At 56.0% G+C, this 49687-nt stretch carries 49 protein-coding genes and 2 pseudogenes (1 of these 51 only partly in view); 39 read left to right on the plus strand and 12 right to left on the minus strand.

All coding sequences use genetic code 11. From position 1 onward, the window contains the following. Nucleotides 1-561 carry the 5' end (the start) of a sporulation integral membrane protein YlbJ gene (gene ylbJ, locus KDN35_RS01485; protein WP_171566934.1) on the minus strand. 669 nt of this gene lie to the left of the window's left edge, so 561 of the gene's 1230 nt are visible here — the first part of the coding sequence; it begins with the start codon at nt 559-561; its stop codon lies off the left edge, out of view. A 218-nt stretch (nt 562-779) separates the two neighbouring features. Between ylbJ and KDN35_RS01490 the strand changes: the two genes are divergently transcribed. The 12 genes from KDN35_RS01490 to rnc all read left to right on the plus strand — a co-directional run bounded on the left by KDN35_RS01490 (nt 780) and on the right by rnc (nt 10569). Then, the gene (locus KDN35_RS01490; protein WP_171566935.1) at nt 780-1574 is read left to right on the plus strand and encodes a patatin-like phospholipase family protein; all 795 of its coding nucleotides are present in this window, start codon (nt 780-782) and stop codon (nt 1572-1574) included. Next, nucleotides 1571-2647, plus strand: coding sequence for a SepM family pheromone-processing serine protease (locus KDN35_RS01495; protein ID WP_171566936.1), 1077 nt, complete (start codon nt 1571-1573; stop codon nt 2645-2647). The genes KDN35_RS01490 and KDN35_RS01495 overlap by 4 nt, the downstream gene beginning before the upstream one ends. Nucleotides 2648-2723: 76 nt before the next feature. Further along, nucleotides 2724-3239, plus strand: a complete 516-nt coding sequence (locus KDN35_RS01500) for a YceD family protein (protein ID WP_212131908.1) — start codon at nt 2724-2726, stop codon at nt 3237-3239. Nucleotides 3240-3378: 139 nt separating this feature from the next. After that, a complete protein-coding gene (gene rpmF / locus KDN35_RS01505; RefSeq protein WP_171566938.1) occupies nt 3379-3549 on the plus strand; it encodes a 50S ribosomal protein L32 in 171 nt (56 codons plus the stop codon). A 257-nt stretch (nt 3550-3806) separates the two neighbouring features. After that, complete coding sequence (fapR, locus tag KDN35_RS01510; protein ID WP_171566939.1) at nt 3807-4391, plus strand: transcription factor FapR; 585 nt, start codon at nt 3807-3809, stop codon at nt 4389-4391. Nucleotides 4392-4413: 22 nt separating this feature from the next. After that, nucleotides 4414-5421, plus strand: coding sequence for a phosphate acyltransferase PlsX (gene plsX / locus KDN35_RS01515; protein WP_171566940.1), 1008 nt, complete (start codon nt 4414-4416; stop codon nt 5419-5421). A gap of 5 nt (nt 5422-5426) precedes the next feature. After that, complete coding sequence (locus KDN35_RS01520; protein ID WP_171567013.1) at nt 5427-6431, plus strand: beta-ketoacyl-ACP synthase III; 1005 nt, start codon at nt 5427-5429, stop codon at nt 6429-6431. Between the two features lie 16 nt (nt 6432-6447). Then, nucleotides 6448-7398 (plus strand): ACP S-malonyltransferase, encoded by a 951-nt coding sequence (gene fabD, locus KDN35_RS01525; RefSeq protein WP_171566941.1) that lies wholly within the window; start codon nt 6448-6450, stop codon nt 7396-7398. Next, a complete protein-coding gene (gene fabG / locus KDN35_RS01530; protein WP_171566942.1) occupies nt 7392-8132 on the plus strand; it encodes a 3-oxoacyl-[acyl-carrier-protein] reductase in 741 nt (246 codons plus the stop codon). Before fabD ends, fabG begins: the two co-directional genes overlap by 7 nt. Nucleotides 8133-8220: 88 nt before the next feature. After that, nucleotides 8221-8454 (plus strand): acyl carrier protein, encoded by a 234-nt coding sequence (locus tag KDN35_RS01535; RefSeq protein ID WP_171566943.1) that lies wholly within the window; start codon nt 8221-8223, stop codon nt 8452-8454. A 138-nt stretch (nt 8455-8592) separates the two neighbouring features. Continuing rightward, nucleotides 8593-9828, plus strand: coding sequence for a beta-ketoacyl-ACP synthase II (fabF, locus tag KDN35_RS01540; RefSeq protein ID WP_171566944.1), 1236 nt, complete (start codon nt 8593-8595; stop codon nt 9826-9828). A gap of 39 nt (nt 9829-9867) precedes the next feature. Next, nucleotides 9868-10569, plus strand: a complete 702-nt coding sequence (gene rnc / locus KDN35_RS01545; protein WP_171566945.1) for a ribonuclease III — start codon at nt 9868-9870, stop codon at nt 10567-10569. 59 nt (nt 10570-10628) lie between these two features. Here the strand turns inward: rnc and KDN35_RS01550 are convergent, their stop codons facing one another. Continuing rightward, on the minus strand, nt 10629-12413 hold the full coding sequence (locus KDN35_RS01550) for a sigma 54-interacting transcriptional regulator (RefSeq protein ID WP_212131909.1): 1785 nt from the start codon (nt 12411-12413) through the stop codon (nt 10629-10631). A 270-nt stretch (nt 12414-12683) separates the two neighbouring features. Between KDN35_RS01550 and KDN35_RS01555 the strand changes: the two genes are divergently transcribed. From KDN35_RS01555 to KDN35_RS20165, 8 genes are all read left to right on the plus strand, one after another. Further along, entirely contained in the window at nt 12684-13838 is a 1155-nt protein-coding gene (locus KDN35_RS01555; protein WP_249178837.1) for an amidohydrolase family protein, read from the plus strand. 11 nt (nt 13839-13849) lie between these two features. Then, a complete protein-coding gene (locus KDN35_RS01560; protein WP_212131910.1) occupies nt 13850-15178 on the plus strand; it encodes an APC family permease in 1329 nt (442 codons plus the stop codon). A gap of 40 nt (nt 15179-15218) precedes the next feature. Further along, the gene (locus tag KDN35_RS01565; RefSeq protein WP_230077096.1) at nt 15219-16568 is read left to right on the plus strand and encodes a glutamine synthetase family protein; all 1350 of its coding nucleotides are present in this window, start codon (nt 15219-15221) and stop codon (nt 16566-16568) included. A 500-nt stretch (nt 16569-17068) separates the two neighbouring features. Beyond that, nucleotides 17069-20641: a chromosome segregation protein SMC gene (gene smc / locus KDN35_RS01570; RefSeq protein ID WP_212131911.1), complete on the plus strand. Its 3573-nt coding sequence runs from the start codon at nt 17069-17071 to the stop codon at nt 20639-20641. A 12-nt stretch (nt 20642-20653) separates the two neighbouring features. Continuing rightward, a complete protein-coding gene (ftsY, locus tag KDN35_RS01575; protein ID WP_171566950.1) occupies nt 20654-21658 on the plus strand; it encodes a signal recognition particle-docking protein FtsY in 1005 nt (334 codons plus the stop codon). Between the two features lie 157 nt (nt 21659-21815). Continuing rightward, nucleotides 21816-23321 (plus strand): spore germination protein, encoded by a 1506-nt coding sequence (locus KDN35_RS01580; protein ID WP_249178838.1) that lies wholly within the window; start codon nt 21816-21818, stop codon nt 23319-23321. Next, complete coding sequence (locus tag KDN35_RS01585; protein ID WP_171566951.1) at nt 23318-24451, plus strand: GerAB/ArcD/ProY family transporter; 1134 nt, start codon at nt 23318-23320, stop codon at nt 24449-24451. Before KDN35_RS01580 ends, KDN35_RS01585 begins: the two co-directional genes overlap by 4 nt. Continuing rightward, nucleotides 24435-25520: a Ger(x)C family spore germination protein gene (locus tag KDN35_RS20165; RefSeq protein ID WP_212131912.1), complete on the plus strand. Its 1086-nt coding sequence runs from the start codon at nt 24435-24437 to the stop codon at nt 25518-25520. The genes KDN35_RS01585 and KDN35_RS20165 overlap by 17 nt, the downstream gene beginning before the upstream one ends. A 47-nt stretch (nt 25521-25567) precedes the next feature. Here the strand turns inward: KDN35_RS20165 and KDN35_RS01595 are convergent, their stop codons facing one another. From KDN35_RS01595 to KDN35_RS01605, 3 genes are read right to left on the minus strand one after another with little or no spacing between them, the layout of a single operon-like run. After that, nucleotides 25568-26554, minus strand: a complete 987-nt coding sequence (locus tag KDN35_RS01595; protein WP_171566953.1) for an ABC transporter permease — start codon at nt 26552-26554, stop codon at nt 25568-25570. Further along, nucleotides 26541-27491, minus strand: coding sequence for an ABC transporter ATP-binding protein (locus tag KDN35_RS01600; protein ID WP_212131913.1), 951 nt, complete (start codon nt 27489-27491; stop codon nt 26541-26543). The genes KDN35_RS01595 and KDN35_RS01600 overlap by 14 nt, the downstream gene beginning before the upstream one ends. 3 nt (nt 27492-27494) lie before the next feature. Next, nucleotides 27495-28649 (minus strand): COG1470 family protein, encoded by a 1155-nt coding sequence (locus tag KDN35_RS01605; RefSeq protein ID WP_212131914.1) that lies wholly within the window; start codon nt 28647-28649, stop codon nt 27495-27497. Between the two features lie 204 nt (nt 28650-28853). On the opposite strand from KDN35_RS01605, the gene KDN35_RS01610 reads away from it, so the two are divergent. The 17 genes and pseudogenes from KDN35_RS01610 to KDN35_RS01690 all read left to right on the plus strand — a co-directional run. Further along, a complete protein-coding gene (locus KDN35_RS01610) occupies nt 28854-29441 on the plus strand; it encodes a sigma-70 family RNA polymerase sigma factor (RefSeq protein WP_304415335.1) in 588 nt (195 codons plus the stop codon). Beyond that, the gene (locus KDN35_RS01615) at nt 29434-30195 is read left to right on the plus strand and encodes an anti-sigma factor (protein WP_212131915.1); all 762 of its coding nucleotides are present in this window, start codon (nt 29434-29436) and stop codon (nt 30193-30195) included. The genes KDN35_RS01610 and KDN35_RS01615 overlap by 8 nt, the downstream gene beginning before the upstream one ends. A 119-nt stretch (nt 30196-30314) precedes the next feature. Further along, nucleotides 30315-30653, plus strand: a complete 339-nt coding sequence (locus tag KDN35_RS01620; protein ID WP_171566957.1) for a putative DNA-binding protein — start codon at nt 30315-30317, stop codon at nt 30651-30653. Between the two features lie 10 nt (nt 30654-30663). Continuing rightward, nucleotides 30664-32073: a signal recognition particle protein gene (gene ffh / locus KDN35_RS01625; protein ID WP_171566958.1), complete on the plus strand. Its 1410-nt coding sequence runs from the start codon at nt 30664-30666 to the stop codon at nt 32071-32073. A 116-nt stretch (nt 32074-32189) separates the two neighbouring features. Beyond that, the gene (rpsP, locus tag KDN35_RS01630) at nt 32190-32462 is read left to right on the plus strand and encodes a 30S ribosomal protein S16 (RefSeq protein ID WP_171566959.1); all 273 of its coding nucleotides are present in this window, start codon (nt 32190-32192) and stop codon (nt 32460-32462) included. A gap of 23 nt (nt 32463-32485) precedes the next feature. Beyond that, nucleotides 32486-32713, plus strand: coding sequence for a KH domain-containing protein (locus KDN35_RS01635; RefSeq protein ID WP_171566960.1), 228 nt, complete (start codon nt 32486-32488; stop codon nt 32711-32713). Between the two features lie 64 nt (nt 32714-32777). Then, nucleotides 32778-33194: a YlqD family protein gene (locus tag KDN35_RS01640; RefSeq protein ID WP_171566961.1), complete on the plus strand. Its 417-nt coding sequence runs from the start codon at nt 32778-32780 to the stop codon at nt 33192-33194. A 44-nt stretch (nt 33195-33238) separates the two neighbouring features. After that, nucleotides 33239-33757, plus strand: coding sequence for a ribosome maturation factor RimM (gene rimM / locus KDN35_RS01645; RefSeq protein ID WP_212131916.1), 519 nt, complete (start codon nt 33239-33241; stop codon nt 33755-33757). A gap of 13 nt (nt 33758-33770) precedes the next feature. Beyond that, complete coding sequence (trmD, locus tag KDN35_RS01650; protein ID WP_212131917.1) at nt 33771-34523, plus strand: tRNA (guanosine(37)-N1)-methyltransferase TrmD; 753 nt, start codon at nt 33771-33773, stop codon at nt 34521-34523. A gap of 147 nt (nt 34524-34670) precedes the next feature. Then, nucleotides 34671-35018 carry a 50S ribosomal protein L19 gene (gene rplS / locus KDN35_RS01655; protein ID WP_029100188.1) on the plus strand — a complete coding sequence of 116 codons (348 nt, stop codon included), beginning with the start codon at nt 34671-34673 and terminating at the stop codon, nt 35016-35018. Nucleotides 35019-35147: 129 nt separating this feature from the next. Further along, nucleotides 35148-35705, plus strand: coding sequence for a signal peptidase I (lepB, locus tag KDN35_RS01660; protein ID WP_171566964.1), 558 nt, complete (start codon nt 35148-35150; stop codon nt 35703-35705). A gap of 39 nt (nt 35706-35744) precedes the next feature. Next, nucleotides 35745-36635, plus strand: a complete 891-nt coding sequence (gene ylqF / locus KDN35_RS01665; RefSeq protein WP_212131918.1) for a ribosome biogenesis GTPase YlqF — start codon at nt 35745-35747, stop codon at nt 36633-36635. Between the two features lie 91 nt (nt 36636-36726). Beyond that, the gene (locus tag KDN35_RS01670) at nt 36727-37503 is read left to right on the plus strand and encodes a ribonuclease HII (protein WP_171566966.1); all 777 of its coding nucleotides are present in this window, start codon (nt 36727-36729) and stop codon (nt 37501-37503) included. Nucleotides 37504-37561: 58 nt separating this feature from the next. Then, the gene (locus KDN35_RS01675; protein ID WP_249178840.1) at nt 37562-39508 is read left to right on the plus strand and encodes a hypothetical protein; all 1947 of its coding nucleotides are present in this window, start codon (nt 37562-37564) and stop codon (nt 39506-39508) included. Continuing rightward, complete coding sequence (locus KDN35_RS01680; RefSeq protein ID WP_171566968.1) at nt 39505-39798, plus strand: EscU/YscU/HrcU family type III secretion system export apparatus switch protein; 294 nt, start codon at nt 39505-39507, stop codon at nt 39796-39798. The genes KDN35_RS01675 and KDN35_RS01680 overlap by 4 nt, the downstream gene beginning before the upstream one ends. Continuing rightward, nucleotides 39795-40154 carry a YraN family protein gene (locus tag KDN35_RS01685; protein WP_212131920.1) on the plus strand — a complete coding sequence of 120 codons (360 nt, stop codon included), beginning with the start codon at nt 39795-39797 and terminating at the stop codon, nt 40152-40154. Before KDN35_RS01680 ends, KDN35_RS01685 begins: the two co-directional genes overlap by 4 nt. 254 nt (nt 40155-40408) lie before the next feature. Continuing rightward, nucleotides 40409-41473 (plus strand): annotated as a pseudogene (locus tag KDN35_RS01690) (YifB family Mg chelatase-like AAA ATPase); the annotation flags it as partial. Here KDN35_RS01690 and KDN35_RS01695 read toward each other — a convergent pair. Together KDN35_RS01695 and KDN35_RS01700 are read right to left on the minus strand one after the other, a co-directional pair. Continuing rightward, nucleotides 41421-43064, minus strand: coding sequence for a recombinase family protein (locus tag KDN35_RS01695; RefSeq protein ID WP_249178841.1), 1644 nt, complete (start codon nt 43062-43064; stop codon nt 41421-41423). The pseudogene KDN35_RS01690 and the gene KDN35_RS01695 overlap by 53 nt on opposite strands. A 114-nt stretch (nt 43065-43178) precedes the next feature. After that, on the minus strand, nt 43179-43658 hold the full coding sequence (locus tag KDN35_RS01700) for an ImmA/IrrE family metallo-endopeptidase (protein ID WP_311837249.1): 480 nt from the start codon (nt 43656-43658) through the stop codon (nt 43179-43181). A gap of 165 nt (nt 43659-43823) precedes the next feature. Between KDN35_RS01700 and KDN35_RS01705 the strand changes: the two genes are divergently transcribed. After that, on the plus strand, nt 43824-44258 hold the full coding sequence (locus KDN35_RS01705) for a hypothetical protein (protein ID WP_212131923.1): 435 nt from the start codon (nt 43824-43826) through the stop codon (nt 44256-44258). Between the two features lie 490 nt (nt 44259-44748). On the opposite strand, the gene KDN35_RS01710 is transcribed toward KDN35_RS01705, so the two are convergent. The 5 genes from KDN35_RS01710 to istA all read right to left on the minus strand — a co-directional run bounded on the left by KDN35_RS01710 (nt 44749) and on the right by istA (nt 49362). Continuing rightward, complete coding sequence (locus KDN35_RS01710) at nt 44749-45132, minus strand: SMI1/KNR4 family protein (protein WP_212131924.1); 384 nt, start codon at nt 45130-45132, stop codon at nt 44749-44751. Nucleotides 45133-45612: 480 nt separating this feature from the next. Further along, on the minus strand, nt 45613-45939 hold the full coding sequence (locus KDN35_RS01715) for a hypothetical protein (protein WP_212131925.1): 327 nt from the start codon (nt 45937-45939) through the stop codon (nt 45613-45615). A gap of 24 nt (nt 45940-45963) precedes the next feature. Then, nucleotides 45964-46434, minus strand: a complete 471-nt coding sequence (locus tag KDN35_RS01720; RefSeq protein WP_026557093.1) for a hypothetical protein — start codon at nt 46432-46434, stop codon at nt 45964-45966. 904 nt (nt 46435-47338) lie between these two features. After that, the gene (gene istB / locus KDN35_RS01725) at nt 47339-48121 is read right to left on the minus strand and encodes an IS21-like element helper ATPase IstB (protein ID WP_481752763.1); all 783 of its coding nucleotides are present in this window, start codon (nt 48119-48121) and stop codon (nt 47339-47341) included. Next, complete coding sequence (gene istA, locus KDN35_RS01730) at nt 48121-49362, minus strand: IS21 family transposase (protein ID WP_212131927.1); 1242 nt, start codon at nt 49360-49362, stop codon at nt 48121-48123. The genes istB and istA overlap by 1 nt, the downstream gene beginning before the upstream one ends. 89 nt (nt 49363-49451) lie before the next feature. Here istA and KDN35_RS01735 point away from each other — a divergent pair. Beyond that, nucleotides 49452-49615: pseudogene (locus tag KDN35_RS01735) on the plus strand (transposase); the annotation flags it as partial. Nucleotides 49616-49687 lie beyond the last annotated feature (72 nt).

Below are 49687 nucleotides of genomic sequence, written 5' to 3' on the forward strand. Positions count from 1 at the left end.
GAGAGGGAGCTGGTTCTTTTCCAGCGCCCTGCTCATGGGAGCGTACGGGGAGTAAAAGCGGTACAAGAGCCCGATCAGGACGGCTGAGACGTAATGGCTGAACGCGAGGACGACCCCGACCTGCTCACTGTGAAAGAAGCCGATGGCGACCGCGCCGATGACGAAAAGCGGGTCCCCTGTCGTGGTAAACGACACGAGCCGTTCCCCTTCCGCCTGGGTCACGCTGCCCTGTTCACGCAAGCGGGTCGTCAGCTTGGCCGCGACGGGATAGCCGGAGGCAAAGCCCATCGTCAGGACGAAGCCGCCCGTCCCCGGTACGTTGAAGAGCGGGCGCATCAACGGTTCCAAAAGCACGCCGGCGAAGTGGACGACCCCGACGCCCATCAAAATTTCGGAAAGAACGATAAACGGCAGGGTGGAGGGAAACACCACCTCCCACCAGATTTTCAAACCGCGGAGCGCCGCCTCAAACGACATCTGCGGGTGCGACACCAAAATGACGACGAGGGCAATGGCCGACAAGGCGAGCAGCAGTGTAAGAATCGGAGAGCGGCGTGACATAGCTACCTCCTGTACCAGCGAATGAGCAAAGGGAAACCCGGCAGGTCGTGCATCCGGCCTGGCCGTGCCGCAGTGCTCATGGGCAGCGAGGCAGGTCCGGCGACCGGCCGAGATAGTACATGTCTACGTGAACGAATCAAAAACTATGCTCCGCCCGTCTGCTTTGTCCGAAAGGATTGGCGGTACCCTGCATACGTTTGTGAGAGGGGGAGAGGCGCATGGGAACTACGAGAAAACCGAAAGTGGGACTGGCGCTCGGCTCGGGAGGAGCACGCGGATTGGCCCACATCGGTGTGTTGAAGGCACTGGAGGCACACGGCATTAAAGTTGACATGCTGGCCGGCAGCAGCATGGGCAGCTTGATCGCCGCCGTGTACGCTAACGGCATCGAGCCGCACATGATGGAAAAACTGGCGTTGAATCTGAAGCGAAAACATTGGCTGGATCTAACCGTTCCCGGCATGGGGTTTGTCGCGGGGGAAAAGATCAAGCAGTTGATCCGCCTGCTGACCCATGGCAAACGTATCGAGGAACTGTCCAAGGAGTTGGCTGTGGTCGCGACCGACATCGAGACCGGGGAACGTGTCGTCTTTCGGGAGGGGCCGGTGGATCAGGCTGTGCGGGCGAGCATTTCCATCCCGGGCATTTTTGTGCCCGAACGGGTGGGAGACCGCCTGCTGGTGGACGGCGGGGTCATCGATCGGGTGCCGATCACGGTCATTCGCGACATGGGTGCCGATCTCGTCATCGCTGTCGATGTCGCCCAGTTTGACACGCCGATGAAGGTGACGACGATTTTTGACGTGATCGCCCAGACGATCGACGTCATGGAGCGGGAGATTTTGCGGCATCAGATTTTGGCTGCCGATCTCGTAATCCGTCCCGATGTTGGACATTATAGCAGTATCGCGTACACCGGCGTGGAGGAGATTATCGCCCTCGGCGAACGCGCCGGACTGGACTCTGTGGAACGGATCAAGGAATTGATCGCCGACTGGGAGGCAAAACAATGAGTGAGGAGAGGCTGATTACACGCAACCGGTCGGGCCGGGGGTCCCATTCCATACCCTGGCTGTTTGTGTTGGCCGTCGTCCTGTTGGGCACGGTGTTTTTCGTGCCGACGCCGTACTATGTGACGCGGCCCGGTTCCGCCATTGAACTGGCCCCGATGATTGACGTCGAGGGTGGGAAAAAGGACGAATCAGGGGCGTTCATGTTGACGACGGTCAGGATGGGGGAAGCCAATCTCGCCTGGTATCTCTACGCCCAGCTGTCTCCCAATGCGGAACTGATGAAAAAGGAACTGGTCGTGGGCAGCGGCGAGAGCAACGAAGATTTTACGAGACGGGAATTGGCCGTGATGGACAATTCCCAGAAAATCGCGGAAGCTGTTGCGTTCCGCCTGGCCGGATACGACGTAAAGATCGAGAACCAGGGCGTGTGGGTGATGGGCACGATCGAGGGCATGCCGGCAAAAAACGTGCTGCAGATCGGTGACGTGATCGTGGCGGTGGACGGCCGACCGACGCGCGAAGCCAAGGATCTGCTCCAATACCTGTCGACCAAAAAGCAGGGCGATCAGGTGGAAGTGACGCTGATCCGTGACGGCAGGGAGGAAAAGCGCACGTTGACCCTGGCACCGCTGCCGGATTCCAAAACGCCCGGACTTGGCATCCGTCCCGACAACAAGCAGGAAATCATCGTCCCCAAGCAGGTCAGCATCTCTAGCCAAGGCATTGGCGGTCCGTCGGCGGGGCTGATGATGACGCTGGAGATTTACGACCAGTTAAACCAGGAGATTGACTTGACGCGGGGATACAAGGTTGCCGGGACGGGTACAATCTCGCCGGACGGTTCAGTTGGCCGCATCGGCGGCATCAACCACAAGGTCGTGGCTGCGGACGAGGCGGGCGCTGACATCTTCCTGGCGCCGGACGATGCCGAGGGGCCGGTGTCCAATTACCAGGAGGCGCTGGAGACGGCCAAGCGGATCGGATCCCGGATGCGGGTGGTCCCGGTCAAAACCGTGGACGACGCGCTGGCTTTCCTCAAGGCGCAAAAACCAAAGGGCTCGTATAGCGAATGAGCTGTCAAGGAAAAATGGTTGACAAAGCAAAGGGCAAAGGCTATAATCATCCTTGTTGTGCTTGAGGTGAAAAGGTGTGAACATCAAAGTAAGCGATTTGGACCATCTAAAAGGCGAGCCGCTGCCGTTTCGGCTGACGTTGGACGCTGACGAACTGAAGCGCCGCCATCAGGAGATTCGCGGGCTCACCCCTGTCGAAGTGAGCGGCGAGGCAGCCAAACTGGGCAATCTCTATTACGTGAAAGGCGAGATGAAGTCAGACGTTGACTATGTCTGCGCGCGATGCCTGAAGCCTTTTACCCGGCACACGGCCGTGCCTTTTGCGGAAACCTTCGCCCCCGCTGAATCAGCGGAGGATGAAGACCAAGACAGCGACATTTTGCCGCTGGAAGGCGACGAGATCGAGTTGAAGCCGCTGCTGCAGGAAGATTTCCTGCTCGCCATCCCTGCTTTTCCCCTCTGCGAGGAGGAATGCAAAGGATTGTGTCCCGAGTGCGGAGTAAACCGGAACGAGCAGGCGTGCGAGTGCAAACATGAGCGGATCGATCCGCGGTTGGCCGGACTGGCTGATTTCTTCAAGGACAGCAAGTAATTGCGTGTGTTTTCAAGATGGGATTGCCGATCCCTCGATCGAGCGTCTCATTTTTGAAGGATGGCGGAAGCGTTCGCGCCTGTACCATCCACCTAATAGAGCTTCTTAGCATGTGCCAATTGAAGGAGGTGTAAGGAAGATGGCAGTACCTTTTCGGAGAACTTCCAAAACCCGTAAAAGAATGCGTCGTACGCACTTCAAATTAGAGATTCCTGGCATGATCAAATGCGATAACTGTGGCGAATACAAGCTTGCGCATCGCGTTTGCCCGAGCTGCGGACACTATAAAGGTGTAAAAGTAGCGAAGTAAGAAAAGGCAGGGTGAGAAATCACCTTGCTTTTTTCATGACGAAGTGTCCAGGAGGGAAGCGCTGCTTTCCATCCGCATGAGAGAGCCGAGCGTCGAATCGCTCATCATGCACATCGGTGGTCGGGGGACATCTGTCCCGATTTAGCCGACTGCGGCGATCTTTGCTTGTCATTCCGCCGCTTCTCCCTTATACTTGATTAGGACCTGGTATTAAAAACTACTCGCAAGTTATGCGATTGAATACGGATGCCGAGGGGGTGTTACCCATCGCCCGCTTGCCAAAAAAAGACCGCCAGACTCGTTTGGTGCAGACGCTTCAGGAAAATCCCTTCGCCACTGACGAGGATCTGGCAGAGTTGTTTCAAGTCAGCATACAAACAATACGGTTGGACCGTTTGGAGCTGGGCATCCCGGAACTGCGGGAGCGAATCAAGTCGGTGGCGGAAAGAAGCCTGGACCCGGTCAAATCACTGGGGATTGACGAAGTGATCGGGGAGATTGTCGACTTGCAGCTCGACGTTCAGGCCATCTCCGTGTTGGAAATCAAAGAAGAACACGTTTTTGCACGGACGCAAATCGCCCGTGGACACTACATATTCGCCCAGGCCAACTCGCTGGCGGTGGCGGTCATCGACGCCGACGTGGCGCTGACCGCTTCTGCCCGCATCCGCTTTATCCGTCCGGTACGGCTGGGGGAAAAGCTGGTGGCTAAGGCCGTTGTGCGCAGCCGAAACGGGGACGAATGCAAAGTGCGGGTGGAGACCAAGGTGCAGGGAGAACTGGTCTTTACCGCTACGTTCCGCGTCGTCGGCATGTCCGATGTCGCAAAGCGAAATGGATGAGAGCATTAAGGAGGAGTCACGGTTGCGAATTGCATTGGATGCGATGGGAGGCGACAACGCGCCGCGCAGCACGGTGCTGGGCGCTTTGCAGGCGGTCAGGGAGAATTCGTCACTTGAGATCGTGCTGGTCGGCGACGAGCAGGCGATCCGGCGCGAACTTCCGGGAGAGCTTCCTGCAGGATTGGAAATCCACCCGGCGTCGGAAGTCATTGAACCTGACGACGAACCAGTACGGGCTGTCCGGCGCAAAAAAGGGGCGTCGCTCGTGGTGGCCGTCGAACTGGCCCGGGAAGGAAAAGTGGACGCTGCCATTTCGGCGGGCAATACGGGAGCGTTGATGACGGCCGGCCTGTTGTACGCCGGACGTATGGAAGGAATCGAGCGGCCGGCGCTGGCGGCATTCATCCCCAATATCAAGGGGAGGGCAACGCTGACGCTTGACGTGGGAGCCAACATGGACGCCAAGCCCCATCATCTCTTCCAGTACGCCGTGATGGGCAGCCTGTACGCGGAAAAAGTGCTCGGCTTCGAACGTCCGACGGTCGGTCTCTTGAACGTCGGAACAGAAGAGGGCAAAGGAAACGAACTGACCAAGGCCGTCTTTCCGCTGCTTGCGCGGACCGACCTGCACTTCGTCGGCAACGTGGAGGCGCGCGACGTGATGCAGGGAGCATGCGATGTGTTGGTTTGCGACGGCTTTGTCGGCAATGTGCTGTTGAAAGCGATGGAAGGCACCGCTTCTACCATCTTTTCCTTGCTCAAGCAGGAATTTACTTCCAGCCTGATTAATAAAGTAGGTGCGGCCATGTTGAAACCGAGCCTGGTCCGCTTCAAGCAGCGGATGGATTACGCCGAATACGGCGGCGCTCCGCTGCTGGGACTGCGCCGGCCTGTGATCAAGGCGCACGGATCGTCTGACGAGCGTGCGATCAAAAACGCGATAGCCAGTGCTGTCCGTTTTGTGGCTGAGGATGTGAACGGTTTTATCCAGGACGCACTACAGAAAAACCAATCGGGAGAAAGCGAGTGAAACCAATGAAGGAATTGCGCCCCGTAGGGATTTTGGCGACAGGTTCCTACACGCCGGAGAGAGTGTTGACCAATTTTGATCTGGAAAAAATGGTGGAAACGTCTGATGAGTGGATCGTCACTCGCACCGGGATTCGCGAGCGCCGCATCAGCGCACCGGATCAGGCGTCCTCCGATCTGGCGTACGAAGCAGCCAAAAATGCGCTGGCGAAAGCTGGGATCAGTCCGGAAGAGCTGGACATGATCATCGTAGCCACCGTTACACCCGACATGATGTTCCCGTCGACGGCCTGCATCCTGCAGGAGAAACTGGGCGCTTCCCGCGCAGCCGCGCTGGACGTTTCGGCGGCCTGCACCGGGTTCCTTTACGGGATCGCCACGGGCAGCCAGTTCATTGCCAACGGACTGTACCGCTACGTGCTCGTCGTCGGGGTGGAAACCCTGTCCAAAATCACAAACTACAAGGACCGCAACACCTGCGTTCTGTTTGGCGACGGTGCCGGTGCGGCCCTGCTCGGACCGGTGGGCGAGGGCTTCGGATTCCAGGCGTTTGAGCTGGGCGCTGACGGTTCCGGCGGACCGCTCCTGTGTATGCCTGCGGGCGGGTCGCGGATTCCGGCCTCCAGCGAATCGGTGGAAAAAAACCTGCACTACATCTCGATGACCGGCAGTGAAGTGTTCAAATTCGCCGTCCGCGTCATGAATTCGGCGACGGAAGCGGTGCTGGAGAAGTCGGGGACACCGAAAGAAGCGATCGACCTGCTGGTTCCCCACCAGGCCAACAAACGGATTATCGACGCAGCCATCCAGCGCTTCGGCTTGTCGGAGGACAAAGTGGCGATCAACCTGGACCGCTACGGCAACATGTCGTCCGCGTCCATTCCCGTCGCGCTGGACGAAGCGGTGGCAGAGGGGCGCCTGAAAGAAGGCGACAACGTCGTCCTCGTCGGCTTCGGCGGAGGACTGACATGGGGTGCAGCCCTGTTGAAGTGGTCCACCACACCGGCTTAAAGGAGGAAATCGTGCAATGAGCAAAGTGGCTTTTGTCTTCCCGGGACAGGGGTCCCAGTTCGTCGGAATGGGTCGGTCGCTTGCCGAACAGTCCGCAGCTGCCCGCGAAGTGTTTGAACGTGCAGACGAAGCGCTCGGCTTTTCGCTGTCGTCGCTCTGCTTTGAAGGACCGGAAGAAGAGCTGCGGCTGACGGTCAACACGCAGCCGGCAATCTTGACGACCAGCGTCGCGGTTCTGGCCGCGCTTCGCGAGCAACGACCGGACGTGGCGCCCGATTACGTGGCCGGACACAGCCTGGGCGAGTATTCGGCGCTGGTGGCCGCCGAGTCGATGGCATTCGCCGACGCAGTGAAAGTGGTCCGCGCCCGCGGTCAATTCATGGAGGAGGCTGTGCCAGCCGGTCAGGGAGCGATGGCAGCCGTGCTCGGCATGGACCGGCAGGCCCTGCAGGACGTCTGCGAAACGGTGACTGCATCAGGTCACCCCGTCCAGCCCGCCAATATGAACGGCCCCGGACAGATCGTGATCTCCGGTACGGCGGAGGGTGTGCGGCTGGCCGGTGAGCAGGCGAAAGCGGCCGGCGCCAAACGCGTTCTGCCGCTCAACGTCAGCGGCCCGTTCCACTCCAGTCTGATGCAGCCAGCGGCGGAGCGGCTTAAGGGCGTGCTGGCCAACATTGACGTGAAAGACGCTCGGGTGCCGGTGGTGGCAAACGTATCGGCCCGTCCGGAGACGGCAGCGGCGGCAATTGTCGACAACCTCGTGAAGCAGGTGGCCGCTCCGGTACTGTGGGAGGATTCCGTCCGCTGGATGGCGGAACAGGGCGTTACCACCTTTGTGGAGATCGGCCCGGGCAAAGTGCTGGCTGGCCTGATCAAAAAGATTGCGCCGACGGGGACGACGATCGTTTCCGTTCAGGATATGGAATCGTTACATGAACTGTTGAACGGAGGGGTATTATGCTAGCAGGCAAAACCGCGCTGGTCACCGGCGCTTCCCGCGGAATCGGCCGCGCGATTGCACTGCGGCTGGCGGAAGCGGGAGCCAACGTCGTGGTCAACTACGCCGGCAGTGAGGCGGCGGCTGCGGAAACAGTGGCCAAGGTAAAGGAACTGGGGCGCGAGGCGATCATGATTCGTGCCAACGTGGCCAATGCCGAAGAAGTAAACGAGATGTTCAAAGAGGCGCTGGAGCGCTTCGGTACGATTGACATTCTCGTCAACAACGCTGGCATCACGCGCGACAATCTGCTGATGCGGATGAAAGAGGAAGAGTGGGACGAGGTGATCTCCACCAACCTGAAAGGCGTCTTCAACTGCCTGAAAGCGGCCACCCGTCCCATGATGAAACAGCGTTCCGGCAAGATCATCAATATCACTTCTGTCGTCGGCGTGCTGGGCAATCCCGGCCAAGCCAACTACGTGGCAGCCAAGGCCGGCGTAATCGGATTGACGAAGACGGCCGCGCGTGAGCTGGCATCCCGCGGCATTACCGTAAACGCGGTCGCCCCCGGTTTTATCGACACGGACATGACTGCGAACCTGCCCGAGGACGTCAAGGCGTCCATGCTGGGCCAGATTCCGTTGGGCCGACTCGGCCAGGCGGACGACATCGCCGGGGTGGTTCTGTTCCTCGCCTCGGACGCGGCCAACTACATGACCGGCCAAACCCTGCACGTCGACGGCGGCATGTACATGTAAGGCGCACGCGTACAAGCAGCAAGAGCCTGACTCAACTGGTGTTTTGCAGGCTCATCCACTATAATACGGGGAGAGGGGGTGAAGCAAAATGGCAGACACGTTGGAACGTGTGAAGAAAATCATCGTCGATCGTCTGGGTGTAGAGGAATCCAAGGTGACTTTGGAAGCTTCTTTCAAAGATGACCTGGGTGCCGACTCCCTGGATGTAGTGGAACTCGTAATGGAACTGGAAGACGAGTTCGATATGGAAATCTCTGACGAAGACGCTGAAAAAATCACTACTGTTGGTGAGGTTGTAGCTTACATAGAATCTCACAAGTAGTCTGTTCAGTGGAAGTCCCGTGTCACGCGGGACTTCTCCCTTCACACACCCGGCTCGATTTTGCCGCAGAGCTTTCCAACCGTAACCAGGCGAAGAACAAGGAAGCGGAGAGCTGACTTACACATAGAGGTGATCGTAATGAAACGACGAGTGGTGATTACCGGTGTCGGCGTCATCTCCCCCGTGGGTAATGACGCGAAGACCTTCTGGAACAGCTTGCTGGAAGGAAAATCGGGAATCGGGCGCATCACGGCATTTGACGCCTCCGACTACCCTACGCAGATTGCGGGGGAAGTAAAGGATTTCAATCCCGAGGCGTACCTGGACAAGAGGGAAATCCGACGTACAGACCGATTCGTTCAGTTTGCGTTGGCTGCCACCAAAATGGCGATGGAAGACGCCAAGTTGGAGATTACGGCTGAGAATGCGGAACGCGTGGGTGTATACATCGGATCAGGTATCGGCGGTCTGACTACCTGGGAAGAGCAGCACCTGGTGCTGTTGGAAAAGGGACCGCGCCGTGTCAGCCCGTTTTTTATCCCGATGATGATCGCCAACATGGCATCCGGAGCCGTCTCCATCCAGTACGGAGCAAAAGGGCCGACGTCCAGCGCAATTACCGCGTGCGCGACGGGGACGAACGCAATCGGAGATGCCTTCCGGCTGATCCAGCACGGTCACGCCGACGCGATGATCACCGGCGGTGCGGAAGCGACGATCCGGCCGATGGCGTTTGCCGGTTTCTGTTCCGCCAAAGCGATGTCCACCCGCAACGACGAGCCGGAAAAGGCGAGCCGTCCGTTTGACATCGACCGCGACGGGTTCGTCATGGGCGAAGGAGCGGGCGTGCTCATTCTCGAAGAGCTGGAGCACGCGAAAAAGCGGGGAGCAACCATTTTGGCGGAAGTGATCGGCTACGGCATGAGTGCGGACGCCTACCACATCACCGCCCCGTCACCGGAGGGGCAGGCCCGCTGCATGAGAAACGCGCTGCGTGACGCCGGTATTGAACCGACGGATGTGGATTATATTAATGCACACGGCACCTCTACGGATCAAGGTGACATTTCCGAAACGCAGGCGATCAAGAGCGTGTTTGGCGACCATGCCTACAAGCTGGCGGTCAGCTCGACCAAGTCGATGACCGGTCACATGCTCGGGGCGACCGGAGGTGTGGAAGCGATTGCGTCGGCGTTGGCGCTGCGCGATCAGATTCTCCCGCCGACGATCAACCTGGAAAACCCCGATCCTGAGTGCGACCTCGACTACGTACCCAATCAAGCGCGCAAGGCGGACGTGAAGGTAGCCATGTCCAACTCGTTTGGGTTTGGCGGTCACAATGCCACGATCGTCTTGAAGCGGTTTGAGGCATAAATGGTTCCTGCCGGAAAGAAGCGCAGGAAGTCTTCAAGAATGGTGGTGAGCGTCATGAACTTCTCGGAGCTGCAAGAAACCATCGGTATTCGATTTCGCGACGAGAACGTATTGCGGCAAGCCTTCACCCATTCTTCCTATGTCAATGAGCAGCGCGGCAAGCGCATCCAGGACAACGAGCGGCTGGAGTTTCTCGGCGATGCCGTCCTGGAACTGACCGTTTCGCAATTTCTCTACAAGACCTTCCCCAAAATGAGCGAAGGAGAAATGACGAAACTGCGGGCAGCGATTGTCTGCGAGCCGTCATTGGTCAAATTTGCCGAACTGCTAAACTTTGGCGATCTCGTTCTGCTGGGAAAAGGGGAAGAACTGACAGGCGGCCGGCAGCGGCCCGCACTGCTGGCGGACGTGTTTGAGGCGTTTATTGGCGCGCTTTACCTTGATCAGGGACTGGACGCAGTCTTTCACTTCATGGAAAAGTACGTCTATCCGCGAGTGGACAAGGGCGAGTTTGCCCAGGTCACCGACTTCAAGAGTCAGCTTCAGGAGTTCGTCCAGCAGGATAACCTGGGGGAAATTCAGTACCGCATCGTGGAGGAAAAGGGGCCGGCGCACAACCGGGAGTTTGTGTCCGAAGTGCTCCTGAACAACCGTCCGCTCGGCATGGGCAGCGGGCGATCCAAAAAAGAGGCGGAACAGCAGGCGGCTGCCCGGGCGTTGATCAAACTGGGAGCGAAGTAGATCGCCCGCTGATTCGTGAGAAAACCCGTTCTCCCCATGAGGGAAAACGGGTTTTTTTGTTAGGCTTGCTTTTTGGTCATGCCGTACTTTTTTAGCTTGTAGTTGAGATGTTGGCGGGAAATTCCCAGCCGCTCCCCCGCCTTGGTGATGTTTCCGTTGGTTTCGCGCAGGGCCTGGCGGATCAGCTCCTGCTCCAGCCGAGCGACTTGTTGCTCCAGACTGCCGGAGAGGCGAATCGGCGCGGTAACTGCCTGCGGCGCATCCGGAAAAGCGTCAGGGAGCTGCCGGATGATCATCTCGCGAAACGCGTACGGCAGGTGTTCGAACCGGATCGGGCCGTCGTCGTACATGAGATTGAGGCAGCCCTCGATCACGTGCTCCAACTGGCGGACATTGCCCGGCCAGGCGAACGCCAACAGGTGGCTGTAAACGTCCGGATCGATGCCGGTCACCTTCACGTCAAGCGCTCTGCCATGCTTGGCCAGAAACGCGTCGATCAGGGCCGGAATGTCCTCCCTTCGCTTGCGCAGCGGCGGGATGTACAGGTTGACCACGCTCAGACGGTAAAACAAATCTTCACGAAGCCGCCCATGCCGGATGGCCTCCAGCGGATCTTCATTGATCGTGGCGATAATCCGCACATCCACGTCCACGACCTTGGCCGATCCCAGCCTTTGACATTTTTTCTCCTGCAAGACGCGCAAAAGCTTTGCCTGCAGATTGGGGCTCATCGCATTCAGTTCGTCCAGCAGCAGCGTGCCGCCGTTGGCCTGCTCAAACAGGCCCGGCCTGTCCACCGCCCCCGTAAAACTGCCCGGAGCGGTCCCAAAGAGCAGACCTTCCAGCAAACCTTCCGGCAGGGCCGCGCAGTTTTGCGCGATAAACGGTGCCGATCGCCGCGGACTTTCGTTGTGAATGCTCTGTGCAAATAACTCCTTTCCCGTGCCCGTCTCGCCGATGATCAGCACGGAGGAAGAAGAGCGTGCCGCCCGTCTCGCCTGTTCTACAATGTGTCCCATCTCGCGGCTGACGTAGACGATGTCCGTGAAACGGAAACGCGTCTGGTTCTGCCTGGGGAGCGGCCGGGGGGAGGCGGGCTTCGTCTCGTCCGCCTTGCGGAGCTGTTGGATGGATTCGGCCAGCTGCTTTTGCTCCGTGATGTCCCGCAAGACCTGAATCGCGCCCCGTTTCTGCTCGCCCACAAACAGGGGAGTGGTGCGGGAGAGCGTGGTCACTGCCCGGCCGTTCGGGGTAAAGTGCGTCTCCCGATGGTGCAGCGTTTTGGACAGTTTCATCGCCACCAATAGCGGGTTGGACTGCTCGTCGAGCGCGGGCCACACGTCAAACATGCGCCTGCCCCTGACTGACGCCGGCTCGCGAAGGTCGATCTCCCCCATCTTCCGGTTGTAAAAGAGGACCCGCCCCTCCGTGTTGACCACACAGACCCCTTCCTCCAGTTCGTCCAGCACGGCGTCGTACAGGAGCTTGACTTCGTTCATGGCTTGCAGCTGGTATTTCAACTGCTGCTGCTGAGTCATGTTCTTAAGGATGATCACATATCGCGTCTGCTCCAGGTCGCGATAGAGCGGGACCACGTTGGCAATCAACTCCTGGGTGCCGATGCAGACGGAGATGCCGGTCGTTTCCTTGTCCGCCTTGAGATACCGGCCAAATGACCTGTCACCCAGCAATTCGCAGAGGGAGACACCGGCGAAATCCCCGGGGCCGAGCGAAAACAAGCGCATGGCCGAACGGTTGAGGTCCAGCACGCTGCCTTCCTCATCGACGATCACCATGCACTCAAAGCAGGCGTTCCACACGTCGTTGAGCGCAATCACAGTCATGGTGAAAAAAGCCCCCCTCTGGCGCAAAATGTTTGTCGTTTTGCCGGAAACGCCGTTTCAAAACAGCAGCATTCCTGACTTCACTATAGCTTCACTATAGGATCGTTTATCCAAATATTCAATAGATTCAAAAATATTTTGCGCAAAATTTTTTTCGGCGCTCTTTTTTTGTCGCTTTACTCCCTTGCAAAAACGCCTAAATGCCGAAGGAGCAGCTGGCATGCAGATTGCTTCCCGTAACGTGTGACAGCCCCTGAAAGGAGGATCATGATGACACTGGATCTGCGTCCCATCAAGGCGGTGGACGTCCACTGCCACCCGTATCTGCAGCAGGCATCCCCGCTGTCGCCTGCAGAATTTGTTCGCAAGCTGTCCTTATCCGTTGTTCCCGGCATGTTCCAAACCGTGGAACGCGGCCACCCCAAGCAGCCCGTTCCCGGAACCAACATGTACACGCAGATCACCATTCAGCGCTTGGCAGCGTATTACGGCTGTGATCCGGTGCTGGAAGAGGTGGTGGCCTGTCGCAATCGGCTGGCGAGCGATCCGCGGGAGTATACCCGGGCCTTGTTCCGTGACGCCAACATCGCCGGACTGCTGCTGGATTTCGGCTATCCGCAGCCGCGCCTGTCCGAGGAGGCATACGCCGACATGACGGGCGTGCCGTATTGGGAAGTGTACCGCATCGAGCCGGTCATGGTCAGGCTGCGGGAGGAGTGCAGGGAGTTTGGTTCGTTTGCCGAGCGGTATCGGGCCGATCTGCGCGAGGCGTTGAAAGGGGAGCGCATTCTCGGTTTGAAAACGATCATCGCCTACCGCAGCGGTCTGGAGATCGGCCCGATGGACGAGCGGGCGGCAGCGGAGGAGTACGCGGCATTCTGCTCTGATCCGCGGGCGACCGTAAAGGCGTTGCGCGATTACTGTCTGCACGTCGCCCTGGAAGAATGTACGGCAGCCGACAAGGCGATGCATATCCATACCGGCGTGGGCGACGGCGAGGTCGTGCTGACCAAGGCGAACCCCGCCAGGCTTATGAATCTTCTGCGCGACAAGAAGTACATCGACACAAAGGTGCACCTTGTCCACGGCGGTTATCCGTGGGTGGAGGAGGCCGCCTTTATCGCCAGTGTACTGCCCCGTGTCTATCTGGACATTTCCCTGCAGAATCCGTTTATCGGCCACGGGGTGGAGCGGATTCTCTCGCACGTCTTTGAATTTGCGCCGTTTTCCAAGGTGATGTACGGTTCGGACGCGTTTACCCTGCCGGAGATGAATTGGCTGGGCGTGCACTTGTTCAAGGAGTGCTTCACGCGCGTGCTGGAAGGGTGGATTGCGCGTGACTACATGGATGCCGACGTGGCCCTGCACATTGCCGAAGGGGTGCTGTACCGCAATTTTACCGAGGTGTACGAGATTGCCTGGTGAGGTGGGCTAGCATGATTGAGCAATTCGGTTACAAGCAGGAGTTGAAAAGAGCGCTCAGCTTTTGGGATCTGCTCGTGTACGGCTTGATCTTCATGGTGCCGATTGCGCCATTCGGCGTGTACGGCTACGTTGCCGATGCCTCGAAAGGGATGGTGGCGCTGGCATACCTGATCGGCATGGCCGGGATGATTTTTACGGCGTTGAGCTATGCGCGCATGTCTGAGGCGTTTCCCGTCGCTGGTTCGGTCTACGCGTACGCGCAGCGCGGCATCCACGAAACCGTGGGCTTCTTTTCCGGCTGGGCAATCCTGCTGGACTACATCCTCATCCCTTCCCTCTGTTACGTGGTGAGCGCCAACGCGCTGACTTCCCTGGTTCCGACGATTCCCGCCTGGGTCTGGATCGTGCTGTTTCTCGCCGTCAACACGGTCATCAACGTGCGCGGCGTGGAGTTCACGGCGAGAGCCAACAAGATCATGCTGATCATCCTGTTCGCCGTGCTGGTGTTGTTTTTAATCGCCGGCGTCACTGCGCTGCTGGGGAGCGGCGGTTTTACCGTCAAGCCGATCTATGACGCGGAACATTTTGACCTGAATCTGGTGATGAGTGCAGTCTCCATCGCAGTTCTCTCCTTTCTCGGGTTTGACGCGATATCCACGCTCTCCGAAGAGGTCAAAGGGGGCAGCAAGGCGGTCGGGCGGGCAAGCGTGACAGCACTCTTCACCGTCGGTTTTCTGTTTATCGCGCAGACCTGGGTGGCGAGCGATCTGGGGCGAGGCATGCAGTTTGACAGTCTCGATACGGCTTTCTACGAAATCGCCGGTGCCGCCGGAGGAGTGTGGCTGAAGACGGTGTCCATCCTCGCCACTGTTTTGTCGTGGGGCATCTCTGCGGCGCTGGTGGCGCAGGCGGCCATATCCCGCATTCTGTTTTCGATGGGGCGCGACCGCAAACTTCCCGCTGTTTTGGCCAAGGTCCATCCCCGGTACCAAACGCCCTACGTGAGCACCGTGCTTGTCGCGGTGGTGTCGCTGATCGTCAGTCTCGGCTTTCAAGACCACATGCCGCTGCTCACCAATCTGGTCAACTTCGGGGCGCTCACCAGTTTTGTGGTGCTCCATCTGTCCGTCATTATCCATTTCACCATTCGCCAAAAATCCCGGCAGGTTGTCGCTCATTTGCTCTGTCCACTGATCGGTATGAGCGTAATCGCCTACGTGCTGACCTCCATGGATCCGCTGGCGATCAAGGCGGGAATCGCCTGGCTGGCGCTGGGGGCAGTGTACCTCTTCATCCGCAGCCGCGTGTTCAAGGACAAGTCAACGACGCTGGAATTGTAAGCCGTTTCGCATGCAGCACCTTACAGGAAAGGAGAGACGCATGATGTACACAGCAGACGATGTCATGAAGATTGTAAAGGAACAGGAGATTGAATTCATTCGCGTGGAGTTTCTGGACTACGCCGGGTTGATCCGAGGCAGAACGATTCGCCCGGACAATTTGCGGGATGCGATGGAGAGAGGCATCAACTTCAGCACGGCCATCATGAGTTTCGACAGCTTCGACGAGTACATTCCCAACCCGATGTACGGGGCCGGGGACGGTGATTTCTTCGCCGTTCCGGATCCAGCTACCTTTGTCATCCTGCCCTACCGCAGAAAAACCGCCCGCATGCTTTGCGACCTGGTGGACGAAAACGGCGACCCCTGGCCGGGCTGTCCCCGCCATGCGCTGAAGCGGCTGCTGAAGGAAGTGGAGTCGGTCATGGGCGGCAGGATGTACATGGCTTACGAGCAGGAGGCCTACCTGTTACGAGAGGAAAACGGCCGGCTCGTCCCCGCCGACGACAGCCACTGTTTTTCTCCTGACGGCGTCGATATCCAGGAGGATTTCGTGCAATCGTTCGTCCACGCGCTGGAGGCGATGGGCGTGAGGACTGAACAGATTTCCAGCGAATACGGACCGGGTCAACTGGAAGTCAACCTGCGCTACACGCATGCTTTACAGGCGACGGATGACCAGGTGACGTTCAAGCAGGTGTTCAAGCAGATCGCGCGCGACAAGGGACTGATCGGCACACTGATGCCCAAGCCGTTCGAGCACCTGGCCGGCAGTGGCCTGCACGTGCACATCAGCCTGTACAACGACGCGGGAGAGAACCTGTTCGCCGACAACACTGACCCGCGTGGACTGGATTTGTCGGAAAAGGCGTACCATTTTATCGGCGGCCTGCTCAAACACGGCCGCTCCCTGATCGCCATCGGAGCGCCGAGCATCAATTCGTACAAGCGGATGCGGCCGGGCACGTGGGCGCCGGCCCACATCTGCTACGGCGCAGGCAATCGCTCCGTCCTGGTGCGCATCCCGGAGAAGCGGCGTACTCGCCGGTTTGAATTCCGCGGGGGAGACGGCACCTGCAATCCATACCTGCTGTCAGCCTGTCTCGTGGCCGCCGGTCTCGACGGCATTCACAACCGCATTCATCCCGGCGAGCCGGCGAGCGATGACGTCAGCTGGCTCACTGAGGCGCAGATGCAGGAACGGGGGATTGCCCGCCTGCCGCGGACGCTGGAAGAGGCGGTGGACAGCCTGAGCCAGGACACCATATTGGCCCAGGCGATCGGCCGCGAGATCTGGGAAGAGTATATCAAGATAAAGCGTACGGAATGGGAGAAATACACCCGGCACGTAAGCGACTGGGAACGCCGGCTGTTTGCGCAGCGGTTTTGACCACAAAGGCATACAGGTGAACGAAACAGGCTCTTCTTCGGCGGGATGCTGGAGAGGAGCTTCTTTGTTCTCGACAAACGGCCGTTCTGTGATAAACTATTACAGTTGCAGGCAAGCCTTAAAAACGCTGCCTGCTTCGCGATCGTCTTTTGGCCATTGACATGCTTCTGTTCCGCAGGCGGGACAAGCGGTGCCAGGGAAAACGGACGACGAGAACCATGCGCTAGGCGAAGACTGTTTTTTTCCGTCCGCCAAAAAACCGGCAGCATCGGGTTTGTCTATGTGCCTGGTGGGGAAAGGTCTTCGTTCGGCTGTTATTCTATGGTACACTAATCTCACATTGGGTTTTATGCAGATGACTTGCTCCTGTTTCCCAGCAGGGGCTTTCTTTCAGGGCCCCCGCCCGGCGGCGACACGGGCCCGCTCGGCAGGCGGCAGCGCCGGACGCAGCGGGTGTGTGATCGCATGCGCCGGACGGGTTTTTAAGGAGGACCATCAGTATGTATTTGAAACGCCTGGAACTGGTTGGGTTCAAATCGTTTGCCGACCGGACCGAGTTGGAATTCGTGCCCGGAGTGACGGCTGTCGTCGGGCCGAACGGAAGCGGCAAGAGCAACGTCTCCGACTCGATCCGCTGGGTGCTTGGCGAACAGAGCGCCAAATCGCTGCGCGGGGCAAAGATGGAAGACATCATCTTTGCCGGAAGCGATACGCGCAAGCCGCTCAACTTCGCAGAAGTGACGTTGACGCTGGACAATACCGACCGTTCTCTCGACGTCGAATATACGGAAGTCTCTGTCACCCGCCGGGTCTACCGTTCCGGTGAGAGTGAATACTACATAAACAACCGGGCCTGCCGGCTCAAGGACATCATGGAGCTGTTTATGGACACGGGTCTCGGCAAAGAGGCCTACTCCATCATCGGACAGGGAAAAATCGAGGAGATCTTAAGCACCAAGGCAGAGGATCGCCGCGGCATTTTTGAGGAAGCGGCCGGCATCGTCAAGTACAAGACCCGCAAGCGGGAAGCGGAGAAGAAGCTGGACGAGACGGAACAAAACCTCGTGCGGATTCACGACATCGTCAGCGAAATCAACGAACAGATCGGTCCGCTGAAGGAACAGGCTGACACTGCGCGAAAATACAACGAACTGCGCCAGACGCTGATGGAACACGAGGTGGCGCTCTACGTCCAGCAGATCGAGGCGGCGCACGCCAAATGGGAGGAAGCAAGCCGCCGCGTGCAGGAGCTTCAAGAGCAGTTGGCCTTACAGACGACCCAGGCCTCGAAGCGGGAAGCCGACCTGGAGCAGGCCCGCTTTCACGTCAGCCAAATCGACCAATCCATCGAGGAATTGCAGCAAGTGCTGCTGTCCGTGAGCGAAGAGACGGAGAAAGTGGAAGGTCAGCGGGAAGTGCTCAAGGAACGGCTGCGCAACCTGGCCGCCAACCGGCAGCAGACGATGGAACAGATGCACCGCATCACGGAAAAGCGGCATGCCGTCGAGGCCGAGCTGGCAGAAGGAGAGCAGCTGGTCGAGGAAACCAAGCGGCGCATGGATGATGCCCAGGCGTCGCTGAAGGAGGCGGAAGACCAGTTTGCCGCCATGCTCCAGTCGCTCAGCGACGACGTTGAGCGATTGAAAGGAGACTACTTTGAAAAACTGAATGAGATGGCCAATCTGCGCAACGAAATCCGCCACCAGCAGCAGTTGAGCCAGACCAGCCAGGCCCGGGCGGAGCGGCTGGAGCTGGAAAAAGAGCGGCTCAATCAGGAAGAGGCGGCCCGCCAGACCAAGCTGGCCGAGCTGAACGTACAGCTTCAGGAGATTGACCTGTCGATTCAGGAGACACTGACGCGTTACAAGGAAACGATCGAGCAGATCCGCGAGGGACAAGCCCGTCTGGAGGCGTCCCGCCGGGAACTGCGTCAGTGGGAGCAGAAGCGGGAAGCGGCCAAATCGCGGCGCGACCTGCTGCGGGAGATGCAGGCGGAATTTGCCGGTTTCCAGCAAGGGGTCAAGGAAATCCTCAAGGCTCGCGAGCGCGGCTTCGCAGGGATTCACGGAGCCGTCGCCGAACTGGTCACGGTGCCGGAAAAGTACGAGACTGCCGTGGAGGTGGCATTGGGCGGCGCCCTGCAGAACGTGGTCGTCGAGGACGAAGCGGCTGGCCGGGCAGCCATCGCCTACCTGAAACAGCACAATGCAGGACGGGCTACCTTCCTGCCGCTTGACGTGATTCGGCCGCGCAGCCTGCAGGCGGACGAAAAACGGCTGTTGAGCAGACAGGACGGCGTGGTCGGCATCGCCAGCGAACTGGTCTCGTTTCAGGAGACGTACCGTCCCATTGTCGAATCCCTGTTGGGCAATGTGATTGTTACAGAAACATTGGAGCAGGCCAACCGCGTGGCGCGGGCGCTGAACTACCGCTGCCGCGTCGTCACGCTGGAAGGGGACATCGTCAACGCCGGCGGTTCCATGACCGGGGGCGCGCTGAAAAAGAATACGACCAATCTGCTGGGCCGCAGCCGTCAGGCGGAAGAGCTGGAGGCGCAGATGGCCGAGATCGAAGAGGCCATTGCCGGGCATACTACGCGTATGGAACAACTGGCCGAAGAACTCAAGCGGATCGAGCAGAAGCAGGAGCGGCTTCGCACACAGGGTGAATCGCTGCGGCTGAAGGAACAGGAAGTAAAGGGGCTGTTGCAGCAAACGGAAGCGGAAGGCCGCTCGCTGGCGGAACGGGCCATGCTCGTCGACCAGGACGTGGCCAGCTACCGCCGCGAGATGGAGGAAGCGGGACGGAAACTGGCAGAACTGGAGGCGGCCTTGGCCGTCATGGAAAAAGAAGAAAAGCAGCTGTCCGAACAGATTACCGCAGCCGAAGCAAAGCGGCAGGAACAGCTCGAATCCAAGGAAGAGATGAACCAGAAGATCACCAGCCTGAAGGTGCTGAACGCTCAGGTGAAGCAGGAACACCAGTCCCGCGTGGAGCACTTGGAGCGGCTCGCGGAACAGCGCGCGTCGCTTCTGCGGGAGTGGGAGGAATTGAACCAAACGCTGGCTTCGCTGGACGAGCTGGAGCGGACCAACGAGTCCTCCAGCGGCGAACTGGAGCAAAAGATCGCCGAACTGCGGCAGGACAAGGAGCGCGTCGCAGGGCTGATCCAGGAGCGGCGCAGCGAGAGAGCCACCCTCTACCATCAGCAGGAGCAGGTGGAGCAAGAGGTCAGGGAAATCCGCAAGCAGGTGAAGGCGCTCGAGGAAGGACTGCATCAGGAAGAGGTGAAGGCCAACCGCTTCGAAGTGGAACTGGATCATCTCCTGAACAAACTCTCCGAAGAATACGAAATCAGCTACGACCTGGCCAGACAAAAGTACCCGCCCCGCGGCGACATGGCGGAGGAGCAGCAGATTGTCAACCGCCTGAAAAAAGAGATTGCCGCGCTGGGGACGGTCAACCTGGGCGCCATCGAAGAGTACGAGCGGCTCAGTGAGCGCCATCAGTTCCTGAGCGCGCAGGAGGCCGATCTGAACGAGGCCAAGACGATGCTCTATCAAGTGATCGAAGAGATGGACACCGAGATGTCCCGCCGTTTCAAAGAGACGTTTGACGCCATCCGGGAACAGTTCCGTGATGTGTTTGTACAGCTGTTCGGCGGAGGCCGCGCCGACCTGATGCTGTCCAATCCGGACAATCTGCTGGAGACAGGGATTGACATTGTCGCACAGCCGCCCGGCAAAAAGCTGCAAAACCTGGCGCTTCTGTCCGGCGGTGAACGGGCGCTGACCGCGATGGCTCTCCTGTTTGCCATTCTTCGGGTCAAGCCGGTGCCGTTTTGCGTGCTGGACGAGGTGGAGGCGGCGCTGGACGAAGCCAACGTCAACCGGTTTGCCGAGTACATGCACCAGTTCAGCAGCCAGACGCAGTTCATCTGCGTCACCCACCGCAAGGGGACGATGGAGAGCGCCGATGTGCTGTACGGGGTGACGATGCAGGAAGGCGGCGTGTCCAAAATCGTCTCGGTCAAGCTGGAAGATACCAAAACATTTATCGAATCCGCTTCGTAAAGGGAGATGACCATGAGTTTTTTCAAACGCCTGCGTGACGCCATCGTGCAAAAGTCGGAGGCAGTTACGCAAAAATTTACCGAAGGCCTGGCCAAAACCAGGGACCTGCTGGTGGAAAAGGTGGAAGACCTGGTTCGCCGGTACAAGAAAATCGACGACGATTTCTTTGACGAGCTGGAAGAGATCCTGATCACGGCCGATGTCGGCGTCAACACCGTGATGGAGCTGATTGACGAACTGCGCGACGAAGTGCGCAAGCAAAAAATCGAGAACGCCATGGATCTGCAGCCGATTCTGTCGGAAAAGCTGGTCGCCCTGCTGAAAAACGACCAGGGCCAGGATGCCGGCCTGAACGTGCAGGACGGGCGGCTGAACGTCATTCTGTTCGTCGGCGTCAACGGCGTGGGCAAGACGACCACGATCGGCAAGATGGCGCACATGTTCAAACAGCAGGGGAAAAAGGTGCTGCTGGCGGCAGGGGACACGTTCCGGGCGGCTGCGATCGAACAACTCGAGGTGTGGGGCGAACGCGTCGGCGTGGATGTGATCAAGCACCAGCAGGGAGCAGACCCCGCAGCGGTCATCTACGACGCCGTACAGGCGGCCAAATCGCGCGGCGTGGACGTGCTTTTGTGCGATACCGCGGGACGCCTGCAAAACAAGGTGAACCTGATGGAAGAGCTGAGCAAGGTGCACCGCGTCGTGCAGCGGGAACTGCCGGGCGCTCCGCATGAAGTGCTGCTCGTGCTGGACGCGACGACGGGGCAAAACGCGCTCTCCCAGGCCAAGACGTTCGGCCAGGCGGCCGGTGTGACGGGCATTGTGTTGACCAAGCTGGACGGGACGGCCAAAGGCGGGATTGTCATCGCCATCCGCAACGAGCTGAACATCCCCGTCAAATACGTCGGCCTCGGGGAAAAGGTGGACGACCTGCAGCCGTTTGACCCTGAGCAGTTTGTGCACGCGCTGTTTGCCGGGTTGATCGCGCAGGAGACTGCGGCGGAAGAGCAGCAGTAACAAGGTGCAGATAGGGAAAGGAAACCTGTATTGCTTTCACGGCGATACAGGTTTTTTTCGTATGGGATGAACCGGAAGTGCCCCCATCCGTTTGTATGCCTGTCACCCTCGTAGGAAATACTCCCTATTTAGGGTGCACGAAAAGGCGGTGTGTCACATGAACATTCTTCGAAGGCTGTTCCCTGCCATGTTTTCGGCGTTTCATGCCAAAGACGAACCTGCACACGGGGACGAACAGCCCCCGACCGATTCGTCCCTGACGGTTGAAGAGCTGCAGAAACGGTTCTGTCACGTTCATGATGCCTGTGTGAAAGATTTGCAGGTAAATGCCCAGACAGTCACGCTGTTTTATATTCGCTCCCTGATCGATGCGGACCAGTTGCGAGAGGGGATTCTGCTCCCGTTGGTACACGGGGATTACAACTGCGCTAGCCGCGCCATCATTTCCGATCAGGTCAAGCCGGTTCCCAATCTGGAAAAGGCGATTGAACAAGCCCTGCAGGGCGCCGTTATCGTGTTTGGCGAAGGACGGGTATTTGCCGTGCATATTCCCAGCACCATCAGCCGTTCCATTGAAAGCTCGGAGCAGGAAGCCATCGTCTACGGACCAAAGGACAGCCTGAGCGAGCAGTTGGATCACAATCTGACCATGATCCGCAGGCGTTTGCCCGTGCCGGAACTGAAGTACTGTTTGTTTACCCTGGGAACGTTGAGCAAAACAAACGTCGCGCTGCTATACATCGAGGGAATTGCCAATCCGGAAAACATCCGGCTCGCATTTGAAAAGACATCCAACATTGATTTCGATGTATTTTTTGATTCGTCGCATGTCAGTGCGTTTTTGGAGGATCACATGGGCAGCGTTTTTCCGCAGTTTCAGCAGACGGACAGACCGGACGCGGTAGCCGCCGCACTGGCCAGCGGAAAAATTGTCTGGCTGGTCGCCAATACGCCGTTCGCGCTGATTGCCCCCGTTACGTTTTTTGATCTGTTTCAGTCTCCCGAAGATTACATCCACCGCTGGATGGTCAGCAGCTTCTTGCGGTCCCTTCGTTTCTTTGCCTTTTTGTTTGCCATCGTCCTGACACCGGTGTATGTGGCGCTGACCACGCACCATTACTATTCGATGCCGCTGGAATTGCTGTACCTGCTTATGGAGTCGAGGAGCGAGATTCCCTTTACTCCGATTTGGGAGGCCATGTTCATGCTGCTCACCCTCGAGATTCTGAAGGAGGCCAGCTTGCGGATGCCCACCAAGTCCGGCCAGACGCTCGGGATTGTCGGGGGAATTGTCGTCGGTCAGGCTGCCGTCGAAGCGAATGTCGCGAGCAATATTTTGATCATCCACATTGCCGTCTCCGCCATCGCGTCGTTTCTGGTGCCGAATTACCTGATGACGAATTCCAGCAAATTGATCCAGTTCGCCCTGCTGATCCTTGCCGCCTGGCTGGGGATGTGGGGAATCATTTTCGGAATGGTGTTGGTGCTTATCCATTTAACCGGGCTCACGTCCTTGAAGCAGCCGTATTTTGCTCCCCTTACCCCAATGTATTGGCGAGATTGGAAGGATACGATCGTTCGGCTGCCGTTGAAGTTGATGAAACAGCGGCCTGAGCACCTGCGACCGGTGGCGAAATCGAGAATGAAAAAGGAGATCCGATGAAGAGCAGTTCGTTGTTTGACCATGACAAGCCGCTTCAGCCATGGATGTGGGCTGTTTTGGTGAACAGGATGCAAGTCGGCTACTTCATGCTGATCCTGCCGAACGTGCTGGTTCAACCGTATATGGTCTGGATCATTTTGCTTGCAGGATGTTTGGCTCTTCTCAACATGTGGGTAATCGGAAAGGGCCTGGAAGTCAGTTACCAGCAGCATGAAACGGAAGGATGGCAGCCGTTTATGGGGAGCGTGTGGATGCGCTTGTTGATGGTCCCCTGCCTGGTCATCATGCTGTTGAAATTGATAATTGTCGTGATAGGGTATGTAAGCATCGTGCACCAGATCCTGTTTCCCTCCGTCAATACCGGGACATTCGTCGTCTTGATGATGTTCGCCGGATATTATTTGGCGAAACACGGGATGTTGACGGTGCTTCGTTTTGGCGTGATCGCCTTTCTGATGTCCGCCTGGATTCTCGTCCTGTACGGGTATTATTTGTTGCCCCAGGAAGCGAACTATACCCATCTGTATCCGATCATCCCGCTGCAGTGGCCCTCCCACTGGTTCGAATCTCTGCTGTTCGTATGGGCGGCGTTAGCCGGGCCGGAATATTTCGTTGTGTTGGGGCCGTGGACGGGGGGGAAGCGGCTGACCAAATACATCCTGACAGGGAACGTTGCGTCACTCTTCGAATACGTGTATTTCTTTTTCGTTTCGCTGCTGTTTTTCGGTTCTTCCTATCTGAAATCCATTGATATTGCGCTGGTTCAACTGGTGCGTTACATCCAACTTCCTTTTTTTGAACGCGTTGATATGATCGTGGTGCCTGCATACATGGCCCCCATTGTCCTGGTGATCGCGCTGCTGATGCTTTACGTATACGGAGCCCTTCGCATTCTGCTGAAGCAAATCCACAAGCCGCCGCATGCAAGAGGGTTTTTCATGGTGTCATTGGCGGTGGTGGGGTATCTGCTGATTGTCGATCACTGGCTGTGGACATCGGAAACCCAAAGACGCATGTGGGAACAACTGCAGATGGTTGTCGGCGGTGCATCCTTTGCATTGACTCCCGCCCTGTTTCTTGTGCTGCATGCCGTGCAATCAAGGAGGCGAAAAAGTGAAAAAGCGCAGTAACAGCCTGATATTCGTCACGATGCTGCTGATGCTGTCCGGCTGCGGCTCATGGTCGGTGAAAAACAACATCATTGAGGAAATCTCGCCGACAATCCTGCTGTATGTCGGCCGGGGAGCGGACAAACACCTGGAGCAGGCAACCTTGATCCCGCCTCTGGTCGAGGAAAAGAAACGGGTGATCACGGCAAACGTCAGGCTGATGAAGGAAGGACGAATCCAACTGAACCAGAAGTACTACCGCGAGATGAAAAGCGGGCAGCTGCGCATGCTCTTTATTTCCAAAAGTCTCGCCCGGGAAGACATCCTGCCCATTGTCAACACCATGATGATTGATCCCGAAATCTCCGACCGCCTGTATCTGATCGTCGTGGAAGGAGATTTTCTCGCGTACTTGAACAAGCAGGTAGTAAAACAGCAGGAAATGATCGAATTTTATCTGTACAAGATGCTGGCTCACTATGAGCAGCAGGGGGAAATCACGGTGACCAATCTGCACCGTTTTATGGAAGCGTATTTTTCCCCTTATGCAGATCCGAAGATACCGCTGTTCACCACGAACGGAACCGATTTGATCTATAAAGGAACGGCGCTGTTTCACGACGGCAAAATGGTGGGCGAAATCACGACACTTGACGATCCCCTGTTCCAAATTCTCAACCGACCGACGCGATTTCAAAAGTTGCTGTCCCTGCCGGAACAAAGAGTTACGCTGGGGTCGCTGCACACGGAAACAAAGGTGACGGTACAACCTACAGGCGATGTGAAGATTTACATCGAAGGAACCGGAAGGGTGGAAGAATACCAGGGCGAGCGGGACCTGAACCAACCGGAAGCAGCGCAGCAGTTGACGAGGGAGTTGGAAGCGGTTCTGGAACAGAAGGCCGCCCTTCTTGTAAAAAAGCTGCAGCAGTTGAGGATTGACCCGCTGCGGATCGGAGAACGCACCCTGGGCCCCTTTTCTCAGCCGTACACAGAGGAAACATGGAAAGCAGCGTGGCCCACCATGCGAGTCCACGTGGACGTGCATTTGCAGCTGGAAAGTCTGGGATTGCTGAAGATGAAAAAATGACGAAGCCCTTGCATGGCCCGTCGGGAGCAGCAAGGGCTTCTTATCTGTCAATTGCGGCTGCGAATCTCCTGCCGCATGAACAACACGTAGGACGCGGCAAAACACACGGCGGCAGCCGCAAGCAGTCCCGTCACCTGCGGCCAGACCAGCAGCAGGCTTTGCCCAAACGGCAGCGGACTGGGAATCGCGCCGTATATCTGTTCCATCGTCAGCGGCCCCAGGCTGCGGACGGATGGCGTCAGCATCGTCGTGGTGGCCTCGCTGAACAACTGGCTCGGCGACAAGCGGGAGAGGTATAAAATGAACTGCTGATGGGACAGCACGTTCTCCGGCGTCTGCACAGCCGGTGCCGTGGCACTGGCCGTCAGGTTGACCAGCAGCGGAAAAAAGACGCTGAAGAACAGCCAGACGGCAATGCCGGCCAGCGCGGACGTGGCCGCCTGGCGAAAGCGGGTGGAAAACAGGATGCTCACGCTCAGCCAAAAGGCCACGTACAGCACGCTCAGCGCCAGGAAAAAGACCATGCGGGCCAATTCCTCCGGTGTAGGCGGAATGCCGATGGCGATCAGTCCCAGCCCCATGACGAGGAATCCCAGAGCAAACAGCAGGACGGTGATGACGATGAGCGCTGCGACAAATTTGGCGTTGATGACGGTGTCACGGTGCAGCGGTTGGGACAACAGCCGGCTCAGCGTGCCCTTGTTTCGCTCCGAACTGATCGCGTCAAAGCCCATCCCGATCCCCAGCAGCGGGCCGAGAAAGCTGACAAAGGTAATAAACGGCGGCAGCGTGCCGTCTGAGATCGTAAACAGCTTCAAGAACAGAAAGGATGATCCGCCGTCCTGTTTGGGCACCGCCTCCCGGATCGTCGACAGGGCGGTGTACAGCGATCCGATGCAGGTCAGGACCAGGATCGACACCAGGATAACAAAACGCCAGCTGCGCAGGTGGTCGGCCATTTCCTTTTGCACCATCACCCAAAACGGGTGGAGAGATTCCGCGCGGGGACGAACAAACCGGTCAAACACGGACATCCCCCCCTTCAAAATAGCGGTGATAGATCTCGTCCAGCCCGTACGCTTTTGTGTTCAGGCGGTGCAGAGAAGCTCCGGATTGGACAGCCAGCCGGGCGATCTCGGGAGCAGCGTCGGTCCGGCAGGAGAGGAGCAGACTCCCGTCATCCCTGCGTTCGACGCGGCTCACCGGTTCCAGACTGACCAACCGATCGACCAGTTCGTCGCTGACCGGCCGCACATCGACTTCGATCAAGATCGGCTCATCGGCAAACAGTTGGGCTGACAGCTGGGCCAGGGTGCCTTCCGCCAGCAGTCTGCCCGCCACGAACAGCCCGACGCGGTCGCAGATTTGCTGCACCTGGTGCAGATGGTGGGAGGAGAGCAGGACGGTAATTCCCTCGTCTCTGCTCAGCCGCTGGATCAACTGGAGAAAGTCGCGGACGCCCTCCGGGTCAAGCCCCAGCGTCGGCTCGTCGAGGATGATCACTTCGGGCTGTTTCATCAAGACGTCGGCCAGCCCCAGCCGCTGCCGCATCCCCCGGGAAAACGTTCCCGCCCGTTTGTGGCCGTGTTCGCTCAAGCCGACGCGCTCCAGCAGCCGGAGCGCCCGTTCTCTTCCCGTCTCATCGGGTATGCCGTTCAGCCGCGCCGTGAAGAGCAGGTTTTCCAGCCCGCTCATGTCGTCGTAGAAGCCCACGTCGTCCGGCAGGTACCCCACTTTTCGCTTGACGGCCAGCGGATCGCGCGTCGGGTCGTGGCCGGCCACCCGGACGATGCCCGACGTGGGTTCCGTCAATCCCAGCATCATCAGGATCGTCGTCGATTTTCCCGCGCCGTTTGGCCCCAGCAGGCCGAAGATTTCGCCGCGGCGGATGGTCAGGGTCAAGTTGTCCACCGCTTTGAAACTGCCGTACTCTTTCGTCAGGGCAGACAGCGTAATGACGTCTTCCGTCATGTGTTACCGCCTCCCGTAGGTGCGGAACAGGTAGACGACACCACCCGCGACGGCGAGAATGACCAAAACGCCCAACCATCCCCACAGCACCGAGGTTTCGACAGCGACGCGAAACTCCGCATCCGCAGCGGCCTCCGGCGCGGTGGCGCTGACATCGACGACGTAGTCACCGGCGATTGCCTTGCTGTCTGCCTTGATCGTGGCGGTCACGTCCGCCTTTTGTCCCGCTGCCAGTTTGTCGATTCGCTTCGGTTCAAAGGTCACCTCCCAGTTGACGGGCGTGCTCGCGGAGAGTTCCACGTTGCGCAGATCGGCCGTCCCGGTGTTGCTCACCTGCAGCTGGAGCGTCCGCGTGCCGCCGGCGGTCACGTCTGTGCTCAGCAAGCCGGTCGGAGTGCCGACCTCCAGGCCATATGTGCCGGTAATCACTGCTTCCAGCTCCATCTGGGCAAAAGTGGAGGAGGTGGCCGCCTTCACCGGAAATTTGTACGATCCCGATTTCACTTTTTTCGGCGGACGGATTTCGACGACGATGTCCTTTGAGCCGTTCGCGTCCACCTGCACGGACGTGACTGCTTTTCCGTCCGCCTTAAACTGCACGTCCCATCCTTCCGGTGCTTGCGCGGTCAGGGAGTAGAGCTGCTTTTGCGCAGTCCGGTTGCGCAGGGTGGCGCTGTATTGAAATTGCGAGTCGGCGGGTCCCTCCATGTTTGGCTGCTCGCTTATCAGTTCCGTCTTGAACGAGCCCTGCTGCGAGACGTTGACGGTGAGCGGCAGGACCGCTTTCCCTTTGGCGCTCAGCTCGAAGCGATAGGTCCCCTTGTTCACGTCGAGCGGGACGTCCACCTGCAGGGTGACGGAGCGGGAATCATTGGGCTTGACGGAGATCGTCTGTACGCTCCACCCGTCGGCGGTGATTTCCGCTTCCCACTTGGCCGGCAGGTGTTCCACCTCAAGCTCCGCGCTTTCGATGGCGCTTCCGTTGTTGATCACATCGATGCTGTACTGGATTGACTCACCCGGCGTCACCGTGATGGCAGGATACGGCGTGTACAGGCTCAACGATCCTGCGGCGTCGGCCCGGGCAGAGGCAGCGGCGGCGAGGCCGAGGGCAAGTGCCAGTGCCAGCGCCCACTGCCGGTTCCACTTGCATTTCATGATGACAATTCCCCCTTTTACCGTCGATAGTTGCTTTCACCCCGTATACGCGGAAACATGTGCACGCGGATTTGTCGGCTGGCAAAATTTTTGCTTTCGGCTGGGCCCGGTCAGGGCAATCGCTGCTGCACCCAATTGCGCATGGGCGCCTTTTTTGTTACAAGAAAATTGGGAAAGAGGCATCGGCTAAGGGGGAGGAAGGGCGTGTCGAAACAACACCTGGAAGGGGAGCGCCTGCTCATGGAAATGGGACGCGGCTCACGGGCGGCGTTGGAAGCCTTTTACGAACGGTACGCCGCTTTCGTCTACCGCATCGCTTTGCGGATGCTGCACGATCCCATGGAGGCGGAGGACTTGTGTCACGACATTTTTCTCGAAGCCTACCGGACAGCGGCGCAGTACGACCGGCAGCGGGGCAGTGTCGAGGCGTGGCTCGCGGTAAAAACCAGGTCGCGCTGCATGGACCGCCTGCGCAGGATTCAGGCCAGCCAGCAGCGGGAACAGACGGCGGCCACCCACCAGCTGCAGGATGACTCGGTGGAAGAATCGGTCTTGGCAAAGCTGGAACGAGAAACGGTGCGAAACGTGCTGAACCGCATTCCCGAAGCGCAGCGGCAGGCGGTTTACGGGGCCTATTTTCAGGCGAAAACCCATCGGGAGCTGGCTGAAATCATGGCCCGGCCGATTGGAACGATCAAGTCGCTGATACGCTACGGCTTGCACAACCTGCGAAAGCAGTTGGCGGAGACGGGATGGCACGGAAGCGGCAAGGGAGGCGATAAGCGTGGCTGACAAGCATTGCGGCGTGTACGAGGAAGACGTGATCGACCTGGTGCTCGGCAAACACTCCGCTGAGCGCAGCGAGGAACTGGCGCGGCATCTGCAACACTGTTCCCGCTGTGCCGCACTGCATCGCGAGTGGGCGGTAATTCTGGACAGTAGCGGTGAAGTCGGAGCACCCGCTGAACGCCTTCAGCCAGCGCAGGAAACGAAACCCTCGCCCCGGCTGAAAACGCGGCTGCTTCGCTCCATCGACATGAACAACAGGCTGCCGCGCCGGCGTGCAGCGGCCCTGTCCTCAGCGGCGGCCTGCGTTCTGCTGGCGGCCATGGCTTTCGTCCCGCTGCGAGGAGACGAGATGGAGCGGGCAGAGCCGTCACCGGTTTTTATCAGTGAACCTGCCACCTCCCTGTTCCTTACGCAAAACCGGATCGTCAACGACCCGAAAACAGTGCTGCATCAGGCGGTGCCCGTGATGCGGACCAACGTCAGGGGATATGTCTGGATCAACGACATGTCCAACGAACTGCTGATCCTGGCGGAAGGACTGGACCCGCTGGAAGAGAAGGATTATCAGGTCTGGTTTATCATCGGAGACAGCAGGGCAAACGCAGGTGTGTTACAATGGAAGGGACGGATGGCACACCTGTATGTCCACGACGGCGATATCCGCCGGGTCACGAACATCGCCGTCAGCATCGAACCGAAAGGGGGCAGTTTTTCCCCAACCGGTCCGGAGGCGATGATTGTGAACATTCGTCCGTAATCTGTGTCAATAAAAAACCTTGACAGTGCATGGAGAATTGGGTAGTATAGTTATCGTGCTGTAAAGGAGAATCACTTTACAGGACATAATCGAGTACCTCTCAGCAAAGGATTGGTTTCATGCTGGAGAAGACCAATCAGGTAAATCTCTTGTTCGACTTTTACGCGCCGCTCTTGAAAGGCAAGCAGCGTGAATATCTGGAGCTGTACTATCTGGATGATTTGTCGCTGGGAGAAATCGCCGAGATGCACGAAGTGAGCAGACAGGCGGTGTACGATCACATCAAGCGGGCGGAGCGGCAGTTGTTTGAGTACGAGGAAAAACTGCTGTTGGCCGCCAAGCACGAACAGCGCCAGGCTCTTCTGGAACGCATCCGGCGGATTGTGGAAGAGCTCGCGGACGGCGAGGCAAGAGAGGAACTGCAAGCTTTGCTCCACCAACTGTCGGAGATGGATTAGGAGGGCTCGCATGGCATTTGAAAACTTGACCAGTCGGCTGCAGAACGCATTTGACAAACTGCGCGGCAGAGGCAAGATTGACGAAACCGTCGTCAATGAAGCGATGCGCGAAGTTCGTCTGGCCCTGCTGGAAGCCGACGTCAACTTTAAAGTCGTCAAAGACTTTATCGCGCGCGTCAAGGAGCGCGCTGTCGGGCAAGAGGTGCTGAAAAGCCTGACGCCCGGCCAGATGGTCATCAAAATCGTCAACGAAGAGCTGATCGAACTGATGGGCGGACAAGTCGCCCAGCTGGCCGTCGCCAACCGGCCGCCGACCGTCGTGATGATGGCGGGGCTGCAGGGTGCCGGTAAGACGACCACGACCGGAAAACTGGCCAAGTATCTGCAAAAGCAGAACCGCAAACCGCTCCTGGTGGCGGCGGACATTTACCGTCCGGCGGCGATCAAGCAGCTGCAGGTGCTGGGCGAACAGTTGAACGTTCCGGTGTTCTCCCTCGGCGACCAGGTCAGTCCGGTGGAGATTGCCAGACAGGCGATCGAGCACGCCAAAGAGAACCATCTCGACTACGTGCTGATCGACACCGCCGGCCGGCTCCACATCGACGAAGCGCTGATGGAGGAGTTAAAGCAGGTTCGCGACGTGGCCAAGCCGGATGAAATTCTGCTCGTCGTCGACGCGATGACCGGTCAGGACGCCGTCAACGTGGCAGAAAGCTTCAACAGCCAGCTCGAACTGACTGGCGTGGTGCTCACCAAGCTGGACGGCGACACGCGCGGCGGTGCAGCATTGTCCGTCAAGGCCGTCACCGGCAAGCCGATCAAGTTTGCGGCGATGGGCGAAAAGCTGGACGCGCTGGAACCCTTCCACCCGGATCGGATGGCATCGCGGATTCTCGGGATGGGCGACGTGCTCAGCCTGATCGAAAAGGCGCAGGCGGCAGTTGACGAGGAAAAGGCGCGGGAAATGGAGAAGCAGATGCGTCAAGGGGAGTTCACCTTTGACATGTTTCTCGAATCCATGCAGCAGCTGCGCAACCTGGGCCCGTTCGAAGACATTCTCGGCATGCTGCCGGGCATGAACAAGCTGAAGGGCCAGCTCAAGGTGGATGAAAAGCAGATTGCCCGCATCGAAGCGATCGTCAAGTCGATGACGAAAGCGGAGAGGGCCAACCCCGAGCTGCTGAACGCCAGCCGACGCAAGCGGATTGCGGCCGGAAGCGGCACGTCGATCCAGGAAGTGAACCGGTTCATCAAGCAGTTCGAAGAAATGAAGAAGATGATGAAACAGTTCACCGGCGTGGCCGACAAGATGAAAAAGAAGGCGAAGAAAAAAGGCTTTGGCCTTCCGTTTCTGGGCAAGGGCGGCGGCAATCCGGGAGGCATGAACTTCCCGTTCAACTTCAAGCCCCCGTTCAAGTGATGTTGTATGATCTCTTCGCGCCCTGCTTTAAGCAGGTGACGCGATGGTTCAGATAAATAGTGACGCCAACGCGACAAGTTGACCGTTGCGTTGATTCATACAGGAGGTGAAACAGCATGGCAGTAAAAATCCGTCTGAAGCGCATGGGTTCCAAGAAAGCCCCGTTCTACCGCGTGGTAGTGGCTGACTCCCGTTCTCCGCGCGACGGCCGTTTCATCGAGGAAATCGGTTACTACAACCCGGTTGCACAACCGGCTGTGGTGAACATCGATACCGAAAAAGCGGTGAAATGGATCCTGAACGGTGCAGCTCCGACTGACACGGTTCGCAACCTGCTGTCCAAAGCAGGCGTTCTGGCGAAAGTACACGAAAGCAAATTCGGCAAGTAAGCCGGTCATCCGGAGGTCCGATGATGAAAGCACTGGTCGAAACGATCGCAAAGGCTCTCGTCGATCACCCTGATGACGTTCGTGTAAACGCTGTGGAAAAAGAGCGCACAATCGTCTACGAACTGTCGGTGCACCCCGATGACATGGGGAAGATCATTGGCAGACAGGGACGAATTGCCAAGGCGCTGCGCTCCGTCGTGATCGCCGCCTCCGTCAATACGGATAAGCGGGTCACGGTTGAGATTGTCTGAGAAAAAGGCTGGGAGCTGTCCCAGTCTTTTTTGATGCTGGCAGCCTTCGAAAGGAGTGTCGGACGTGCTTACCATTTTGCGTACGGTTCAGGTGAAGGTGATCATGACGGAAGCATCCCGCGCCGCATTGGTGGAACAGTACCGCCAACAGATCCGGCGGCGGCAGGAAGAGTGGGAGCAGTGGCAGTTTCAGGCCAAAAAACTGCTCGCGGACGCCCGCAAGCGATCCCCCGAGGCGCTTGAGTTTGTGCAGGAGCGGATCGCCCGGGAGGAACGGCAGCGCAAGGAAAAGTTGGAGCAGCTCCAGTTTCAGCTCCGGCAGGCGGAGAACCTGCCGGAGGGCAGCGAGATTGAATATGCGACTGTGCAAAGTCCCGTCCAGATTCGCGTCGGAGATGTGTGGGATGAAATCATGTCTGGAACGGAAATCATGGTAAAAGACGGACGGATTTGCGAGATTCGTCAATCGGCCCGTCAATAGTTGATGCGCCCGCACATCATCCCCACGAAAGGAGGAGAAGGAGCGTGAGCCAAACGCGTTACTACACCGTGGGAAAAGTGGTCAACACTCACGGGCTGCGGGGAGAGGTCAAGGTGATTTCCACCACTGACTTCCCCGACGTGCGCTTCCGCAAAGGGAGCGAACTGTATCTGTTTCATCCGTTGCTGGCGGAGCCGTTGAAGCTGACGGTGGCCTCCCGCCGTTCCCACAAGGGGACCGAACTCATCAGCTTCCACGGCTATCCGTCAATCAACGACGTGGAAAAGTTCAAGGGCGGCGAACTGAAGATTCCCGAAGAGGCGCTCCTGGAACTGGAAGAGGACGAGTATTACATCCACCAGCTGGTCGGCTGCCAGGTATTCACCGACGAAGGGGAAGAACTGGGCAGGATCGTGGACGTGCTGCAGCCGGGCGCAAATGATGTGTGGGTGGTAAAAGGAAAGCGCGGCGAAATTTTGCTGCCGTTTATCGACGACTGTATCAAGGAAGTGGACATCGCCGGCAAGCGGGTCGTCTGCCACCTGATGGAAGGCCTGCTGTGAAGGGGGACGGATGGTGAAGATCGACATTTTGACGCTCTTCCCGGAGATGTTTGACGGCGTCCTCAACAGCAGTATCCTGGGGAAAGCGCAGGAGAAGGGGATCGTCCAATTTCAGGTGATCAACTTTCGCGATTACTCCGAAAGCAAGCACGGCACCGTTGACGACACGCCCTACGGCGGGGGAGGTGGCATGGTGCTGAAGCCGGAGCCGATCTTTCGCGCCGTGGAGGCCGTGGCTGGCGACGCGAAGCCGCGGGTCATCCTGATGTGCCCCCAGGGCCGGTCGTACGACCAAAAGATGGCAGAGGAGCTGGCCGGGGAGGAGCACCTTGTATTCATCTGCGGCCACTATGAAGGTTACGATGAACGCATCCGGCAATACCTGGTCACGGACGAAATTTCGATCGGCGACTACGTGCTGACGGGCGGAGAGCTTGCGGCAATGGTGGTGATCGACAGCGTCGTCCGGCTGCAGCCGGGGGCGCTGGGCAATCAGTCGTCGGCGGAGAAGGATTCGTTTACCACCGGCTTGCTGGAGTATCCGCACTACACCCGTCCGGCGGAGTTTCGCGGGTGGAAGGTGCCGGACATCCTGCTCTCCGGCCACCACGCCAATATCGAGCGCTGGCGGCTGAAGGAATCGCTGCGCAGGACCAGAGAACGCAGGCCCGATCTGCTGGAAAAGGGCGAGCTGCCCGATGAGTGGAAAGCACTTCTGGCCGAGCTTGAGGAAGAGGAAAAAAATTCGGGTTCCGAATCGGAATAGCACTTGTGGATTCATGTCCAGTGTGATAATATACTTCTTGTGGCAATTTTGCCCGCTGACTAAGGCGGTCCGCTACCCGGATTTCAGCGTAATGCTGGGTTTTGTGAGGACGGGTATGAACGTCTGAGCGGAAGGAGGGAATTGAGGATGAACCAAGTGATCCGTGAATTGGAAAAAGAACAAATGAAACAGGACATTCCTGCGTTCCGGCCTGGTGACACGGTACGTGTTCACGTAAAGGTTATCGAGGGTCAGCGCGAGCGTATTCAGCTGTTTGAAGGCGTTGTGATCCGTCGTCGCGGCACGGGTGTGAGCGAAACGTTCACCGTTCGTAAGGTTTCTTACGGTGTTGGTGTTGAGCGTACGTTCCCGCTGCACACGCCGAAGATCGACAAGATTGAGGTTGTACGCCGCGGTAAAGTTCGTCGCGCGAAGCTGTACTATCTGCGCGATCGCGTGGGCAAAGCTGCTCGCATCAAGGAAATTCGCAAATAATCGCATGTTATGCATACAAAGGGGGTCTGGTTTGCTTGCCAGCCCTCTTTTTCCCATTATTCCATGCATACACGGACGCATTCCCTGAATCGGGCGTCCGCCAAGGCAAAATGCGGGAGGATCGGACCCATGAGCGAAGAAGTTACCTCCAGCCGCGCCAAAAACGAGACGTGGGAATGGATCAAGGCGCTCGGCATAGCCATCGCATTAGCGTTTCTCATCCGTACCTTCCTGTTCGCCCCGTTCATCGTCGAAGGCGAATCCATGGAATCGACGTTACATAACAACGAAAAACTGGTGGTCAACAAGGCGATCTACCACCTGACGCAACCGAAGCGCGGCGACATCATCGTGTTTCACGCGGAAGAAAGCCGCGATTACATCAAACGGGTTATCGCAGTCGCGGGAGACACGGTGGAGGTGCGCAACGACCAACTCCTGGTCAACGGAAAACCGGTGGACGAGCCGTACCTGGCCAAAAACCGGGAAGAGGCGGCAAAACTGGGCGTTCCGCTGACCAATGACTTTGGACCGATCCAAGTGGGAGAAGGCGAGATTTTCGTGCTTGGGGACAACCGTCTGAACAGCCATGACAGCCGGGCGATCGGCCCGATCAAACTGGACAAGGTCGTGGGACGGGCGGAATTCGTTTTCTGGCCGCTCTCCCAGTTCCGGCTGGCCCGCTGACGACTCCCTTTATCACACACCCGAGGCAGGTGAGACATCATGACGATTCAGTGGTTCCCTGGCCACATGGCAAAGGCCCGCAGACAAGTTACGGAGAGACTGAAGCAGATAGACGTGGTAATCGAACTGCTGGACGCCCGTCTCCCGCTTTCCAGCCGCAATCCGATGATTGACGAGATCATCAGCGGAAAACCCCGACTGATCCTGCTCAACAAGGCCGATCTGGCCGACAGCAAGGTAACGGAAGAGTGGATCAGCTACTTTCGCGAGCAGGGCATCCGCACCCTGCCCATTGACGCCCTGAGCGGAAAAGGCGTGGGCAAGCTGCCGGAGATGTGCCGGGAACTGGCGGGAGAAATGCTGGCCAAGCGGGCGGAGAAGGGCATGCAGGCACGGGCTGTACGGATCATGATCCTCGGCATTCCCAACGTCGGCAAGTCGTCCCTGATCAACCGGCTGGCGAAGCGCTCCGTGGCGCAGACCGGAGACCGTCCCGCAGTGACGAAAGCCCAACAGTGGGTGAAAATGGGCGACACGCTCGAGTTGTTGGATACCCCTGGCATCCTCTGGCCCAAGTTTGAAGATCAAATGGTGGGACTGCGGCTGGCGGCGAGCGGGGCGATCAAGGACGAGCTGATCGATTTTACCGACGTGGCCCTGTTCGCCATCAGCTACATGATGCACTACTACCCGGAGCGGCTGAAGGAGCGCTTCAAACTGCAAACGCTCCCGAACGACCGGGTGGAGATGCTGGGGGAGATCGGGAAAAAGCGGGGGTGCCTGGCATCCCGCGGAGAGATTGACTACGACAAGGCGGCCGAGCTGTTTCTGCGCGACCTGCGCTCGGGCAAACTGGGACCCGTTTCTCTGGAACGCCCCGCCGATTGGGAAATGGAGGAGCCGATCGGAAAGCCGCCCTCTCTGTCCTGAAGGAGCTCGGAAAACCTGTCTATCCACAGCGGATAGGCGGGTTTTTCCTTTCAAACGGACACATTTTGGATACATAAGGAGAAAGCCGTCAATGAATCTCGCGGAACTGTCGATAAAGGAAATACGGGAGCTTATCGAAAAAATGGACGAGCCCCGCAAAGATTTTTTAGAATGGTTGCGTCAGGACAGCCGAAAAGGCGTACAGGATTTGGCGCGCAAGCTGGAAGAGAAAATGGCCCGGCAGGCCAGACTGGCGAAACAGTGGGAAGAGATGACGCAGGTGGAGCGAGCCCTGCGGGAGGAAGGTCACGTGCACCTCTTCGGCATTGACGAAGTGGGTCGCGGCCCGCTGGCAGGGCCGGTCGTCGCCTGTGCCGTCTGCCTGCCGGCTGATTTTTACCTGCCGGGGCTGAACGATTCAAAGAAATTGCCCCCATCCGTACGGGAAGGATTTGCTGACGTAATCAGACGGGACGCATTGGCAGTCGGCATCGGAATCGTGTCTGCCGAGCGGATTGACGAGATCAACATTCTGGAAGCGACGCGTGAAGCAATGCGCTTGGCGATCCAGGATGCGGCGATAAAACCGGACGTATGCCTGATCGATGCCGTACAGCTACCCGGTCTGCCCTATAAACAACTGCCGATCATCGGCGGGGACAGCAAAAGTGTGTCCATCGCCGCCGCCTCCGTCGTCGCCAAGGTGACGCGCGACCGGCTGATGGCGGAATACGCCGAGCAGTACCCCCAATACGGTTTTGACAAAAATGCCGGCTACGGAACGGCGGAACATCTGGCTGCCCTTCAGCAGTACGGGCCGTCGCCGATTCACCGGCGCACGTTTACAGGGGTGAAGGAGCGGGCTTGAGAGGCGTTCCCGTCCGGGTAACAAAGGAGGAAGTTTGCCCATGTTTTCCCCCTCGCAAATGATACAGTCGCTTGTTCAACGCGCTCAGGTCTCCGCGCCCAAACCGATCGAGCTCACACCGGGTCAAGTCTTTATCGGCACTGTGCAACGAACCTACCCCGACAACATGGCGCTGGTCCAGATCGGCGGCATGCAGGTCCAGGCCAGACTGGAGGCCAATCTGGAAGCAGGACAGAGAGCGTGGCTGCAGGTGCAGCCGTCAGCCGGAGTGGTCACGTTGAAAGTGCTGGGAACGACACGGGACGGAGGAGCAGCGGACGCATCGCTGGAAGGGCTGATCCGCTCATTGGGTCTCAACGACACGAAGGAGACTCGGGCGATCGTGCAGGAGCTGGTGCGGGCCAAACTGCCGGTCACCCGCGAGACGGTGCAGGCGTTCACAGCCGTCGCGCAGCGCCTGGGCATGCACAAGGAGACTGTGGACGCTTTTCTTCTCGCGGTAAAACGCAGCTTGCCGCTGACGCCTGATGTTGTAGCCGGACTGCGTGCCTTTTTGTCGAAACAGCCGATCAGTCAGGCGATTCAGGCATTTGTAGCGCAGGCAGAGCAATTTTTACAGACGCACGGGGAGCGTGCGGGAGGACAGGCGGGCAAGCATGGATCGGCCGCGGCGTCTTTCGCTCCGTCCTCGTCAGCTGCTGCTCCGCTCCTTACCCTGGTCAGCCAGTTAAAACAGGCGGTGGCCGGTTTGGCGGTGCTGCTGCCCGATCACCAGGGGGCGGACGAACTGATGGTCCAGCGTGAAACCGCACAGCCTTCGGCGGGGACAGCGAATGCGGCCGGGACAAACGGAAAGGGGCAGGCACCGCTTCCAACCATTGCTGCGGGTAGTACCGTTCAGCCAGCCCCCCATGCAAACACTGCCATCACCGGCACAAGCACGACAATCGGAAAGGAAGCTCTTCGGCAGGGGACTGTTTCAGACGGTTCTTTGACCGGGTCTGCCACTTTGGGTGGCGAGACCGCGAAGCTGGGAGAGGCGCTGGCGCAAAACGGACGTCAGCAAGGTGTTCAGCTGGCTAGCGGCAGCGGTCTGCCCGCGAAAGGAACCGCTGCTGATACAGCGTTACCCCGCAGCGGAGAGCAGACGGCTTCGGCAGCGACGTCAGCTCCGCACGGTGTGGGAGCGCCGAACACCGCTGCAGCGTCGACGGTCAACGGGGCAGCGCGAATGGCACATCCGGCTTTGGTCAATCAGGCAGCGGGAAGCAGCCAATCGTCTGTGCCGTCTGCGGCAAGCAGTGGTACAAACGGGACGAATGCAGCCGCTCCTGCTCAGACAGTTTCGGCGCATGGCCATCCGATTCAGGAGCTGTTTCAGCGCCTGGGGCTTGGGCACGAGCGTGATTTGATGGGTCGTGCGCTGGCTCACGGAATGGATGCCGCAGCCCAGCGGCAGTTGGACAGCGTGAAGGCGATGCTGCTGCAGCTTACTCAAGAGGCGGCCAACGCTGTACCCGCCGCGCTTCGCGACACCGCGGACGCACTGCTTCAGCACATCACCGGCCAGCAGTTGATGCTGGTGCAGCCCTCCAACCAGACGCTGTCGCAGGTGGTCATGCAGATTCCCATTCGGACGCAGCACGGGGATGAGACGGCGTATGTGCAGATTGAAGCCAAGAAGCGCGGAGGAGGTGAGCTGGACCCGGAAAACTGCCGCCTGTTTTTCCATCTGGAACTAAATCAACTCGGAACGACGATGCTTGACGTGGCTATTGTCAACCGAATTGTCAGCATCCAGCTTTTCAACAACACGTCGTGGGTGGAAGCACTGGCTCAGGACATGAAAGAGGACTTTGCCCGCCAACTTCATGAAATGGGATACCACTTGTCCGGACTCCGGGTTCAGGTCATTCCTGACAGCAAGCCCCAGGCGGCAGCTGCCGTTGCCGGAGGCAGAACCGGGTTTCTGACCGATTACAAGGGAGTGGACATTCGCGTATGAACGACGCCTCCGATGCGAAAGTGAAGCGCAAACAGGCGGTGGCGCTCCGCTACCAGGCCAAAACGATGGAAGCGCCCGTCGTCGTGGCCAAGGGAAAAGGCTATGTAGCGGACAACATTCTGAAAACTGCAAAGGAACACGGCATCCCTGTTCAGGAAGACCCCTCGCTGGTGGAAGTGTTGGGCAAATTGGACCTCAACCAGCAGATACCGCCCGAACTGTACCAGGTGGTGGCGGAAGTGCTCGCGTTTGTCTACCGCCTCGACAAGGGAGGGCGAAGCGGGCGATGAGCCACAGACGGCGTGCTCTCGGCCAGCGCGGCGAACAAATCGCTGCACTGTTTTTGCAGCAAAAAGGGTACCGCGTTATCGAACGGAATGTGCGCACACGGCAGGGGGAAATCGACCTGATCGCCTGGGATGGAGATGTTCTCGTATTCGTGGAGGTGCGTACGCGGACGAGCACGGCCTACGGCACGGCAGCTGAGTCGGTTACATGGCGCAAGCAGCGAAAATTGCGTGAACTGGCCCTCGCGTACCTGCAGCATTACGAAAAGTCGGTGCCGCGTTTTCGCTTTGACGTTGTGGCGATCTGCTGCCGCCCGGACCAATCGCCGGAGATCGAACACATCACTCACGCCTTTTGAAGCAAAACGGGCGCGAAATCGGCAGGGCACTGGGGATACGTCTACAGCAGATGCCTGTTAAGTCGCGTAGAATGTAGCATACTCGACGCGATGAAACTCCTCCAAGCACCATCACTTGGCCTTCCGGCTTACGCTGGAAGGCGCTTTTTTTGTGTGCACAGCCCGGTGTGAGTGTCCAATTTTCTTGCAGCGGGATGCTGTCTTTTCGTACGGTGAAGCTGAAGCAATGGGAGATGTAGTCGGGGGGATGTCAGATGTATGCACGCAGTTTTGCCGGTACTGTCTACGGTATTGACGGGATGCTCGTGGCGGTGGAAACAGACATCGCCAACGGATTGCCCCAGTTTGATCTGGTCGGGCTGGGCGGCTCCGCTGTGAAGGAAGCGCGCGACCGGGTGAGAGCGGCGCTGCGCAACGGCGGGTTTGATTATCCGATGCAGCGGATAACGGTCAATCTGGCACCTGCCGATCTGCGCAAGGAGGGATCAGGATTTGACCTGGCCATCGCGATCGGCATTTTGCAGGCTTCCAAACAAATCCCGCCGCGCCCGGAAGCCGTGCTGGTGCTTGGCGAACTGGCGCTGGACGGAACGCTGCGCCCGGTTTCCGGCGTGCTACCCATCTTGCTGGAAGCCAGAAAACAGGGCTTTACCCATGTGATCCTGCCGGAGGAAAACGCCGAGGAAGCGCGCCTGGTGGACATCTGCGTGCTTCCCGCCGCCAATCTGGCTGCTGCCATCGGATACTGGACGGGGGGACTGGAGCCGCCCGCGGCCGAATCGCGCCCCGCTCCTCAAAAATGCTCCGTGCATTCGCAGGCCAACCATTCAGACTTTGGCGATGTCTGCGGGCAGACGTTTGTCAAACGAGGCTTGGAAGTGGCGGCCGCCGGTTTTCACAACGTGCTGCTCGTCGGCCCTCCCGGTTCCGGCAAAACGATGCTCGCCACCTGTTTGCCCTCCATCATGCCGGACATGACCATGGACGAGTCGTATGACGTGACCAAGATTTACAGCATCGCCGGTCAGTTGACGCGAAACAGCGGTCTGATCCGCGAGCGGCCGTTCCGTTCGCCGCACCATACGATCACGGCAGCCGCCCTGATCGGGGGAGGCGGACAGATTCCGCGGCCCGGCGAGTGCAGTCTGGCTCACGGCGGCATTTTGTTTCTGGACGAGCTCCCGGAATTCTCCCGCCACGTCCTGGAGGTGCTCAGACAGCCGTTGGAAGCCGGCGTGGTGACGATCGGGCGTTCGAGACAGGTGTTTACATTCCCGGCCCGCTTTCTTCTTGTATCTTCGATGAATCCGTGTCCGTGTGAATAACATCTTTGGAAAACGAGTACTTGATGGTAACGGATGCGCGTGGTCGCTTGGTATGCTCATCGTGGATGGTATGGACCTGGATGGATTGGACGAGCGTTTTGACAATTTCCCGTTTCATCTCAAACGAAGGTTCGTCGGTCAACTTGTCCCGTAATTCGTGGAGTAATTGAATCGCGTTGGTTGTTTTCATGGCGTAATTCTGTTCTGCTTGCAATGAACTTTGTATATCACGCAAACGTTGTTCCAGGAGCTCTTTTTCTTGGTTGATTTTCTGAATCTGTTTTTCCAAGTCAGAAAAGGTGATGATGTTTTTTCGGAAGAGATCGAGAATGCTCTGTCGCTCGATGTCCTTGTCTTCGATTGCTTTCCGGATGATGGTACGTTCTGATTCCAGATCGTGTTTTTCTGCTTGTTTGGTTTTCAATGTTGCCGCAATCTCTTTAAGGGTTTCTCCAGGATGATGGATAAAGGTGAGGCAATCTTTCCACACCACGTCCTCGATCCAGTCTTGGGGAATGTTCTTGGATGGGCACTTTCCCTGCAACGGCCCCCGATATGCCTGTTTTCCCGTGCAGACATAATAGCCCCTCAAAGCTCTTTTACTTCCTCGATAGTTAGCGCCCACATAAGTTAAACCACAGCATTGACATTTCATTAGTCCACGCAACAAGTAACGATTTTTTGTATTTCGGAGAGCCTCAATCTGGTTATTTTTTAGCACCTGCTGAGCTTTCTCCCATGTTTCCACATCAACAATAGCCGGAACCTCACGCTCAATAATCTCACGTTTCCTATTGCTTCGTTTTCCGTACTGGTGCAGCCCTTTGTAGGTGGTATTGATAATGATGTTGCGAATTCGTGCTGGCCGCCAGATACCTGAGGTTTTCTCCTTCCGTTTCCCTCGTGTTACTTTCCGGTCATCTTTGGTATATGAAGTCGGAACACCTAGCGCGTTTAGGTAATCAGCAACCTTGATGCAGGAATGTCCCTGGTTGGCAATCATGTGGAAGATTAACCGGACGACTCCAGCTTCGCTCATGTCAGAGTGGGGGAGTGGATCTTCGTTAATCTCCAAAAATCCCTCGCGATTTACTCGATAACCATACGGAACAATGCCTCCAAGCCACTTGCCAGTACGTGCAGCTCGGTTGGCTCCATACCACATACGTTCCAGGATCGTTTCTCGTTCCAGGTCAGCAACACCGGCCAAGATCGTGAGGAGGAAACGGCCAGAAGGGTCTCCAGTGTCAAAGGGTTCGGTCATGGAACGGATTTTTACACCGTAGCCTTCTAATTCATGTACGGCGTTCAAAATGATACGCGCTGATCTGCCCAATCGGTCAAGCCGATAGATGAGGAGGAGATCGATCTGGCCGTTCTTAGCGTCCTCAAGAAGTTCTCGCCCCGCAGGTCGAGCATCCAGGGGAATGGTACCAGTTACACCGTCATCCTTGTACCACTTCACGATTTCAAGCTGGTGGAGGTCAGCATACTTTCGTGCGAACTCTAACTGGTTTTCTATTGTACCGCGTTCAGCTTGGTCGTCTGACGATACCCTCGCATAAACGGCTAATCGGTTCAACATAGTTATCACCTTGTTTCATTAAGTATGGGAATATATGTTCGATTTCGTTACCTAAATTAATTCCCCTGCTGGGGGAATTGGTCAAAAAATCTCTAGCAACATTTACCATACTTTTCAAGCTGAATTATAAATTTTTTCTTTGATCCGTCTCAACCTTTCCGCACACAACTCCGGAGTCACCATAAACCGGTCCGATAATACTTCAATAATTCCCGGCTGCTTAACATCAATAGCTGTAATCATATGTAAAGGCAACGCAGCATACCTTGTGAAATTCCGGGCATCCCACTCTTGAAGCTCTCGAAACGCTTTCGGCATCATAAATTGTCGTCCAGCATGACGGAGGATATGACAAAGCTCATGGTAAAAATGTTCCCGTTGAACTTTGACAGGAAGCCTTCTGTCTATGGTGATGCTCCTGAAACGTCCAAATTCGTACGACATTGAGGGGACGTCCTTATACACAAGAAAGATGTTTAAGGCTTTTGCGATTTGGGACTCTACTAAATCAATAGGCTCTCGAATACCGAGGGATAGATAGAATTGTGAGACCCACGATTCCAAAGGAGTAGGGGAATACGTAAGTTTCAACATCCTTCACCTCGACTGCGAATATGAGTTCGTTCTAAAGTCAAAAGTAGTTCAATTGAACTAATCGCATTATACTATTTTGTGTAAAATTTTGCTATATCCTGTCTGTTACTTAAATAAAGGGGAGCTAAGTAAAACCATTTGAAATGGTTAAATAGGTTGTGTATAATGGAACTGATTCTAAATAATGGGGGTATTTGGAAAATGGGTTTGGCACAAAAAGTTTTCCGTCCTGTTATTTTATTGATCTTGTCTGTTTATATTATTGGTAGTACAATGCTTGAAGGGTTTGTGTATTTTGTGATTGTAGATGATGTTAACCAGGGTGTAATACCATGGGATGAGTTTTGGGGCGTTTCAAAACTGACTGTAATTCGTTTTCTTTTAATGGCACTGGCTATATTTATCATCTACAGACTAAAAAGCAAACTGTTGTTTATCTTGCTTTTATGTATAACTCTTTTTGAATTCATAGTATTTCTTGGAGCAAATCACTTTATATTTTATCCGCCTTTAATATCCAATCTCTTACTGTCTATAATTTGTAGTGTAATATTAATAAAATATACGGAGCTTTTATTTCCAAAGGGGGAGTTAAACTAAAAATGTGAAGCTTTGAAATTACTGTCCTTGACTGCCCCCATAACGTGAGACAAATCAAAACACCTTCAAGAAATTGCATCCATTTCGTAAGATATGGAGACAACCTTGGAGGTGTTTTTTCTGTGGCTACGAGAGTAAGTTATCCTGCTGAAATCAAGTTAAGGCTGCTGAAATGAGGCTGGCAGGTGTACCCGTTGCGGAGTTAGCGATGGGAAAAAGATCACAGTAAAAGAAAGTCTTCAAATTGAGAAGATTGCGGAAACTAAACTCTTTTATTAAACAGCACGAGAACCAGCAACAAGAGTTCGGTGTATGGGGGAACTGATAGGGACGATCCAATATTTGCTGAACTATCCAGGATTAGCTCTTCCCCCATTCCCAATTCGTCAATGTTAGGGGGAAGAGTTACCGACTTCGTGAGAAGATGAGGACTGGAACCCACGAATCCCCCTTCCACCTGGCCAACAAAAAATCGCCGGGTGGGTCAATTCTAAACCGGCGATGGTGGGTCAAAATTAAGTCGGCGTTGACAGTGTCCGTAGAAAGTCCCCATGTGATACCAACTAGGGGGAAATGTATTGTCTCTACTAGCGTGATACTGCATTATCTCTTCGATTGAATGCAAACAAAACTGATGCGTTTCACTCATAAATAGAATAGCCCCATTGTGTATTGACAAAAAATCCTTGTAGCTGTTAGGCAATACCCATCCTGTTTTCTCTGTGATGGACTCGATTTCTTCTTTTGATGCAGGCTCATTCCACTGAAACTCCACATTAATCAAATCACCAGTATATTCTTCTTGAATGAGCGTATAGCCTTTGGATACTCTAACCTTGAATGAATCCAGTATTGGCACTATGTCTGGTTGCATGAATTTACCCTCCATAAGCGAACGCATAATGTGGGACATCTTACTGACATTTAATTTTTCAACTGCAACATAAAACAAGGCAGGTTGCAAACCTTGCCCTGTTACTCTTCATGAGATAATTTGAAAATAGTTACTGTTTCAAAATATAAATTCCTCATCTCATCTTCTTGTATACTTGGTTTAAGTTCTTTAAACCAATCTGCTTCTAAATCCTCATCATTAAGTACGTTTCTTCTCCAAAGGGACAATCCTCAATTTAGGAAAGGTATATGAGTAGCCTAATGAAGCATCTTCATTTCTATCATAAGGTGAAATCTTTAAACTCACTAGCGCTGCATAAACATAAAAGTAATGAACGGAACTACCTTTAGGTTGATGTTCCGTTCATTTTGTAAGTTTTTGGAATGATTAGGGTTTACACTTAATCCTGTTGTCTTTGCTAATGGATAAGGTTCTGTCTGTTATAGCTTGCGAGCTTGGCTATTTATATTCTTTCATAAATTCTGCAAGCTTCGCAAAATTACCTTGATTACGCATACCCTCAAACATTTGAGAAACCGATTCTCTTGTTAGCTGAAAGTTTGCAACCAAAGTGGTAATTATCAACTCATGAGTTATCTCAGGAGCATCAAGTATATGCACAAATTCTGGTGCTGTTTGACGTATTTTCCTGTCATAATCTTCGACAATCTTCTCGTTTGTCAGTTTATCTGAAATCAAATAAAGTAGGATGTTTAGTTTAGATTCTTGCTCAGATGTTAGATTTTGCTCTAATAACCAATCATAGTAGGTAAATTCCTGACTCAATCTGATTCCCCCTTGGTGATTTAACTAAGCAACGAACCAGAGCAACCAATCGACCGCAACAACAATCTCCTCGATTGTACCAGGGGAGAGTTTTGTATTCTCTCTTAGGAAGTTTCTTACTTGGTCTTTTACATAAGAAATAGCGTATTCTTCCGCTTCATCCCACCCTTTGCAAAGGTCGTCCAAGAAGTCGGCAATATTATCAGCCCATCTGCCGAATGCTCTAGCGGCAGTTGGGGAAAGCTTTGATATTGCTTTCTCTAGGGCATATCCACCATTTCTAATATAACTAGCGGCTAATTCTACACCTTCTTTTGTTATCTTCGTCTTCCAACCATAAGGCTCTACTTGTTGCGTCCCAACCTCAAAATTTGGTCCTGCTGTTGTGTACTGTGTTGAAGGTGCGGCTGACGCTGAGACTGGAATTGCTAGAGATACAGCCAATACAGACGTAGACAAAAGGCTTAAAACAGCTTTTTTGAAGAGTCTAAGCATAACAATACACCCCTATATATGCGTTATATTACACTTATAGTTTATTTTGGGGGAATTTGGTTGTAAATAGGACTAATGTCATGTGTTATCTGAATATAATAAGAGGTTGACAATTAGATTTTAGATTTAAGCATACAGAAAAAAGACAGGAACAAACCTGTCTTCAAACAATCAAAACCATTAATTTGAATCTGTACACGGTGAAATTTATTAGTGCTAAGTTTTGAGCGCAGTTGACACTTATAGGGGAGTCATCCATGCATGAAATCGAGCAGTACTGATACAGTAAAAACATGAAGAGAGAACTATAAAGAATAGATAAACGCTAAGAAGGCTGTGCAAAAGCAAATACTCATCTCGTTATTTGCAGAAATAACCATTAAATGCTGAATAGACTACCTTTACGTTCTAAAACGGTCTGCAATAGGGCTATTTTCGTTTTCGTTGGTTGGGGGGTATCACATTGCTCCTATACCTACATCATATCTCACAAGCCGATTCTGTGCGTCTGGTGACGTGATAGAGTCATGGATGCTCTGACTAATGTTTCAGAGATGTGGTAGCAACTGACTATTTTCGGACATCATACAATGACTGTTTGGAGGAGTGTAGCTGGTTAGATTCCTGAACCACATCTCATAAACCAGTTGGCATGTGGCTCAGACGGTCGAAGTGGGGTACTGGTATCGGCACAGACCATGATGCGAGTGCTTGTTCATCTGATGACGAAGATGGCTCAAAAGTGCCGTTGAACGCATTTAGTGAAGTGGAAGGTACTTTCTTTGTCTTTAACATTCATTTTCCTAATGTCAAGATCAAAAGAAAATTCCTCAAAAAAAATCAATCGAAAATTCCCCAGTAAGAGAGTATTTATACGCCCCTTAGGGGGCGGATATAGACAAGACTACCCGTTTGAGTTGTTTTCATCTTCTCCTGGTCGGAAGAATCCCGCCTTTTTCTTCTCCTTGATGCGGTAACTCTCCCCTTTGATGTTGATGGTGGTGGAATGATGCAGCAAACGATCCAGGATGGCTGTGGCCAGTATAGAGTCTCCAAAGATTTCTCCCCATGAACCATACGACTTGTTGGAAGTGAGGATGATAGAGCCGGTCTCGTATCGTTCGGAGATGATTTGGAAGAAGAAATGGGCTGCCGGTTCGTCCATCTTGCGATAGCCGATCTCATCGATGATCAAGAGACGCGGCTTGGTGTACATGCGAATTTTTTGTTTGATCGTATGGTTCTGATCGGCCTGCTGAAGCGTTTGCACGAGATCATGGGCGGTTGTAAAATACACCGTATACCGCTGCTTAATCGCCTCCAAAGCCAGTGCAACGGCCAAATGTGTTTTCCCCACACCGGGCGGGCCGAGGAAAATGGGATTCTCCTGGTGCTCGATAAACCGAAGGGTCGCCAGATCCCGGATTCGCCGTTCATCGATGGATGGTTGGAAACGAAAGTCGAATTGATCCAGGGTCTTGTGAAAGGGCAAGTTGGCTAGACGTGTCCGGGTCCGGATATACCGATCCCATTTTGCCGCCAACTCCTCCTGCAGCAGCTTGTCCAGAAATTCCAGATACGATATATTGTGTTTGGAAGCTTCTTCGGCGTGGTGGTGAAGCACCTCGGGAATGCGAGTCCATGCGAATTGGTGGAAGGCATCCTCAAGACGTTCTTGCAGCCCAATCATTGGAGCCTCACCGCCTCGTCGAGGAATTGTTCATACACGGATAAGTTTCGTTCCAGCACTTCAGGGGCTGGTCGGTCAACAAGTTTGGGCATTGGGGCAGGAACTCGATGTTGACCGGTTGGGCGCAGTCCTTCGAAGTGCTTTTTGTTGATGACCAGCTGCCCTTTTTGGACGGCCTTGGGATGTTCCGCGATGAGGATGTCTCCACTGTAAATCCGGATGTGTCCGTTCTTGTCGTCCTGGACATGCACGATTTGCCCCATAAAACGGAAGGGAACGGAGTAACGGTTAGCCTCAAACGATACCAGGCAGTCGGCTGATACCTTCCGAGCATGACGGTCGACGACCGCAAACGGCGTTGGGTTCATGGGTTTCAGCTTTTCCTCATGCCAGCGGTCAACCGGCCTGACGTGCGTGGTTCCATGAATCCTCACGTTAGCTACTTGATTCAACCACTCGCGTGCTTGGCGATTCAGATCGTCCAATCCGGTAAATGCCCGAACGCGCGGCCAAAAGTTCTTGCGAACATAGCCAATTCCGTTTTCGACCTTTCCTTTAGTGCGAGCGCGATAGGGCCGGCAGCTCGTAAGAAGGAAGCCGTGGTGGCTGGCAAATCGGGAAAAACGCTCATTCCAGACGGGATGGCCCTGTTCATCTCTGTCTTTCACAACGGTCTTCATGTTGTCGTACAGCATCACCTCCGTACCCCCTCCAAAATACTCAAAAGCCCGATGGTGACAACTGATGAGCGTATCCAACTTCTCATCTTCAGTGAACTCCAGATACATCATGCGAGAATAGCTGAGGACCATGACAAACGCATAGAGCCGTTTTGGTTTGCCGTGCCAGTCCACCGTAAACCGTCCCCAATCGACTTGGGCTTGGTATCCGGGATCTGTTTCAAATCGGACGGTGGTTTTGCTGATGACGGTGGGCCGGAACGGTTTCATGAAGACTCGCAGAGTGGTAATCCCACCGGTATACCCTTTTGCCTTGATTTCTTCCAGGATAACTCTCGCATTCAGGCAACCTTCCTCCATTCGGCGGCGAACGTAATCCTTGAACGGATCCAGCTTGCCGAGACGAGTGACCTTTCGCTGATAGGATTCAGGTTCCTTCTTGTTTAGCCACTTACGAATGGTTTTTCGATCCCTCCCCATTTCCTGCGCGATCCGAGTAATACTCATGCCACGTTTCCTCATCTCGTGAATCATGTAAAACTCCCCATTCTTTACCATAATTTCTCTCTCCTCCAAGGAGAGAGTCTGCGATGAAAATGGGGAATTTTCAACCGATTCTATTGGGGATTTTATCGCTGATCTTCACAATGGAGCGACTCAACGAAGAAATTCGCCTACGAGAACGTGTCATTCGCATGTTTCCTACCCGAGAATCGATTATTCGCCTCATCGAAGCTTTACTGATGGAGATTAACAAAAAAGGGTAAGCAGCAAAAAGTATCACAATATGGGAGAGTATGCGGAATGGTGAGAACCGCAGGCAACAACTTAGGAGTCTATATTGACTCGGATTGGCTAATTTACTTCTCTAACCGAGAGGAAT

Origin of the sequence: Brevibacillus sp. NL20B1, assembly GCF_018195675.1 — a bacterium.
Classification (GTDB): Bacteria; Bacillota; Bacilli; order Brevibacillales; family Brevibacillaceae; genus Brevibacillus; species Brevibacillus aydinogluensis.

What these genes read in the sequence shown, in the direction of transcription:
- KDN35_RS01490 (WP_171566935.1), top strand. Translation starts at nt 780, where the DNA reads ATGGGAACTACGAGAAAACCGAAAGTGGGACTGGCGCTCGGCTCGGGA.
- KDN35_RS01495 (WP_171566936.1), top strand. Translation starts at nt 1,571, where the DNA reads ATGAGTGAGGAGAGGCTGATTACACGCAACCGGTCGGGCCGGGGGTCC.
- rpmF (WP_171566938.1), top strand. Translation starts at nt 3,379, where the DNA reads ATGGCAGTACCTTTTCGGAGAACTTCCAAAACCCGTAAAAGAATGCGT.
- KDN35_RS01520 (WP_171567013.1), top strand. Translation starts at nt 5,427, where the DNA reads ATGAAGGAATTGCGCCCCGTAGGGATTTTGGCGACAGGTTCCTACACG.
- fabD (WP_171566941.1), top strand. Translation starts at nt 6,448, where the DNA reads ATGAGCAAAGTGGCTTTTGTCTTCCCGGGACAGGGGTCCCAGTTCGTC.
- fabG (WP_171566942.1), top strand. Translation starts at nt 7,392, where the DNA reads ATGCTAGCAGGCAAAACCGCGCTGGTCACCGGCGCTTCCCGCGGAATC.
- KDN35_RS01535 (WP_171566943.1), top strand. Translation starts at nt 8,221, where the DNA reads ATGGCAGACACGTTGGAACGTGTGAAGAAAATCATCGTCGATCGTCTG.
- fabF (WP_171566944.1), top strand. Translation starts at nt 8,593, where the DNA reads ATGAAACGACGAGTGGTGATTACCGGTGTCGGCGTCATCTCCCCCGTG.
- rnc (WP_171566945.1), top strand. Translation starts at nt 9,868, where the DNA reads ATGGTGGTGAGCGTCATGAACTTCTCGGAGCTGCAAGAAACCATCGGT.
- KDN35_RS01550 (WP_212131909.1), bottom strand. Translation starts at nt 12,413, where the DNA reads ATGACTGTGATTGCGCTCAACGACGTGTGGAACGCCTGCTTTGAGTGC.
- KDN35_RS01555 (WP_249178837.1), top strand. Translation starts at nt 12,684, where the DNA reads ATGACACTGGATCTGCGTCCCATCAAGGCGGTGGACGTCCACTGCCAC.
- KDN35_RS01560 (WP_212131910.1), top strand. Translation starts at nt 13,850, where the DNA reads ATGATTGAGCAATTCGGTTACAAGCAGGAGTTGAAAAGAGCGCTCAGC.
- KDN35_RS01565 (WP_230077096.1), top strand. Translation starts at nt 15,219, where the DNA reads ATGATGTACACAGCAGACGATGTCATGAAGATTGTAAAGGAACAGGAG.
- smc (WP_212131911.1), top strand. Translation starts at nt 17,069, where the DNA reads ATGTATTTGAAACGCCTGGAACTGGTTGGGTTCAAATCGTTTGCCGAC.
- ftsY (WP_171566950.1), top strand. Translation starts at nt 20,654, where the DNA reads ATGAGTTTTTTCAAACGCCTGCGTGACGCCATCGTGCAAAAGTCGGAG.
- KDN35_RS01580 (WP_249178838.1), top strand. Translation starts at nt 21,816, where the DNA reads ATGAACATTCTTCGAAGGCTGTTCCCTGCCATGTTTTCGGCGTTTCAT.
- KDN35_RS01585 (WP_171566951.1), top strand. Translation starts at nt 23,318, where the DNA reads ATGAAGAGCAGTTCGTTGTTTGACCATGACAAGCCGCTTCAGCCATGG.
- KDN35_RS01595 (WP_171566953.1), bottom strand. Translation starts at nt 26,554, where the DNA reads ATGTCCGTGTTTGACCGGTTTGTTCGTCCCCGCGCGGAATCTCTCCAC.
- KDN35_RS01600 (WP_212131913.1), bottom strand. Translation starts at nt 27,491, where the DNA reads ATGACGGAAGACGTCATTACGCTGTCTGCCCTGACGAAAGAGTACGGC.
- KDN35_RS01605 (WP_212131914.1), bottom strand. Translation starts at nt 28,649, where the DNA reads ATGAAATGCAAGTGGAACCGGCAGTGGGCGCTGGCACTGGCACTTGCC.
- KDN35_RS01620 (WP_171566957.1), top strand. Translation starts at nt 30,315, where the DNA reads ATGCTGGAGAAGACCAATCAGGTAAATCTCTTGTTCGACTTTTACGCG.
- ffh (WP_171566958.1), top strand. Translation starts at nt 30,664, where the DNA reads ATGGCATTTGAAAACTTGACCAGTCGGCTGCAGAACGCATTTGACAAA.
- rpsP (WP_171566959.1), top strand. Translation starts at nt 32,190, where the DNA reads ATGGCAGTAAAAATCCGTCTGAAGCGCATGGGTTCCAAGAAAGCCCCG.
- KDN35_RS01635 (WP_171566960.1), top strand. Translation starts at nt 32,486, where the DNA reads ATGAAAGCACTGGTCGAAACGATCGCAAAGGCTCTCGTCGATCACCCT.
- rplS (WP_029100188.1), top strand. Translation starts at nt 34,671, where the DNA reads ATGAACCAAGTGATCCGTGAATTGGAAAAAGAACAAATGAAACAGGAC.
- lepB (WP_171566964.1), top strand. Translation starts at nt 35,148, where the DNA reads ATGAGCGAAGAAGTTACCTCCAGCCGCGCCAAAAACGAGACGTGGGAA.
- ylqF (WP_212131918.1), top strand. Translation starts at nt 35,745, where the DNA reads ATGACGATTCAGTGGTTCCCTGGCCACATGGCAAAGGCCCGCAGACAA.
- KDN35_RS01670 (WP_171566966.1), top strand. Translation starts at nt 36,727, where the DNA reads ATGAATCTCGCGGAACTGTCGATAAAGGAAATACGGGAGCTTATCGAA.
- KDN35_RS01675 (WP_249178840.1), top strand. Translation starts at nt 37,562, where the DNA reads ATGATACAGTCGCTTGTTCAACGCGCTCAGGTCTCCGCGCCCAAACCG.
- KDN35_RS01680 (WP_171566968.1), top strand. Translation starts at nt 39,505, where the DNA reads ATGAACGACGCCTCCGATGCGAAAGTGAAGCGCAAACAGGCGGTGGCG.
- KDN35_RS01685 (WP_212131920.1), top strand. Translation starts at nt 39,795, where the DNA reads ATGAGCCACAGACGGCGTGCTCTCGGCCAGCGCGGCGAACAAATCGCT.
- KDN35_RS01695 (WP_249178841.1), bottom strand. Translation starts at nt 43,064, where the DNA reads ATGTTGAACCGATTAGCCGTTTATGCGAGGGTATCGTCAGACGACCAA.
- KDN35_RS01700 (WP_311837249.1), bottom strand. Translation starts at nt 43,658, where the DNA reads ATGTTGAAACTTACGTATTCCCCTACTCCTTTGGAATCGTGGGTCTCA.
- KDN35_RS01705 (WP_212131923.1), top strand. Translation starts at nt 43,824, where the DNA reads ATGGAACTGATTCTAAATAATGGGGGTATTTGGAAAATGGGTTTGGCA.
- KDN35_RS01710 (WP_212131924.1), bottom strand. Translation starts at nt 45,132, where the DNA reads ATGCAACCAGACATAGTGCCAATACTGGATTCATTCAAGGTTAGAGTA.
- KDN35_RS01720 (WP_026557093.1), bottom strand. Translation starts at nt 46,434, where the DNA reads ATGCTTAGACTCTTCAAAAAAGCTGTTTTAAGCCTTTTGTCTACGTCT.
- istA (WP_212131927.1), bottom strand. Translation starts at nt 49,362, where the DNA reads ATGGTAAAGAATGGGGAGTTTTACATGATTCACGAGATGAGGAAACGT.